The following is a 47,631-nucleotide window of genomic DNA, read 5'->3' as shown; positions in this document are numbered from 1 at the left end:
GGATCGGCTTGATGTACTCCGCGATCACGGCCTGGTGCCGGGGATGGTCGCGGTAGATCACGAAGTCGTCCACGCTGTCGAGGTCGGCGACCACGGCGAACTCGTGGTTGCCGGGGGTGATGCCGGCGTCGGGCCCCACCGTGTACGCCCGTAGCTGCGGGATCTCGCCCGGCAGCTTGCGCAGCTCGGTCGCGACCGCGGCCTTCTGCTCGTCGGTGGCGTCGTCGGCCCAGGTGAACAGCACAATGTGACGGATCATGCGCCAACCCTATCGACACACACCCGTCGACGGAGTTATTCTCAAGTCGAGATTGACTCGAACTGAGAAGGACTTGGGAATGGAAGAGTTCCTGGCTGGCTACAACCCCCGGCTCTACGCGCCGGTCGCGGTCACCGTCGACGTGGTGGCGCTGACCATCCGCGACCGGCGGCTGCACGTCCTGATCGTCGAGCGCGGCGTGGAGCCGTACGCGGGCCGCTGGGCCCTGCCCGGCGGTTTCATCAAGCCGGACGAGGACCTGGCCGAGGCGGCGGTGCGCGAGCTGGCCGAGGAGACCGGCGTGGCCACCCGCCCGGCGCACATCGAGCAGCTGGCCAGCTACGGCGGCCCCGGCCGCGACCCCCGCATGCGGGTGGTGTCGATCTCCTACCTCGCCTTCGCCCCCGACCTGCCCGACCCCAGGCCCGGCACGGACGCCGCCGCGGCCGTCTGGCACCCGGTCGACGACGTGCCGCCGCTCGCCTTCGACCACGCCCGCATCCTGGCCGACGGCGTCGAGCGGGCCCGGTCGAAGCTGGAGTACACGCCGCTGGCCACGGCCTTCGCCGGGGCCGAGTTCACCGTCTCCGAGCTGCGGCTGATCTACGAGACCGTATGGGGCACGCCGCTGCACGCGGGCAACTTCCACCGCAAGGTCCTGTCCGTCCCCGGGTTCGTCGAGAGCACCGGCCAGACCACCGAGACCGGCGGCCCCAGAGGCGGCCCGCGGGCCAAGCTCTACCGCGCGGGCGACGCCCGGCTGCTCCACCCCGCGCTGCTACGGCCCGCGCGGGAGGAGGAGGTGCGATGACCACCGAGCGGGCGGCGGCGATCGTCATGGGGGCGCGATCGGCCCAGGAGCTCTTCGCCGGCGGGTCCGCGGCCCGCGTCTACCGGCGGCTGGCCAGGGCGCTGCATCCCGACCTCGCGCCGGGCGGCGAGGAGGCGTTCAAGCGGCTGGTCGCGCTCTGGGAGACCTACCACCGGGGCCAGCGGGTCGGCGACTTCCTGGTCGGGCCGCCGCTGCACAAGGGCGGCACCGCCGTGCTCTACCCGGCCGGGCGCGGCGCAGAGCGCGACTCGCTGCTCAAAGTGGCCCGCGACCCGGCCGCCGACCGGCTGCTGGTCCGCGAGGCCGCCGCGCTGCGGAAGATCGCGGCCGACGGCGACCCACGCTTCCTGCCGTACGTCCCCCGCCTCGTCGCGAGCTTCCGCTACCGCGCCGGCGAGGTGGTCCGGCAGGCGAACGTGGTCAGCCGGGCGCCCGCCGGGTTCGTCACCCTCGACCGCGCCGGCACCGGCCTCGACCCGCGCGACGTGGCCTGGATCTGGCGGCGGCTGCTCGTGGCCGCCGGGCTCGCCCACCGGGCCGGCGTCGCGCACGGCGCCGTGCTCCCCCGCCACGTCCTCATCCATCCGCTCGACCACGGGCTCGTGCTGGTCGACTGGTGCCACAGCGACCGGCTCGACGAGCGCGCCGACATCGCCGCGCTGACCCGGTGCGTCGACCACCTGATGGGCGAGTGCCCGCGCCGGATGCGCGCCTTCGTCCGCGGCTGCCTGCTGCGCCCGCCGTCCGACGCGTGGGAGCTGCTGCGCGAGCTGGACGACCTGCTCGACGACCTCTACGGACCCCGTACGTACCGTCCGCTCCACCTTTGAGGGAGGCTGCCATGGGCAGCGGAATCTGGTCCACGAACGTCTACGACTCCGCCGCGCGCTACCGCGCGGCCACCGGCTCCAGCGCCTTCGCCTACAGCGACGGCGGAGCCCGGCGCGTCCACCCCGACCTCGACCCCTTCGGCGTGACGCGGGAGAGCCGCGACTCGGCCGAGCACCCCGACTCGCTGGCCATCGCCGTGCTCTTCGACGTGACCGGCTCGATGCGCGCGGTCCCCCGCACGCTGCAGACCCGCCTGCCCGACCTGCTCGGGCTGCTGCTGCGCAAGGGGTACGCCACCGACCCGCAGATCATGTTCGGCGCGATCGGCGACGCCACCTGCGACCGGGCGCCGCTGCAGGTCGGCCAGTTCGAGTCCGACAACCGCATGGACGACCAGCTCGGCCTGATCCTGCTGGAGGGCGGCGGCGGCGGGCAGAAGCGCGAGTCCTACGAGCTGGCCATGTACTTCATGGCCAGGCACACCTCCATCGACTGCCACGACAAGCGCGGCAGGCGCGGCTACCTGTTCGTCATCGGCGACGAGATGCCCTACCAGCGGGTGTCCAGGAACCACGTCAAGGACCTCGTCGGCGACCGGCTGACCGCGCCCCTCGGGGTGGACGACGTCGTGGCCGAGCTGACCCGCAAGTACGACGTCTACTTCATCCTCCCGCAGGGGGCCAGCTACGCCGGCGACCCCGAGGTGCTGGACTCCTGGCGCCGTCTGCTCGGCCAGAACGTGCTGGAGCTGGACGACCTCGACGCCGTGTGCGAGACGATCGCGCTCACCGTCGGGCTCGGCGAGGACGCGATCGGCCTGGACGAGGGCCTTGAGGACCTGGCCGAGCTGGGCTCGACGGCCGGCGCGTCGGTGTCGCGGGCCCTGGCCAGGCTCGACCGCGGCACGGTCGTCACCGCCGAGCCGCTCGACGGGCTCGACAGCGGACTCGGGGGCGGGCTGGGCGGCGGGCTGGGCGGGCTCCGGGCGTGAACGAGCACCTGGTCGTCGTCGACCTCGGGTACGGCGACGCCGGCAAGGGCACGGTCGTGGACTGGGCGTGCGCCACGCTGCCCGTCCACGCCGTGGTCCGGTTCAACGGGGGCGCCCAGGCGGGGCACAACGTCGTCCTGGACGACGGGCGGCACCACACGTTCGCGCAGTTCGGCGCCGGGACGTTCCGGGGGGTTCGCACGCATCTCTCGCGGTTCGTGGTGGTCGATCCGCTGGCGTTGTCGGCCGAGGCGGAGCACCTGGCCCGGCTCGGCGTGCCCGACCCCTTCGGGCTGCTCACGGTGGACCGGGACTGCCTGCTGGCGACGCCGTACCACGTCGAGGCCGGGCGCAGGCGGGAGCTGGCGCGCGGGGAGGCGCGGCACGGGTCCTGCGGGATGGGCGTCGGGGAGACGATGGCGTACCACCTGGAGCACGGCGCGCTCGCGCCCCGGGCGGGCGACCCGCCGCCCGAGCTGACGCGCAAGCTGACCGTGCTGCGGGAGGCGCTGGGGGTCGAGGGGCCGCCGGTGGCCGACTGCGTGGCCGTCTACCGGGCGTTCGCCGAGCGGGTGCGGCTGGTGGACTCGTCGTACACCGCCGGGCTGGTCAGGCGGGGGCCGGTGGTGTTCGAGGGCGCGCAGGGCGTGCTGCTGGACGAGCGATGGGGGTTCGACCCGTACACGACGTGGAGCACGACGACCTTCGCCAACGCCCTGGAACTGCTGGACGGGTCCGGGGCGGCGCGGCTCGGCGTGCTGCGGACCTACACCACCCGGCACGGCCCCGGCCCGCTGGTGACCGAGGACCCCGGCCTGGAGCTGCCCGAGCCGCACAACGTGACCGGGCCATGGCAGGGGGCCTTCCGCCGCGGGCACTTCGACGCGGTCGCCCACCGGTACGCGGCCGAGGCGGCCGGCGGCCTGGACGGTCTCGCGCTCACCCACCTCGACGCGGACGTCACCCGCATGTGCGTGCGCTACGACCGGCCCGTCACGTTCGCCGAGCCGGACCGTACGGCCCGGCTGCTGCGGGCGACGCCGGTCTACGAGGAGGGTGTATCAGACTGGCCCGCGGCGGTCTCTCATGTCGTGGGCGCGCCCGTGTGGCTGGAGTCGTACGGCCCCCGCGCGCGGGACAAGAAGGCGCCCTGGCCGAGCCTGCGGTGACCGCCGGGGAGAGGGGTCCTCCCGGCGGTCGCCGCCCGGCTTCGGCCCGGCGTCGGCCCGGTTTCAGCCCGGTTTCAGCTCCAGGCGAGCATGCGGAGCGGGTCCTCCAGCATCGCGCCGACGTCGCGCAGGAACATCGAGCCCAGCTCGCCGTCGACGATCCGGTGGTCGAAACTGAGCGCGAGGGTGGTCACCTTGCGCACCGCCAGCTCGCCGTCCACCACCCACGGCATGTCCCTGACCTGGCCGAAGGCCAGGATGGCGGACTCGCCCGGGTTGAGGATGGGGGTGCCGGCGTCGACGCCGAACACGCCCACGTTGGTGATGGTGATCGTCCCGCCCGCCATCTCGGCCGGCTGGGTGCGGCCCGCCCTGGCCGTCTCCGCCAGCGCGCCCAGTTGCCTGGCCAGCTCGGGGAGCGGGAGGGCGTGGGCGTCCTTGATGTTGGGCACGACGAGGCCGCGCGGGGTGGCGGCGGCGATGCCCAGGTTCACGTAGTGCTTGACCACGATCTCCTGGGCCGCCTCGTCCCAGGACGAGTTGATCATCGGGTAGCGCCTGACCCCGGTGAGCAGGGCCCGGCAGACCAGCAACAGCGGGGAGACCTTGACCTCGGCGAAGTCGGGCAGGGCCCGCAGCCGCCGGACCGCCTCCATGGTCTCCGTCACGTCCACCTGGAGGAACTCGGTGACGTGCGGGGCCGTGAAGGCGCTGGCCACCATCGCCTGGGCGGTCATCTTGCGCACGCCCTTGACGGGGACGCGCTCCTCCCGCCGCTGGGGCTCGGCCTGCCGGACGGGCTCGGGCGCGGCCTGAAGACCACCCTGGAGACCGCCCTGCGCGGCGGCGTGCACGTCGTCGCGAGTGATGGAGCCCTGGGGGCCGGTGCCGGTGAGCGTGGCGAGGTCGACGCCCAGGTCCTTGGCCAGCTTGCGGACCGGCGGCTTGGCCAGCACGGCCACGCGCCCGGAACCGGCGACCACTCCGGCGGCCGGCGCGGCGGCGGGGACGGGCTCGGCCGGGCGGGCCGTCGGGGCCGGGCCGGGCACCTCCACGCGGGCCGGGTTGGCCACCGGCGCGGCCGGGATCGGCTCCGCCGGCTGCTTGCGGGGACGGCGCTTGGAGGCGCCGGTCTTGACCCCGTAACCCACCAGGACCGCCTGCCGCTCCTCCTTGGGCGCGGGGCTGCCGTGGGCGCCGGGCTCGACCGCGCCCTCCTCCGGCGGCTTGGGAACCATGTCGTCGGCCAGCGCCTTGAGGCCCTGGTCAACGGGGCCCTGGTCGGCACGGCTCTGGCCGGCGGGGCCCTGGTCGGCGCCGCCCGCCTCGCCGCCGGTGTCCACGGCGACGATCGGCGTGCCGACGTCGACCGTGCGGCCCTCCTCGACCAGCACGCCCGCGACCACGCCGTCCCAGGGGATCGGCAGCTCGACGATGGACTTGGCGGTCTCGATCTCCACCACGATCTGGTTGACCTTGACCTCGTCGCCCGGCCGCACATGCCAGCGGACGATCTCGGCCTCGGTCAGCCCCTCCCCGACGTCGGGAAGCTTGAACTCGCGTCGCATGGAAGCGCGTCCCCCTTTCAGAACCCGAAGGCGCGGTCGACGGCGTGCAGCACCCGGTCCAGGTCGGGCAGGTAGTGCTCTTCGAGCTTCGACGGCGGGTAGGGGGTGGAGAAGCCGCCGACCCGCAGGACGGGCGACTCCAGGTGGTAGAAGCACTGCTCGGTGATCCGGGCCGCCAGCTCGGCGCCGAAGCCGCTGTAGACGGGCGCCTCGTGGACCACGACCACCCGGCCGGTGCGGCGGACGGACTCCATGACCAGCGGCTCGTCCAGCGGATTGAGCGAGCGCAGGTCGATCACCTCCAGCGAGCGGCCGTCGTCCTCGGCGGCCGCGGCGGCCTCCAGGCAGGTCTTGACCATCGGGCCGTAGGCCAGCAGCGTGACGTCGGAGCCGGGCCGTACGACCGTGGCCTTGTCGAACGGCGTCCACCAGTCGGTCGAGGCCGTGTCGATGTCGGCCTTCTCCCAGTAGCGGCGCTTGGGCTCGAAGAAGATGACCGGGTCGTCGCTCCGGATGGCCTGCTGGATCATGGTGTAGGCGTCGGCCGGGTTGGAGCAGGCCACCACGCGCAGGCCGGCCGTGTGCGCGAAGTACGCCTCGGGCGACTCGCTGTGGTGCTCGACCGCGCCGATGCCGCCGCCGCACGGGATGCGCACGACGACGGGCAGCTTGATCGCGCCGAGCGAGCGCATCGGCATCTTGGCGAGCTGCGTGATGATCTGGTCGGCCGCCGGGAACACGAACCCGTCGAACTGGATCTCGCACACCGGCCGGTAGCCGCGCAGCGCCAGGCCGATCGCGGTGCCGATGATGCCGGACTCGGCGAGCGGCGTGTCGATGACCCGGTCTTCGCCGAAGTCCTTCTGCAGACCGTCGGTGACGCGGAACACGCCGCCGAGCTTGCCGACGTCCTCGCCCATGATGAGGACCTTGGGGTCGTCCTCCATGGCGCGGCGCATGCCCTCGTTAAGCGCCTTGGACAGGCTCAACACCGTCATTTCTCGAAGCCCTCCAAGTAGGCGGCGAACTGAGCGCGCTCTCCGTCGATGAGCGCGTGGGGCTCGCGATAGACGTGGTCGAAGATATCGAGCGGCTCGGGGTCGGGCATCGCCAGGCACCGCCTGCGCAGGTCGGCGCCGAGCTGGTCGGCCTCGGCGGTCACGGCGTCGAAGAAGCCCTGGTCGGCCAGCTCGTTGCGGAACAGGTACGACTTGACCCGCTCGATCGGGTCCTTCAGCTTCCACGCCTCCAGCTCGCTGGCCACCCGGTAGCGGGTCGGGTCGTCGGTCGTGGTGTGGGCGCCCATCCGGTACGTGAACGCCTCGATCAGCGTCGGCCCCTGGCCCGTACGGGCGGCTTCGAGCGCCTTCCTGGTCACCGCGAGGCAGGCGAACACGTCGTTGCCGTCGACCCTGATGCCCGGGAAGCCGAAGCCCGAGGCCCGGCGGTAGAGGGGGATGCGGCTCTGCTTCTCCAGCGGCTCGGAGATGGCCCACTGGTTGTTCTGGCAGAAGAAGACGACGGGCGCGTTGAACACGCTGGCCCAGATGAACGACTCGTTGACGTCGCCCTGGCTGGTGGCGCCGTCGCCGAAGTAGACGATCGTGGCGGCGGAGGCGTCGTCGCGCTGGATGCCCATGGCGTAGCCGACCGCGTGCAGGGTCTGGCTGCCGATCACGATCGTGTACAGGTGGAAGTTGTGCTCCTCGGGGTCCCAGCCCCCGTGGTTGACGCCCCTGAACAGGCCGAGCAGCTTCACCGGGTCGACGTCGCGGCACCAGGCGACGCCGTGCTCGCGGTAGGTGGGGAAGGCCATGTCGGAGTCGGTGAGCGCGCGGCCCGAGCCGATCTGGGCGGCCTCCTGGCCGAGCAGCGAGGCCCAGATGCCCAGCTCGCCCTGACGTTGCAGCGCCACGGCCTCCAGGTCGATGCGCCGGACGAGCACCAGGTCGCGGTAGAGCGACCTGACCTCTTCGGGCGTCAGGTCTATGTCGTAGTCGGGATGCTCGACCCTCACTCCTTCGGGGGTGAGCAACTGCACGAGCTCAGGGGGTGCTTCGGCACCACGAGAGGCGTCGACTGTCACGTGCCGCTCCTGTGCGATCGGGGCCGGTGTCGATGGGGTCGCCACCTGAGGCCAGCCGTGTGTGCGTGCGAACCATGTGGTGGTGGTTCATACGCGTTTGGGGACATCGTGGCAGACGTCACAGCACTCCGCGCAAGCCCCATGTCCTCCCCGTTCCCGTTGTGTTGACGGCCATGCGCGCCGGTAGGCTTGCTTTCCCAAGCACCCACTCCACCCAGGAGGAACGTAGTGGCGCGCGTCATCGTCGACGTCATGCTCAAGCCCGAGATCCTCGACCCGCAGGGCCAGGCCATCGCCAGGGCGCTGCCCAGGCTCGGTTTCTCCGGCGTCTCGGCGGTCCGTCAGGGCAAGCGGTTCGAGGTCGAGCTGGAGGGCCCGGCCGACGAGGCGGCCCTCGACGAGGTACGGAAGATGGCCGAGACACTCCTGGCCAACACCGTGATCGAGGACTACAGCGTCCGGGTTGAGGGGTAGAAGGCACATTTGATGCCTGGTTTTACCCCTGGTGAGTTAAAGTCGCGTTCGGGCATGCCACAATGCCACGGGCGTGCCAACACTAAATAACAACAACGTGATTTTGCGGTTAGCCCCGATTTCACAGGGAAACCTACTCCAGGTGACATTCCGGAGCCCGGAGGAGTCCGGTGGATATTGAGTTCTCGTTGGCGCTGCCTCGGGATGCGATCGGCATACCGATGGTCAGGCGAGTGCTTGGCGACGCGATGCGGTCACTCAACGTGAGTGAGACCTGCATCGCCGACATGCTGCTCGCCGTCTCCGAGGCGTGCTCCAACGCGGTGCGACACGGCGGCCCCGCCAACCGTTACGAGGTCTCGGCGTCGATCGGCTACGGCCGCTGCGACGTGCGCGTCGCCGACAACGGCGACGGCCTCCCGTCGATGCCGCTGCACTTCCCTCCGCCGGACACCGAGAACGGCCGCGGCCTGCTCATCATGCGGTCCGTGGTGGACGAGATCTCCTTCGGCACCACGCCCGGCCGCGGCACGACGGTCCACCTGCGCAAGACGCTCGCCTGGGACGACGAGGCCGAGGGCGCCCGTCACCGCGAGCTGGCCGCCGTCTGACCGCCGTCCGACCCGCTGCCCGGAACACAGCCGCGCACCCGATAATCTGAGTACACCGCCGTAGACCGCCGTCCGCCCCCAAAGAGACGGTGGCACGCGCGTGCGCATTCCTCGGAGGGGACGACTGTCATGAGCGCTGCCCGTGTGGGCGTAGTCACGTTTCCAGGAACTCTCGACGACCAGGACGCCGCCAGAGCCGTGCGCCTCGTGGGCGCGCAGGCGGTCCCGCTGTGGCACGCCGACCACGACCTGAAGGGAGTCGACGCCGTCTTCCTGCCCGGCGGCTTCTCCTACGGCGACTACCTGCGGTGCGGCGCGATCTCCAAGTTCGCCCCGCTGATGGACGAGCTCGTCCCGGCCGCCAAGGCCGGTCTGCCGGTCATCGGCACCTGCAACGGCTTCCAGATCCTCTGCGAGGCCCACCTGCTGCCCGGCGCGCTCACCCGCAACGCCTCGCTCCACTACGTCTGCCGCGACCAGCGGCTCACGGTGGAGCAGACCGCCACCGCCTGGACCGGCTCCTTCGAGCGCGGCCAGGAGATCGTGCTGCCGGTCAAGCACGGCGAGGGCCGTTACGTCGCCTCGGAGGAGACGCTGGCCGAGCTGGAGTCCGGCGGCCACGTCGTCGTGCGTTACGCCGGGGGCAACCCCAACGGCTCGCTCAACGACATCGCCGGCATCCGCAACGAGGCGGGCAACGTGGTCGGCCTCATGCCGCACCCCGAGCACGCCGTGGAGGAGCTGGTCGGAGCGCCGAGCACCGACGGGCTCGGCTTCTTCACGTCCATCCTGAAGAATCTGGTGAACGCATGAGCACCGACAACGTCAAGCGGGCCGCCGAGACCCCCGACGAGCCGATGCCCTTCGCCGAGCTGGGGATGAAGCAGGACGAGTACGACCGGGTCAAGCAGATCCTGGGTCGCCGTCCCACCGGCTCCGAGCTGGCCATCTACAGCGTCATGTGGTCCGAGCACTGCTCGTACAAGTCGTCCAAGGTGCATCTGCGGCAGTTCGCCACCAAGGCGCCCAAGTCCGAGGCGCTGCTCGTGGGCATGGGCGAGAACGCGGGCGTCGTCGACATCGGCGACGGCTGGGCGGCCACGTTCAAGATCGAGTCGCACAACCACCCGTCCTACGTCGAGCCGCACCAGGGCGCGGCCACCGGCGTCGGCGGGATCGTGCGCGACATCATGTCGATGGGCGCCCGCCCGATCGCCGTCATGGACGCGCTGCGCTTCGGCGGCGCCGACGCCGTGGACACCCGGCGGGTGCTGCCCGGCGTGGTCGAGGGCATCAGCCACTACGGCAACTGCCTGGGCCTGCCCAACATCGGCGGCGAGGTCGTCTTCGACCCCTGCTACATCGGCAACCCCCTGGTCAACGCGCTGTGCGTCGGCCTGCTGCGCAAAGACCAGATCAAGCTGGCCACCGCGCCGGGGCCGGGCAACCAGGTCGTGCTGTTCGGCGCGTCCACGGGTCCCGACGGCATCGGCGGCGCGTCCGTGCTGGCCTCGGCGACGTTCGAGGACGAGTCGCAGGCCAAGCGGCCCGCCGTGCAGGTGGGCGACCCGTTCATGGAGAAGCTGCTCATCGAGTGCTGCCTGGAGCTCTACGCGGCCGACGTGGTCGTCGGCATCCAGGACCTCGGCGCGGCCGGCGTCTCCTGCGCCACGACCGAGCTGGCCGCCAAGGGCACCGGCGGCATGAAGGTCGACCTCAACCTGGTCCCGCTCCGCGACTCCTCGCTCAAGCCCGAGGAGATCCTGATGAGCGAGTCCCAGGAGCGGATGATGGCCGTGGTCCGGCCCGACGACATCCCCGCGTTCATGGCGATCTGCGCCAAGTGGGACGTCCCGGCCACCGTCATCGGCGAGGTCACCGACACCGGCCGCCTGGTCATGACCTGGGACGGCGAGGTCATCGTGGACATCCCGCCGGGCACCGCCGCCGACGAGGGCCCGGTCTACGAGCGTCCCTACCACGAGCCGGCCGGGCAGGCCGCGCTCAACGCCGACACCCCCGACCGGCTGGCGCGCCCCGACGACCTGCGGGCCACCCTGCTGCAGCTCCTCGGCTCGCCCAACCTGGCCTCCAAGGAGTGGGTGACCTCCCAGTACGACCGCTACGTCCGCTCCAACACCGTGCTGGCCCAGCCCGCCGACGCCGGGATGCTGCGCATCTCCGAGGTCATCGCCGGAGCCGAGCCGACGACGCGGGGCATCGCGCTGTCCACCGACGGCAACGGCCGTTACGCCAAGCTCGACCCCTACGCGGGGGCGCAGCTGGCGCTGGCCGAGGCGTACCGGAACGTGGCCGTGACCGGCGCCAAGCCGCTGGCCGTCACCAACTGCCTCAACTTCGGCTCGCCGGAGGACCCCGAGGTGATGTGGCAGTTCGCCGAGGCCGTACGCGGGCTCGCCGACGCCTGCCGCACCCTCGGCGTGCCGGTGACCGGCGGGAACGTCTCCTTCTACAACCAGACGGGCTCGACGGCCATCAACCCCACCCCGGTCGTGGGCGTGCTCGGCGTCATCGACGACGTGGCCAAGCGGGTGCCGTCCGGGTTCACCGCCGAGGGGCTGCGGGTGGTGCTGCTCGGCGACACCGCCGAGGAGTTCGGCGGCTCGGAATGGGCGCACGTGGCCCACCGCCACCTGGGCGGCCTGCCGCCGCACGCCGACCTGGAGGCCGAGCAGGCGCTGGCGACCGTGCTGGTCGAGGCCGCTGCCCGCGGGCTGCTGGAGGGGTCACACGACCTGTCCGACGGCGGGCTGGCCGTGGCGCTGGCCGAGTCGTGCCTGGCCCGCGGCATCGGGGCCACGGTGGCGCTGAGCGGCGAGCCGTTCACCGACCTGTTCAGCGAGTCGGCGGCGCGGGCCCTGGTCGCGGTGCGGCCGGAGGCGTTCGAGGAGTTCGCGGCGCTGTGCGGGCGGCACGAGGTGCCGTGCTACGGGCTCGGGGTCACCGGCGGGGCGTCGCTGGTGGTCGAGGGCGTGTTCGAGGTGGGGGTCGAGGAGATCCGCGAGACCCACTCGGCGACGCTGCCGGCGCTGTTCGGCTGACGTTCAACGAAAAGGGCCGGTGCGGGGTGATCCCCCGAACCGGCCCTTTCCGCTTTGTCAGACCTTCTTGATGCAGATGACGTACACCTTGCCGGAGACGCTGGTGCCGTTGCCGCCACCGTGGCTCTGGGTGCTCTGGGTGGTCTGCGTGTCGGCGGTGAGGTTGTTGCCGCCGCCGTTGTCGTCCTTGGCGACGGTCACCGTCCAGCCGCCGGCGCCGGGGTAGCTGCCCAGGACTTCGGCGTTCTTCAGGGTGCCGAAGGAGAAGCCGCCGCCGGTGGGGGTGCCGCCGTTGTTGCAGGTTGCGGTCTCCGAGCCGAGGCCGGTGATGGACACGCTGTTGGTGTAGGTGGTGTAGGCGGCGCCGGCGCCGTCCTTGCCGGGCTCACCCTTGGGGCCCTGCGGGCCTTGGGGGCCCGCCGGGCCGCGCTCGCCGTCCTTGCCGTCCTTGCCGTCCTGGCCGTTCTTGCCGGGGAGGCCCTGCTTGCCGTCGTCGCCCTTGGGGCCCTGGGGGCCCGCCGGGCCGCGCTCGCCGTCCTTGCCGTCCTGGCCGTTCTTGCCAGGCAGGCCGTCCTTGCCGTCCTTGCCGGGGAGGCCGGGCTTGCCCTGGGGGCCCACCGGACCCGTCTCGCCCTGCGGGCCCTGCTTGCCCTGGGGGCCCTGGTCGCCCTTGGGGCCGGACGTGCCGCCGTTCAGCTGCGTCGTGCTGCCGCCGATCACGATGCGCTCTTCGGTCTTGCGGCACGGCGTGGTCGGGTTGACGATGCGGACGTACCGCGTCTTCTTGTGCACGCAGGCGTACACCTCGCTCGCCGCCGACGAGGCGGTGGCCACGCCACCGACGGCGAGGAGCGAGGCGGCGAGCGCTCCGACAGTGGCGAGGGTGAGCGTACGCCCACCGCGAACGTTGATAGCCACGGCTTTCCTTCCAGGAAACAAGTGATGCTCATGTGGTGCATGAGATTCACGTTTCGACCGTTCCAAAGGTTGGCAGAAACTACATAACGTATTTGTCACGAAACGGAGGGTTACTGACCGGATTGACCGACTGTCGCCGTCGTAGTGGGTAAAAGGACGCATTGGCGGCGGCGATCCCGCGTGCATAATCGGGTCTGTGCCCAGCACCTACCTGCCGCCGGCCACGCAGCCCGTCCGAGGCGTGGTCTGGGTCATCCACCTCGCCCTTCCCCTGCTGGGGCTCTGGTTGCTGCTCGCCCAGCCCCACCTCAACGTCGTCTGGCAGCACAACGCGAGCCACTTCTGGATGATCCTCGCGGTGGCCGGGATCAACGTGGCGCTCGGCGGGCTGATCACCGAGGCCGCGCGCCGCCGTCAGGACGCCCGGCTGTTCCTGGTCTCCATGGTGTTCCTCAGCAGCGCGGGCTTCTTCCTCCTGCACGGCCTGGCCACGCCGGGGATCATCCTGCCGACCGGCTCGCTGGGCTTCGACCTGGGGCAGCAGGTGGGGCTCACGATCGCCTCGATGTTCGCGTTCGCCTCGGCCCTGCCGCTGGGCGAGCGGGCGGCCAGGAGCGTGCTCGCGGGGCAGCACTTCGTCCGGGCGGTGTTGTTCGGGTTCATGCTGCTGTGGGCGCTGGTCTCCCTGGTGCCCGAGCTGACCGAGCTCAGTCAGCCGCCGCCGGTCGCGCCGGTGAGCTGGCTGGGCGCGGCCTCGATCCCCGGCGTCCTGCTGTACGGCGCGGCCGGCGTGCTGATGTTCCTGCTCCACCGCCGCCGCCCCTCGGCCATGCTGGTCAGCCTGATCACCGCGTACGCGCTGCTGGCCGAGGCGATGGTCGCCGGGATGTCGCAGCTCAACTGGCACCTGACGTGGTGGGAGTGGCACGCGCTGCTCACCCTCGCCTTCGTGTTCGTGGCCTACAGCGCCTACCTGCAGTTCCGGCGCGAGGGGTCGAGCGCGGGGCTGTTCGACTCGGTGACGCTGGCGGCGACCGTCGCCCGTCTCCAGCAGGACTACGACCAGGCCCTGGAGGAGCTGGTCGAGCACGTACGCCGCGGCGAGCCGCTGGCCGCGGCCCGGTTGTCGGGCAAGTTCCGGCTGAACGAGAGCCAGGCCGCCGTGCTCGACCGGGCCGGGACGGCGCTGGCCCACGAGCGGGAGCTGTCGGAGCGGCTGGCCGCGCTGGTGGCGGTGAGTGCGCAGACCCGCGTGGGCCTGCCGGAGGGCGAGCTGCTGACCACCGCGCTCGACCGGGTCAGGCAGGCGTACGGAGACGTCAAGATCGCACTGGTGTCGGAGGGGAAGACCCAGATCGGCTCGCGCGCGTACGAGTTCGAGGGCGACGGCCCGATCCGCCGCGACCACCGGCTGGCCTACCCGCTCACGGTCAGGGGCCACCTGGCCGGCGTGCTGGAGGTGCCGGTGGGCCGCGGCGGCCACGACGAGGCGCTGGCCGCCACGCTCGCCGGCCAGTTGTCCATCTCGCTGGAGAACGCCCGCCTCTACCAGGAGCTGGACACCCTCTTCCGCCAGTACATGTCGCCCGACGTGGCCAACGCCCTGCTCGCCGACCCGGCGCGGGCGGCGCTCGGCGGCGAGCTGCGGGAGCTGACCGCGCTCTTCGCCGACCTCAAGGGGTTCACCACCTTCTCCGAGCAGGTCGCGCCCGGCGAGATCGTCGAGATGCTCAACCGGTACCACACGGCCGCCGTCCCGTGCGTGCTGAACAACGGCGGCACGATCGTGCAGTTCGTCGGAGACGCGATGCTGGCCCTGTTCAACGCGCCCGCCCCGCAGGCCGGTCACGCCAGGGCGGCCTGCCGGGCCGCGCTGGAGATGCAGCGGGCCGCCGCCGAGGTGGCCGAGGAGATGGCCTGGAAACGCGTCGGCGAGGTGGAGTGGCCGACCTTCCGGGTGGGCGTCAACACCGGCCCCGCGCTGGTCGGCAACATCGGCAGCCCCGAGTTACGCGGCTTCAACGCGATGGGCGACTGCGTCAACGTGGCCGCCAGGCTCCAGGCCCTGGCCGAGCCGGGGACGGTGGTGATCGGCGAGACGACCCTCAGGCAGCTCGGCCGCGACGCCTCGGTGAACGCCCTCGGACGGCTCAGCCTGAAGGGCAGGGAAGAACTCGTGGCCGCGTACGTTCTGACTGGAATGCCATAGAACGGCAATAGCCGTACGTACATAATCGGCGCATGGATCCAGAGCCCGGCGAGTTCCTTTCCCTGCTCACCGCCGAGGAGGTCGAGGCGCTGCGAGCCGCCGGGCGCCCGCGCCGATGGGACCGCGGCACGACGGTGATCACCGAGGGCGACGCGGCCGACTGGGTGCTCGTGCTGACGCAGGGCCGGGTCAAGGTGTCCTCGCACACGAGCAGCGGCACCGAGGTGGTCCTCGCGGTACGCGGCCCGGGGGCGCTGCTGGGCGACATGTCGGCCGTGGACGGTTTGCCGCGTTCGACCACCGTGACCGCGCTGGAGCCCATCGAGGGCATCGTGGTCCGCGACTTCAGCGGTTTCCTGGCCGCGCACGGCCGCATCGCCGTCCTGCTCCTGCAACTGGTCGTCGGCCGGCTGCGCGACGCCGACCGCAAGCGCATCGAGTACGGCGCGTTCGACACCACCGGCCGGGTGGCGACCCGGCTGCTCGAACTGGCCGACCGGTACGGCGAGCCCACCAGCACCGGCGTGCGCGTGGCCCTGCCGCTCAGCCAGGACGAGCTGGCCGGCTGGACGGGCTCCTCGCGGGAGGCGGTCAGCAAGGCGCTGCGGACCCTGCGCGACCGCGGGCTCATCGAGACCGGCCGGCGGCGGGTGGTCATCCACGACGTCGAGGGGTTACGCAGGCGAGCCAGGTGACCCCTGGTACAAAACGGACGTACGACGTACGTCATAGTGGGAGGCATGGTCGCGGTCACCCCCGAAGCCGGCACCCGCATGCGCTACGCCTGGCGCGTGTGCTCGGTCACCAGCCTGGGCCTCGTCCTCATCGGCATCGCCGGCAGCACGCTCAACGTCGCGCTGCCGACCGTCGTGCGGCACTTCCACGCCGACGCGACGCAGTCGGGATGGATCCTGCTGGCGTTCCTGCTGGTCAACACCGCGAGCCTGGTGTTCTTCGGGCGGGTCGCCGACCTGCTCGGCCGGCGCGAGGTGTACCTGGCGGGCTTCGCCCTGTTCACCGTGGCCTCGCTGCTGGCCGGGCTGTCGCCGGACGTCTGGTTCCTGGTCGGCATGCGCGTGCTCCAGGCGATCGGCTCGGCCATGATCCTGGCCAACGGCACGGTGATCATCACCGACGCGTTCCCGCCCGAACGGCTCAGCCAGGGCATGGGCGTCTACATCGGCACGCTGTCGGTGGCCCAGCTCGCCGGTCCGACGCTCGGCGGCCTGATCGCCGAGACCGCCGGCTGGCAGTGGATCTTCTGGGTGAACGTGCCCGCCGGGCTGATCGCGCTCGGCTGGGGCGCGGTGATCTTACGCAAGATGCCGAAGAGGCCCAGGCAGCCGGTGGACGCGCTCGGCAACGTGCTGGTGTTCGCCGCGCTGTCGGCCGTGCTGCTGGCGGTCAACGAGGCCGGGTCGGGCGGCCTGACCAGCCCGGTCGTCCTGACGGGGGCGGCGCTGTTCGTGCTGCTGGTGCCGCTGATCGTGCTGGCCGAGCGGCGCTCGACCAACCCGGTGCTGGACCTGCGGCTGTTCGGCGGCCGGCTGCTGGCCTACGCCAACCTGGCCTCCTTCTGCAACGCGCTCGCGCGTTCCGCGCTGATCCTGGTGGTCGCGCTCTACTTCCAGGCGGCGCGCGGGCTCGACGCGTTCTCGGCCGGGCTGAGCGTGCTGCCGGTGCCGGTGGGCATCGGGCTGGCCTCGCCGATCGCGGGGCTGCTCGGGCCGCGGGTCTCGCCGTACGGGCTGTCGATCGGCGGCGCGGCGATGAGCGCGCTGGGGCTCGGCGCGCTCATGCTGACGGCCGACCCGGCGACGCCGTACTGGGTGACGGGGATCGCCCTGTTCGTGGCCGGCTGCGGCAGCGGGACGTTCCTGACCGGCAACACCACCCAGGTCATGGCCGCCCTGCCGAGCGGCAGCCTGGGCGTGGTCAACGGCTTCCGGGTCATGATCATGAACGTCGGCATCGTGATCAGCGTGGGCCTGTCGCTCAGCGTCGTGACCAGCTCCGTGGGCCCGGCGCTGCGCGCCCAGGTGTACGCGGGCACGCTGTCCACGCTCTCCCCGGTGGCCGTCGGGCAGCTCATGGACGGCTTCCAGCGGGCGTACGCGGTGCTGTTCGCCGTGGCGCTGGCCGGCGCGGTGCTGGCCGCGCTCGCCCGGTCTCAGAGGGCTCCGGCGAGCCTCGACTCCACGTCTCGGTAGCGCGAGACCGGGATGAGGTGCACGCCGTCGAACGCGCCCGAGTCGCGCAGCGCGAACACCTGCTCGCAGGCCGCCTCGACGCCCGCCATGCGGTCGGCGGCCACCCGCTCGACCAGCTCGCCGGGCAGGGCGATGTCGGGGATGGCGGCGGCCAGCGTACGGGCGTGGCGCTCGCTGGCCAGCACCATGACGCCCGCGTAGACCGGCACGTCGACCTGGTTGGCCTCGCGCCACCGGACCTGCGCCTCGACCGAGAAGCTGACCTGGGCGAACAGGAAGTCGGCCGCGCGCTTCCAGGCGGGCAGCGGGCGCAGCCCGGCTGCCGCGCCGACCCGGAAGGCCGGCGAGAAGCCCCTGGCCTCCTCGATCATCGAGCGGACCGTCAGGTCGCTGGTCCGGCTGCCGCTGGCGGGCTTGTCGCCGTGGACGAACAGGAACTGGTCGACGCCGTACGCCGCGGCCGTCAGCAGGTCGCGGTGGAAGCCGAGCAGGTTGCGGTCGCGGGAGTTGAGACAGGCGATGCTGCGCCCGCCCATCGCCTCGACCTCGTGGGCCACGGCCACGCTGGACACGGTGGCCCGGCCGATGTGGTTGTCGGGGATCAGGAAGGAATGGGCGACCTGGCTGAGCGTGCCGATCTGGTGGCGTACGCGCTTCAGATCGGGCTTGGTGGGCGGTTCGATCTCGCAGACCAGCTCGAAGGGCATGATCCCGACCCTAACGCTCGGCGGCCAGCGCCTCGATGCCGCGCAGCACGAGATCGACGCCGAAGGAGTCGTAGAAGGCCGGGTCGGCGCCCGCGACCAGCGGTGAGGCCATCTCGACCAGGTACGGGTACCTCTCGGGCGGCAGCGACTGGAGGCCGGCCCGCTTGACCCTGACCATCTCGGCGATCTCCTCGCCGGTCCGGCCGGCCTTGAGGTGCACGGGCGCGTCGGCGATCGACAGGGCGCTCTGCAGCAGGTACTTGGTGATCAGGCAGCTCTCCTCCACGTCGAACCCGGCCGTACGGGCCAGGCCCAGCGCCTTGTCCCAGACGACCAGGAAGTTGGGGACGGAGATCGGGTCGATCTGCTCGATGACGTTCTTGGCGCAGGGATGGGTGCGCAGAGTCCTGATGAGCCCGTGGGTCAGGTCGCGGAGCTGCTCCTGCCAGGGCCGCTCGTCGGCCGGCTGCGGCACGAAGCCGCCGACCAGGTGGTCGGCCATGCCGACCAGGAGCTGGTCCTTGTTCTTGTAGTGCCAGTAGAGGGCCATCGGCGTCACGCCCAGGTCGGTCGCCAGGCGGCGGATCGTCACGGCGTCGAGCCCTTCGGTGTCGCCGATCTCCAGCGCCCGCTCGGCGATGGTCCGCGCGTCCAGTTTTCCCATCACGGTTGACAACTATACGCCGTACAAGTTGAACTGTACGACGTACAAGTACGGCGTATAGGAGGTTGGCGACATGCGATGGTGGGCGCTGGGTGCCGTGACATTGGGCACCTTCATGACCTATCTCGACAACAACGTGGGGAACGTCGCATTGCCGACGATCCAGCGGGAGCTCGGGCTGACGATCTCCGGGCTGGAGTGGATCGTGAGCTCGTACATCCTGGTCTTCGCCGGGCTCATGCTGGTCGGCGGCCGGCTCGCGGACCTGTTCGGGGCCCGCGTGGTGTTCCTGGCCGGGCTCTCCGTCTTCACCGCGGCCTCGCTGGGCGCCGGGCTGGCCACCTCGGGCGGCGCGCTGATCGCGGCGCGGGCCGTCCAGGGCGTGGGGGCGGCGCTGCTCACGCCCACGTCGCTCACCCTGATCAGCCAGATCTTCCCCGAGCCCGGCGAGCGCGGCAGGGCCGTGGGCATCTGGAGCGCGTCCGGGGCGCTGTCCATGGCGCTCGGCCCGGCGGCCGGCGGTTTCATCAGCGAGCACCTGCACTGGGGCTGGATCTACCTGATCAACGTGCCGATCGGGATCGCCACCCTCGGCCTGGCCCTGTGGGCGGTCCGGCCCGACTTCACCCGCCGCCGGCACCGGCTCGACCTGCCCGGCCTGGCCACCTCGGCGCTCGCGCTGGTCTCCCTGACCTACGCGCTCATCGAGGGCGACCGCGCCGGATGGACGTCGGCCGAGATCCTGGCCGCGTTCGGGCTCGCGGCGGCTGCGGCCGTGGCGTTCGCGCTGGTCGAGACGCGGTCCGAGCGCCCGATGATCGACCTGTCGCTCTTCCGCTCGCGGGTGTTCACCGGCGGCGCGCTGACCATGGGCATCTGGTCGTTCGGCGTGTTCGGCATCTACTTCTTCAGCGCCCTGTGGCTGCAGAACGTGCTCGGCTTCTCCCCCACGCAGGCCGGCCTGGCGTTCGTGCCGATGGCCCTGGTCATGGCGGTCGTCGCCATCACCTCGCAGCGGATCTCCGCGCGGCTCGGCACCGGCCGCACGGTGGCGCTGGGCATGGCGCTCATGGGCGCGGCGATCTACCTGATCTCCGGCGTCGGGGCCGACGGCGACTACGCCGACGTCGCCCCCTGGTTCCTGCTCTACGGCCTCGGCGGCGGCCTGCTGGTGCCGCTGACCTCGGCGATCCTCGGCGGCCTGCCCAAGGACAGGGCGGGCGTGGCCTCAGGCGTGCTGAACGTCTCGCGCGAGGTGTTCGGCCTGCTCGGCATCACCGTGCTGGGCGCGATCCTCAGCTCCCGCCAGAGCGGGAGCGACCGGCCCCCGCTGGCCGCCTTCCTCGACGCCTACCAGTTCACGCTGGTCATCGCGGCGGTGATCGTGCTGGCCGCCGTCCCGCTCGGCCTCTACGCGCTGCGCCCGTCCCGCCGCCCGCCGGTGCCGGACGAGCCTCAGGCCACCGCCCCGGCGACCGTCGGCTCGTCGAACTGAGTGCGGTACAGCTCCTCGTAGCGGCCGCCCATGGCCAGCAGTTCGGCGTGCGTGCCCCGCTCGGCCACGCGGCCGTCCTCGATCACCAGGATCTGGTCGGCCGCCCGCACGGTCGACAGCCGGTGCGCGATCACCACGGCGGTCCGGCCCGCCAGCGCCTCCCCCAGGGCCTCCTGCACGGCCGCCTCGGAGGTGGAGTCGAGCGCGGCGGTGGCCTCGTCCAGGATCACCACGCGCGGCCTGGCCAGCAGGAGCCGGGCGATCGTGAGCCGCTGACGCTCGCCGCCGGACAGCCGGTAGCCGCGCTCGCCGACCACGGTGTCCAGGCCGTCGGGCAGCGACTCGATCAGCGTCCGCAGCCGGGCCCTGGACAGGGCGTCCCAGATCTCCTCCTCGCTCGCCGCCGGCCTGGCCAGCAGCAGGTTCTCCCTGATCGTGTCGTGGAAGAGGTGGCCGTCCTGGGTGACCATGCCGAGGGTGTCGCGGATGGCGTCGAAGGTCAGGTCCCGTACGTCCACGCCGCCGAGGCGGACCGCGCCGGAGTCGACGTCGTACAGCCTGGGCAGCAACTGGGCGATCGTGGACTTGCCGGCCCCCGACGAGCCCACCAGCGCCACCATCTGGCCCGGCAGGGCCGTGAACGAGATGCCGTGCAGCACCTCCTCGCCGCCCCGCGAGTCCAGCGTGGCGACCTCCTCCAGCGAGGCCAGGGACACCTTGTCGGCGGCGGGGTAGGCGAAGCGCACGTCGTCGAACTCGACCGCGACCGGGCCCTCGGGGACGTCGCGGGCGTCCGCGCGCTCCTGGATCAGCGGCTTGAGATCGAGCACCTCGAAGACGCGCTCGAAGCTGACCAGGGCGCTCATCACGTCCACCCGGGCGCTGGCCAGGGCGGTGAGGGGCGCGTAGAGGCGGGTCAGCAGCAGGGCCAGCGACACCACTGCGCCGGGTTCGAGCTGGTCGCGCAGGGCGTAGAAGCCGCCGAGGCCGTAGACGAGGGCCAGCGCGAGCGCCGAGACCAGGGTCAGGGCCGTGACGAACACCGACTGGTTCATGGCCGAGCGCACGCCGATGTCGCGCACCCGCCGCGCCCGCGCGGCGAACTCGGCCGACTCGCGCGCCGGACGGCCGAACAGCTTCACCAGGGTCGCGCCCGGCGCGGAGAACCGCTCGGTCATCTGGGTGCCCATGGCGGCGTTGTGGTCGGCGGCCTCGCGCCGCAGCCGCGCGATCCGGACGCCCATCCGGCGCGCGGGCAGCACGAACACCGGCAGGAGCAGCAGCGCGAGCAGCGTGATCTGCCACGAGATGCCGATCATCACGGTGAGCGTCAGCACGAGCTGCACCAGGTTGCCGGCCACGCTGGACAAGGTGTCGGTGAAGGCCCGCTGCGCGCCGATCACGTCGTTGTTCAACCGGCTCACCAGCGCCCCGGTGCGCGTCCGCATGAAGAACGCGACCGGCATGCGCTGGACGTGGTCGAAGACCGCCGTGCGCAGGTCGAGGATCAGCCCTTCGCCGATGGTGGCCGACTGCCAGCGGTTCAGCAGGCCGAGCCCGGCCTCGGCGAGCGCCAGGCCCGCGATCAGCAGCGCGACCACGACCACCACGCCGAGCGGCTCACCGTTGAAGATCGCGTCGACCACCCGCCCCGCGAGCAGCGGCGACACCACGGCCAAACCCGCCAGCACCACGCTGAGCACCAGGAACAGCACGATCCTGCGGCGGTGGGGACGGGCGAACCTGCCGATACGCCGAAGCGTCGCCCTGTTCAGCGGGCGACGCTCCGGCCGGTTGTTCATCGAGTAAAGCTGATGCCAGGCGGTCACTTCCATGCTCATGCATGGGAGACTATTTCCTCAAGTTAACTTGAGGTCAACTGGTTTTACCGGGGATCAGCTGCCGATCTTCTTGCCACTGCCGTGCCAGACCACCGCCACCGACGGGCGCGGCTGGTCGCCGTCGGGCCAGCGGCTGGCCGGGTTCTCCGGGGTCGCGCCGTCGATCTCGCCCGGGTGCTGCACGGCCACGAACACGCTCTTCTGGTCCGCGGTGACCAGCGGGCCGCAGGTCTCGGCGCCGAGCGGGACCGTGAGGAACTGGCGCAGGTGGCCGCGGTCGGAGCCGCGCACCGGCATGACGAACAGGCCGTCGTTGCTGCCGAGCTGGTTGCCGTCGGTGGAGATCCACAGGTTGCCGTCGGCGTCGAACGTCACGTTGTCCGGGCACGAGATCGGCGAGACCTTGGTCTTGTCGAAGCCGGCGAAGTAGGTCGCGGGGTCGTTCGGGTCGCCGCAGACGAGCGGGAGCGACCAGGCGAAGGTGGTCTCGCCCGCGTCGTTGTTCCGCTCGGCCACCTCCAGGATGTGACCGTGCTTGTTGGACGGGCGCGGGTTGGCCTCGTCCACCTGGGCGGCGGTGCGGTTGGAGTTGTTGGTCAGGGCCACGTAGACGCCGCCGGTGACCGGGTTGCGCTCCATGTCCTCCGGACGGTCCATCTTGGTCGCGCCGACCTTGTCGGCCGCCGTACGGGTGTGGACCAGCACCTCGGCGGCGGTCATGCCGTCCACGTACGACTTGTCGCCCGACACCAGCGGGATCCACCGGCCCGAGCCGTCGAACAGCCCGTCGGAGGGCAGCTTGCCGGAGCCGTCGATCTCGGCGGCCGGGCTGTCGCCGGTGAACTTGGCGACGTACAGGGTGCCCTCGTCCAGCAGGGTGCGGTTGTGACGGTCGAAGCCCGGGATGTACCGGTCCTTGGAGACGAACTTGTAGATGTACTCGAAGCGCGAGTCGTCACCCATGTAGACGACCAGACGGCCGTCCGCGGCCAGGGTGGTGTTGGCGGCCTCGTGCTTGAACCTGCCGAGCGCGGTGCGCTTGATCGGCGTGGAGTCGGGGTCGAACGGGTCGATCTCCACGATCCACCCGAACCTGTTGGCCTCGTTCGGGTGCTTGGCCAGGTCGAAGCGCTCCTCGACCCGGTCGAAGCGGCGGCTGCTCGCCGGGGTGCCCGTCGTGATCGTGTAACGCGAGATGTACGGCCGCTGCGCCTCGGGGACCTTGTCGCCGTTGACGAAGTACTGGTCGAAGTTCTCCTCGGCGGTCAGGACCGTGCCCCACGGGGTGGAACCGCCCGAGCAGTTGTTCAGCATGCCGACCGGCGCCAGGCCCTTGGGGTCGGCGGCCGTCCTGAGCAGGGCGTGACCGGCGGCGGGGCCGGAGAAGCGCATCGGCGTCTGCGCGGTGACGCGCCGGTTGTAGCGGCGGCGGCCCTTGGTGGTGAGCTTCCACTCGCCGGTGCCGTGCGCCCGCTCGATCTCCACGACCGAGCCGCCGTGCGCGGCCAGCGCGATCCTGATCTGCTCCTCGGTGGCGGCCGCGCCGCCCGTGTACCCGCGGAACATCAGGTTCTCGTCGGTGTACTCGTGGTTCACCCACAGCAGGCCGCGGTTCTGACCCATCGGGAAGAACGTCACGTAGTCGCAGTTGTAGCCGAACTGCTTGTTCTGGGCGTCGGCCGTCTGGTTGTCGAAGTCGAAGGCCGGCGCGTCGTGCAGCACCGGGTCGCCCCAGCGCACGACCACGGAGGAGGTGTAGCCGTCGGGGATGCGCAGCGCGTCGTCCTTGTTCGGCGGCACCGGGGTGAAGGCGATCTCAACCGGGCCGCGCCCGCCCACCGCGACCGGCGCGGCGGCGGTCTCGGCCGCCGGCTCGTCGGCGAGCGCCGGGACCGCGCCCGCCACGCCCACGCCCGCCACCAGCGCGCCGAGCGCGCCCGCGCGCAGCACGCCGCGGCGCGTCAGCGCCTCCTTCACCACGTCGCCGAAGTAGGCGTTGCCCGTCGTGTTGGCCACGTCGTGCGCGCACGCGTTCCCGCAACGGAACTGACAGGTCAGAGCGGATCGGCCACCTTTGTGCGGGGTGGAAAGCAGCGGCAGCAGCCGCCCCGCCTCAGGGTTCGCCACAGGTCCTCCAGATATGTGCGCGGTTGTACGGCGGGGACGTTACGGTCGTCAACGAAACCCGGGGTGAACGACGACCTCCGCCCCGATGAACGCTTGCCGCGAGACAATGGACCCGTGCCACCACGCAAGATGGACCCGGAGAAGCTGCGCGCGGCCCTCGACGGCCAGCTCGTCGCCCTCGACGAGCCGCCCTACGACGGCCCCGCCTCGGCCCTGCCCGACGCCCTGGTCGCCGCGGTGCTGACCGCCTACGACCGCGGGCTCGCCCCCGAGCGCGACGCGGCCAGGCAGGCGGTGCGCCACCTGCTGGAGAAGCTGGCCGCCGCGGCTCCCGGCCGCACGGTCGAGGTGCGCGTGCCGCCCTACGCGGCCGTCCAGGCCGTCCCCGGCCCCCGCCACACCCGCGGCACGCCGCCGAACGTGGTGGAGACCGACGCCCGCACCTGGCTGGAGCTCGCGCTCGGCCGGCTGACCTGGGACGAGGCCATGGCCAGGGGCTCGGTCGCGGCGAGCGGCTCCCGCGCCGACCTGTCAGCCCACCTGCCGCTCTAGCGGCCCTTGCCCATCCAGGGGAACCTGCTCTCGAAGCACTGGTCGGCGAGCTGGCCGGGAAGCTGGCCGCACTCCTGGACCACCTTCCAGAACCAGATCGCGACGATCGCGAACAACACCAGCGACAACGCGCTGATCACGATCCCGGCGATGGCCCGGCCCCTGCCCACGCGCTTGGCGAGCGCCACACAGCCGAAGACGATCGACAGGATCGCGGTGAGCACGCCGGTGAAGCAGACGAACACCAGGAACGGGCTCGCCACGCCCAGCACCAGCGAGGCGGTGGCCAGGCCGCTGCCGGGCGGCGCGGTCGGCTGGGCGCCGTAGGGGCCGTACTGGCCGTAGGCGGGGGCTCCCGGCGGCGGGCCGTAACCGGGCGGGCCGCCATAGGGGCTGGAGGGGGTGGTGCCGGGAACGGACGCGTCCCGGCCCCCGGCCTCGTACGCCCCCGGAGCCCCCTCATAGGACCCTCCGGCCGCCGGCCCCCCATAGGCCCCCTCGCCGCCACCAGATCCCGGCCCTCCATAGGGCCCCTCCCTGCCGCCGGACGCAGTCGGCCCGCCATACGCTGTTGGCCCGCCATAGGGCCCCTCGCCGCCGCCGCCGGACGCCGTCGGCCCGCCATATGCTGTGGGCCCGCCGGATGCCGCGGGGCCGCCACCGCCGCCGGGCGCTGAGGGGCCGCCGTAGGCTCCCTCGCCCCCGTACGGGGCGCCAGGCCCTCCTGGGGGCACGCCCGCGCCTCCGGGTGTCGTCGGCACGCCTCCCACGCCCCCGGTAGCACCCGCGCCTACGGCGCCTCCGGGGCCTTCGATACCGCCTGAACCTTCAGCACCTCTTGCGCCTTCCGCACCTCGCGGACCTTCCGCACCAGCTCGGCCTTCGGCACCTAGCGGACCTTCCGCACCAGCTGCGCCTTCCACCCCTCCTGGAGCGGGGGCGCCGGCCGAGCCCGGCGTGCCCTCGCCCGCCGGGCTCCGGAAGTCCGGCGCTCCTGCGATGCGCCCGGCCCCCTCAGCGCCCTCCGCACCGCCCTCCGCGCCGCCCGGCCGCGCGCCCGGCTCCTCGGGGCCTCTGGCCGCGTGGGTGCCGGGGGGCGGGGGCTCGAAGGTGGGCACGTCGCCGTATTCGTACCGGGAGGGCGCGGGGCGACTCGGCTCCTCGTCCGGTTGCGTGCCCCAGCCGGGATAGGCCGGGGTGCCGCCGGGCACCGGATAGACCTGCGTCTCCTCGGCGTCCCCGCCGGACCACCGCGTCCTGGCGCCACCTGACGTGCCGCCCTCGGCCGGTCCCGGCGTCTCGGGCGAGGTGGGCAGGTCGGGATGGTCGGGACGGCCCCCGGGCCTGGGCTCGTGCGACGGCGGCACGTCAGGTGGCGGCGGTGGCACCACGGGCGGCACGGGCGCGATCGGCTCCTCGCCCTCCCGCTCCTCCTCGAACGGCCACTCATCCGCCCACCGCCCACCCCCGGGCTGCCCCCCAGCTCCTTCACCCTCGGACCGCCCACCCTCGTGCCGCCCGCCGCCCGACCGGCCTCCCTCTCCGGGACCGGCGCCTTCGCCGGATGCCGCACCCTGCGGAGCGTCCGCATGACCAGCGCCGCGCTCGTGACCAGGGGTGTGCTCGTGACCAGAGGCGTGCTCATGTCCAGGGGCGTGCTCATGTCCAGGGGCGTGCTCATGTCCAGGGGCGTGTTCGTGGTCGGGGGCGGTCCAGCCCTCCGGGGTGCCCGCGCCGCCGGTCGGCCCGGCGCCGGGCGGGCCGCCGACGGCCCACTCGCTCGGACGCCACTCGTTGCTCGTCGGCCCGCCCTCGTACGGCCCGATCTCCGGCGGCTCCTCCTCAGGCGCAGGCCGATCCTCCTCGGGCACCGGCCGGTCCTCCTCGGCCGTCCCCTCCCGCCACCATTCGGGCGTGTGCTGCGGCGGCGCGGATTCGGGCCGGCCCTCGCGGGGGTGGCCTTCGGGGTGCTGCGGGTCCTGCCCCTCGCGGGGTTCGTTGGGGTCCCCAGGTGTGGTCACGTCTGCGTCTCCCGACGGGTCTGCATGCCGGATACTTCACCTTTTCGCGGAGGGCATCGGCTAAAGCGCACGACACGGTAAGACGGGCGCCATCCTTGGGTCACCATGCGCCAAAGCGGCAGGCGGCGGGCAAGATGAGTGCATGCTGGACGAGACCCTGACGTACGCCCTGATCATGGTCATGAAGACCCACCGCAACCGGATGGCCGCCGCCCTGGCGCCACTGGGCCTGCACACGGGCCAGGAGCTGCTGCTCAACCAGCTGTGGCGCCAGGACGGCCTCACCCAGGGCGAGCTGATCGCCCGGCTGGGCGTGGAGCCGCCGACCGTCACCAAGACCCTCCAGCGCCTGGAACGCGCGGGCTTCGTCCACCGCTCCCCCGACCCCGACCGCCCGCGGGTGGGCCGCGTGCACCTGACGGAGGCGGGCAAGGCGCTGCGCGAGCCGGTCGAGGAGATCTGGGCCAGGACCGACGAAGAACTCCAGCACGGCCTGGACGACACCGAACGCGCCCTGCTGTCCCGCCTCGTCCGCGCCATCCCCCAGTAACCCTCTTCACCGAGAGCGAAACCCCCTTGCCTCCAGCGCCCAAAAGCGACTTAGCTGGCTAATTAGTCGGCTAATCAAGAGAGGCATCCCCATGCACGCGTTCATCACCGGCGGCTCCTCCGGCATCGGCGCCGCCACCGCGCTCGCCTACGCCAGGGCCGGCGCACGGGTCACGATCACCTACAACACCGGCCCCGGCCGCGCCGCCGAGGTCGTCAAGCGCATCGAGGAGTCGGGCGGCCAGGCGGCGGCCGTCCACCTGGACCTGGAGGACCACGCCACCATCGCGCCCGCCGCCGCCCAGGCGGGCCCGGTGGACGCCCTCGTGCTCAACGCCGTCCGCTGGGGCACGATCATGCCCAACAGCATGAGCTTCGAGGACGTGCCCGCCGCCGAATGGACGGCCGCCCTGCACGCGAACGTCGTCGGCAACGCCCTGCTCGTCCAGGCCCTCCTGCCCGGGATGCGGAGGAACGGCTTCGGCCGGATCGTCTTCGTCTCCTCGGGCGCCGCCGAGGAGGGCCAGCCGGGCCCCGGCCCGTACGGCACCGCCAAGATGGCCCTGCACGGCATGGCCCGCGCCCTGGCCTGGGAGGCCGGCAGGGACGGCGTGCTGGTCAACGTGGCCGTGGCCGGGCTCACGATCACCGAGGCCGAGCGCCCGGTCACCCAGGAGGTCCTCGACCGCGTCGCGGCCCGCACGCCGAGCCGCCGGCTCTCGACCGCCGACGACATGGCGGCGCTGATCCATTTCCTCGGATCGGCGGCGAACCGCAACGTCACCGGGGAGTTCGTCCGCGACGGATCCAACGCCGGCAGATCGTCCCACGTCGGCTGATGGAGCACCCGGGTGTGCGAGCACGGAAGCCCGCAACCTAAACTGAGGCATGTGCTGAAGGGCGACGGCCGGCTCGGCCATGACCTGGACCCCCAAGACCGCGCACCCAAAGACGCCTGTGGCGTCTTCGGCGTCTGGGCGCCAGGCGAGGAAGTTTCCAAACTCACCTACTACGGGCTGTACGCGTTGCAGCACCGCGGCCAGGAGTCCGCGGGCATCGCGGTCAGCGAGGGCAGCCGCATCCTCGTCTACAAGGACATGGGCCTGGTGGCCCAGGTCTTCGACGAGTCGGTGCTGGGCACCCTCCGCGGCCACCTGGCCATCGGCCACTGCCGTTACTCCACCACCGGTTCGAGCGTGTGGGAGAACGCGCAGCCGACCCTCAGCTCCACCGAGGTCGGCGGGCTCGCGCTCGCGCACAACGGCAACCTGATCAACACGCCGGAGCTGGCCGAGCGCCTGGCTCCCGGCTCCACCCGGGCGACCACCGACACCGAGATCCTGGCCTCGCTGCTCGCCCAGGATCGCACGCGTTCCATCGAAGACTCGGCGGCCGAGCTGCTGCCGCAGGTCAAGGGCGCGTACTCGCTGGTGTTCATGGACGAGAAGACGCTCTACGCGGCCCGCGACCCGCAGGGCATCCGCCCGCTGGTCCTGGGCCGCCTGGAGCGCGGCTGGGTGGTGGCCTCCGAGACGGCGGCCCTCGACATCGTGGGTGCCACGTTCGTCCGCGAGATCGAGCCCGGCGAGCTGCTCACCATCGACGAGGACGGCGTCCGGTCCCGCCGGTTCGCCCTGCCCGACCCCAAGGGCTGCCTGTTCGAGTACGTCTACCTCGCCCGTCCCGACACCACGATCGCGGGCCGCGGCGTGCAGGTCACCCGGGTCGAGGTCGGCCGCGTGCTGGCCCGCGAGCACCCGGTCGAGGCCGACCTGGTCATCCCCACGCCCGAGTCCGGCACCCCGGCCGCCGTCGGCTACGCCGAGGAGAGCGGCATCCCCTACGGCCAGGGCCTGGTGAAGAACTCCTACGTGGGCCGCACGTTCATCCAGCCCTCGCAGACCATCCGCCAGCTCGGCATCCGGCTCAAGCTCAACCCGCTGCGCGAGGTCGTCGCGGGCAAGCGCCTGGTGGTCGTCGACGACTCGATCGTGCGCGGCAACACCCAGCGCGCCATCGTGAAGATGCTGCGCGAGGCGGGGGCGCGCGAGGTGCACGTCCGCATCTCCTCGCCGCCCGTGGCCTGGCCGTGCTTCTACGGCATCGACTTCGCGACCCGCGCCGAGCTGATCGCCGGCTCGCTGTCGGTCGAGGAGATCCGGGCCTCGCTGGGCGCCGACTCGCTGGGGTACATCTCCCTGGAGGGCCTGACCAAGGCCACCACCATCCCCGCCGAGCGGCTCTGCCGGGCCTGCTTCGACGGCTCGTACCCGATCCCCATCGACCAGGACAACGTGGGCAAGTTCGTGTTGGAGAGCAAAGCGTGAGTACCTACGAGGCCGCCGGCGTCGACATCGAGGCGGGCGAGCGCGCCGTCACCCTGATGAAGGACAAGGTGGCGCGGGCCCGCCGGCCGGAGGTGGTCGACGACGCCAGCGGCTTCGCCGGGCTCTTCGACGCCTCGGCGCTGCTGCGTTACCGGCGTCCGCTGCTCGCCTCCTCCACCGACGGCGTGGGCACGAAGGTCATGATCGCCCAGCGCTACGGCAAGCACGACACGATCGGCATCGACCTGGTCGGCATGGTCCTCGACGACCTCGTGGTCTGCGGGGCCGAGCCGCTGTTCATGACCGACTACATCGCCGTCGGCAAGGTCGTGCCCGAGCGCGTCGCCGAGATCGTCGGCGGCGTGGCCGAGGGCTGCCGGCTGGCCGGCGCGGCGCTGGTCGGCGGCGAGACCGCCGAGCACCCGGGCGCCATGGGCCCCGACGAGTACGACCTGGCCGGAGCCGGCACCGGCGTGGTCGAGGCCGACGCCATGCTGGGCCCCGACCGGATCCGCGAGGGCGACGCGGTCCTCGGGCTGGCCTCCTCCGGCATCCACTCCAACGGCTACTCGCTGGTTCGGCACGTGCTGCGCGAGGCGTCGCTGTCGCTCGACGCGGTGCTGCCCGAGCTGGGCCGTCCGCTGGGCGAGGAGCTGCTGGAGCCGACCCGCGTCTACTCGCTCGACTGCCTCCACCTGGCCCGCACGACCGAGGTGCACGCCTTCGCGCACATCACGGGCGGCGGCCTGGAGGCCAACCTGTCGCGGTCGCTGCCCGGCCACCTCGACGCGCTGCTCGACCGGTCGTCCTGGACCCCGCCGGCGATCTTCGGCGTCCTTGCCGGGCACGGGCAGATCGCCCAGAAGGACATGGACCGTACGTTCAACCTCGGCGTGGGCATGGCGGCCGTGGTGGCGCCCGGCTCGGCCGACGAGGCGATCCGGCTGCTCGCCGAGCGCGGTCTGCACGCGTGGGTGCTGGGCGAGATCGTCCAGGGTTCGGGCCAGGCCCGCTACCGCTGACCCGAAGGGGGCCGGCTCGACCCCGGCCCCCGTTCAGCCGGTCTTGTGCCGCTGGTAGTGGCGGGCGACGCGCACCCGGTTGCCGCACAGCTCCGGTGAGCACCAGCGCCGCCGGGGGTGGGCGGGCAGGAAGATCATGCGGCACCGGGGCCCCTCGCAGGCCCGGATCCGGCTCGCCGCCGGATCGGTGAGCAGGTCGGCCGCGGCCTCGGCGAGCTGCGCGATCAGGCGGGCGAGCCGGTCGCCGTCCCTGCGCGCGCCCTTGGTGAGCCCGCCGTCCGTGACGTCCAGCTGCCCGTACGCGGGCGCGGCGCGCATCGCGTCGTTGATCGCCCCGACCGCCTCGCCGGCCGGTCTCTCGCCCCGGCGCACGGCGTCGACCGCCGCCGCCACGTGCGCCCGCAACTCCCGGACCGCGCCCAGGTCGTCCGCCGTGTACGGCCCCCCGACGGAGGTCAGCCGGCCCGCCTGACGATCGAGCCAGTTCCCGAACACGTCGGGCGTGTCGAGGACGTCGAAGTCCTCGGCCCGGGTGTTCACCAGGTCCAGCGCGAGCGGCTCACCGATCAGGAACTCCATGGTTCCTAATGCTACATCTCCCCCTTGACCTGTTAGAAGTCTGCCCGCTATAACTAACGCATCATTGCGCGAGAAAGGCATTAGGCATGGAGATCCCGGAGATCCGCCACGGTTTCGTGGACGTGGAAGGCGTGCAGGTGTTCTACCGGGAGGCGGGCCCGCGCGACGGCATCCCCGTGCTCCTGCTGCACGGCTTCCCCTCGGCCTCCCACCAGTACAGACGCCTGATGGACGCGCTGGGCACGCGCTACCGCCTGATCGCGCCGGACTATCCCGGCTTCGGCCACACCGAGGCCCCCGGCGACTTCGTCTACTCCTTCGACCGCCTGGCCGACGTGGTCGAGGGTTTCGTGCAGAAGATCGGCCTAGACCGCTTCGTCTGGTACGCCTTCGACTTCGGCGGCCCCGTCGGCTTCCGCCTGGCCACCCGGCACCCCGAATGGATCGCCGGCCTGATCGTCCAGAACGCCAACGCCTACGACGAGGGCCTGTCGGACCTGGCGCGCACCACCATCCACGCGCCCGCGGAGAGCCTGGGCGACCTGTTCACCCTGCCCGTCACGCGCGGCCAGTACGAGGGCGGCGCGTCGGACGTCTCAGCGGTCGCACCCGACGGATGGACCCTCGACCAGCACTTCCTGGACCTGCCCGGACGCCGGGAAGCCCAGCTCGCGCTCTCGCTCGACTACCGCTCCAACCTCGCGCTCTACGCCGACTGGCAGGCATGGCTGCGCCGCCACCGGCCGCCCACGCTGATCGTGTGGGGCCGCAACGACGCCTTCTTCCCGGAACCGGGCGCGCACGCCTACCTGCGGGACCTGCCGGACGCCGAGCTGCACGTGCTCGACACCGGGCACTTCGCGCTGGAGGACAGGCTCCCCGAGATCGCGCCGCTGGTCGCGGGCTTTCTCGACCGCACGCAAGCGTGACGAAAGCCCCACGGTTGCCCGTGGGGCCCGACGCTCATGAACGAGGATCCGGCACATGCCGGATCCTCGGCCACGTCACTCTGAAGAACGGCTATCGGCGACCGGGACGGCCGTCTTCGTCGTCCCCGGAGCCGTAGTCATCGGCGTAATCGGCATAGCGATCCGCCAGCTCATCGTTGAGGTCGTCGGCGTCGTCATTGCTGGAGTCTCCGACCCCGAGTTCGTCGCGCAGACGGTCAAGATCCGTGCCACCGCTGTTGTACTTCAGCTGGCGAGCAACCTTGACCTGCTTGGCCTTTGCTCGGCCGCGCCCCATTGGCTCGACCCCCTCGTGTGGGGTCGTCCCCGACCCCTCGTCGCTAACGCACCACACACTGACGCCGCCTGACTTTGGACGTCAGCCTATCGTTCGCCTATTACCGTACCTGTTTTGTGCCCAGCTCGGTACGTCGTATGGGCGTGGGGCGTCAGTGGCCCAGCCAAATGGCCCTAATACGCCCGACTTCCGACATTCTGCGCTCAGCTAGCCTATCCGCTGCCACAGCCGGCGGAACGCCCTCGTCCGCCGCGATCCCGAAGATCTTCAGAGTCGTGTCGTAGATCTGGGCCGCCTTCGCCCTGGCGCGGTCCATGCTGAAGCCCTCGATCTCGTCGGCGACCTGGATGACGCCGCCGGAGTTGACCACGTAGTCGGGCGCGTACAGGATCCCGCGGTCGGCCAGCTGCTTCTCGACGCCGGGATGCGCGAGCTGGTTGTTGGCCGCGCCGCAGACGATCTTCGCCCGCAGACCGGCCACCGTGGCGTCGTCGAGCGCGCCGCCCAGCGCGCAGGGCGCGAAGACGTCGATGTCGGACGTGGTGAGCGCCTGGGCGTCGGCGACCACCTCGACCTCCGGATGCCGCTGGCGCACCCGCTCGACGGCCCGCGGGTCGACGTCGCAGATCACGACCTCGGCGCCGTCCTCGCGCAGGAGGTCGACCAGGCGGTGGCCCACCTTCCCGACTCCCTCGACGCCGACCCGCCTGCCGTGCAGCGACGGCGTGCCGAAGACCCGTTCGGCCGAGGCGCGCATGCCCTGGAAGACGCCGAACGAGGTCAGGACCGAGGAGTCGCCGGCACCGCCGTGGGCCAGGGTGCGGCCGGTGACGTGGCGGGACTCGCGGGCGACGACGTCCATGTCCTCGCTGAAGGTGCCGACGTCGCAGGCGGTGATGTAGCGCCCGCCGAGCGACTCGACGAACCTGCCGTAGGCGCGCAGCAGCGCCTCGCTCTTGACCTTGGCCGGGTCGCCGATGATGACGGCCTTGCCGCCGCCGAGGTCGAGGCCGGCCAGGGCGTTCTTGTAGGACATGCCCTTGGCCAGGTTGAGCACGTCGGCCAGGGCCGCCTGCTCGTTCTCGTACGGATAGAACCTGGTGCCGCCGAGCGCGGGCCCGAGGGCCGTGCTGTGGACGGCGATGATCGCACGCAGGCCGCTCTGCTCGTCGGCGCAGAAGACGACCTGCTCGTGGACGTCCTTGTGGGACGTGCCGAAGACGTCGGTCACGGTAGTGACTCCCTGTCCGGTCCACCGCTCCTTCGCGGCGGAGGTCACTCTCAGACTAGTGAGCCCGACGGTGCGCGCAGGTGCTCTTCGTGACACGATGCCTCCGTGCTGCCCTATGCCGCCTACCTCCGCGTCTATGAGCCACTGACCGCGTTCGCCGAGTCCGAGCGCAAGCTGTGGGCCGACTACGCCGACTCACGCGACCGTCCGCGCCGGGCGAACGCGCTCAACGCGGAGCACAGCGAGTCGGTCATGCGCCTGCTCGGCATGCCCCCTCAGCCCGTTCCCGCCCAGGAGAGCCCCAATGCCTATCTGCGGCGTGTTGAGGACCGTTTGTACGTATGTCCCTGGCAGACGCGTCTGCGGTCGTGGCTGGCCTTCTCAAGGCTTCGTGGCGCCACTCCCGTGAAGCTGATGGACCGGCTCGTGCCCAAGGCCATTGCCGAGCAGACGGCCGACGACTTCGACCGGTTCAAGCGCCGGGCCGGTTCGTCCGCCTTGCGTACGCACATTCGCACCACGGCGTGGCATGTGCCGCCATCGTGGTTCGTGCCGTTTGATGGGAACGAGCGCTGGCTGGTGCTCGGCTCCTCCACCCCGGGACAGGACGTGACGACCACTACGGGCCGTAACCTCATCTACGTCACCTCCATGGCGCAGGCCAGGAGGCGGGCGGCCCGCGCCCTCAACGTGATGCGCCGGCACCTCGGCGACGCGTCGTCCAACTTCGACGTGGAGGACATCGCGCGCTGGCTGGAGGAGTTCCACCCGCACTCGCTGGTCGAGCTCGACTACGGCGGCCTGGTCCACCTGATGAACGACGACGCCCTCCAGGCCGACCAGTCGGTTGCTGAGCTTTCGGCCGCTTTGACCGGTCTGGACACGGGTCAAGAAGAACTTGCCTATGCCATGTACCAGCGCGTCATCCTTCGGTGGAAGTCAATGCAACAGCTGGAATCCGCCAACTGATTCCCAAAACAACCGTCTGACCTGCATGAGTAGGTCACGTCTCGCGGCTGCTCTCTTCTGCGAACTGAGTAGTTTGCCGTTTTCACTGCGATACCACGAACCGTGTCGCTAGAATCACCGAGCGTGACATCGCCATGGGGGCGGGCAGTTGGGTCAAAGAAGGGCTCGCCAATCGCTCTGCGTGGCGGTATGGTCACATCGGGTGATGCCGCATATGGCTCAGAAAAGCCGCACGCTCTGCGCCATAGGGGGACATCCGTGACACGCGCAAAGGCAGTCACAGGATCGCTAAGCCGGTCCACACGGAGGAGAGGCCGCACAAATGTCAGCTCGTACACCCGAGGCCGAGCCACTGCTCACGCCCGCTGAGGTCGCGACCATGTTCAGGGTCGACCCCAAGACCGTTACGCGGTGGGCCAAGGCGGGCAAGTTGACGTCGATTCGTACCCTCGGCGGTCATCGGCGTTACCGGGAGACCGAGGTTCGCGCACTGCTCGCGGGCATTCCGCAGCAGCGTTCCGAGTAGTCGCAAGGGTCGTCACGAACCTCAGGGGGGTTGAGGGTGGACCAGGTACGCTTGCCCGGTCCACCGACGTGACGTCGCACGGGGAAGTTGGCGTCGCCCGCCCGGCGCCACTCTTCCCCCGCTACCCCAGTTGCTCGCCGGTGAGCACGTCGAGCAGCTCGCCGACCTCGCCGTCGTAGGCGGCGGCCACGCCGAGCAGGGCCACCATGTGGTCGACGAGCATCTTCTCCAGGATCGGTCGCTCGACGTCGCGGTGCTCCAGCCAGTCGAGGCCGGCCGTCTCCACGGAGGCGATCCACGAGCGCAGCGTGGTGCGCAGCACCGGGCTCGGCTCCTCGACGCGCATCTGCTTCTGGATGAGGCGGAACAGCCTCCGGCGCACGCCGTCGACGATCTCCCCGACCTCGCCCGCCCGGTTGGCGGGCCCCCCGCGCAGCAGCGCGGCGAAGCCGGCGGCGTGCTCCTCGACGAAGTCGAAGTAACGCCCGAGGCCCGCGGCCAGCTCGTCGAGCGGCCTGCCGCCCTCGGCCGGGCGCAGCCGCGACTCCAGCTGCTCGGCCGCGCTCCTCAGCGCGGCCACGTAGAGCTCCTGCTTGCCGCCGAAGTAGTGGTAGACCAGCGCCCGCGAGGCGCCTGCCGCGGAGGCGACGTCGTCGATCGAGACGTCCTCGGCGTCACGGGTGCTGAACAGCTCCAGCGCGGCCGCCATGAGCTCCTCGCGACGGCGGTCCACACTCAGCCTTCGGCGTGCGGGGCGTGCCGTCTCGGCTGACTTCCCGGGTGTCACACCTGCACAGTATCCGACGGCATGCCCAATAGCGGACGTGTGGCGAATGGGTCAATATCAGGCTTCCCTAACCCGAAGCCGTACCCTGCGGCTTACTCGATCGTTTGGTGAGACAGGTGCCCATATCCGCATCGCGGGGGAGACACATGTCAGGACCGCCCGTCAACACTTCAACCATCGCCGAGCTCCGCGAGGTAGAGCCATTGCCTCGGCCACGACCCACCATCCGCAACGTCGCCGAGCGAGCCGGCGTCTCGAAGTCGCTGGTCTCACTCGTGCTGCGCGGATCCCCGCACGTGAGCGAGCATCGGCGGCAGGCAGTGCTCCAGGCGGCGCGCGAGCTCGGCTACCGGCCGAACGCCGTCGCGCGCAGCCTGGTGGAAGGACGTACACATCTGGTCGGGGCGCTCGTCGCCGACCTGCACAACCCGTTCTACGCCGAGTTCCTCGACGGCCTGCAGGAGAGCCTGCACGGCGACGGGCTGCGCATGCTGATCGGGAACAGCCAGTGGGACCCGGCGTTCGAGGACGAGGCCGTCGAGGCCTTCCTGGAGCTCCGGGTCGACGGGCTGGTGCTCTTAGGCATCGCGCCGACCAGCGAGACGCTGATCGAGGCCACCGCCTACACCCCGACCGTCGTCGTAGGGGAACGTGACATCGAGCTGGACGGCGTCGACATCGTGGTCGACGACGACCGGCTCGGCGCCCGGCTGGCCATCGACCACCTGGTGAACCTGGGGCACAAGCGGATCGCGCACATCGAGGGCCCCCGGTCCTCGCGCTGCGAGGGCTACCTCGTGGCGATGCGCAGGCATTCGCTGGCCCCGTACATCATGGTCGAGGCGGCGGACGCGACCGAGGAGGGCGGCCGCGAGGCGGCGATCGCCCTGCTGACCCGCGACCCGCGGCCGACGGCCGTGTTCGCGGCCAACGACGTGGTGGCGCTGGGCGTGCTGGCCGCCGCGGCCGAGCTGGGGCTGCGGGTGCCGGACGACCTGTCCGTGGTCGGCTACGACAACACCCACCTGTCGGCCTCCCGGCACATCTCGCTCACCTCGGTCGACCAGCCGCGCCGTGCCATGGGCAGGTCGGCGGCCGCGCTGCTGAGCGACAGGATAGGCGAGCCGGCCAAGGGCGCCCGGCTGCGCGAGATCCAACCCGAGCTGATCGTGCGCCGCAGCACGGGACCCGCCTGAGGGGATATCTGCCGGTTGCGCTGCCGTTGCGGGCCTTTATGGGCGCCGCAATGGCACGGCGGGCCAATGCGCAGGTCTCTCGTCAGCAAGCCCGCCCAAAGCCTGGGTCAAGCCGTACGGCAGCGTCGCCGGACGGCGGTTTACTCGTCAGGGTCATGCTAATTGTGGCCGAATCTGGTTCGGTCACGATCTGATCCGGGGGACAGTCATGCGTGATCCAGAACTGGTGTCCTGCGCCCAGCGCGCGGCGGCCGAGCTCGAACGCGCCTGGGGGCACTGGCGGGCGGGCAGGGGGCGGGGCACCGACGTCGGCGCCGAGTCCGTCGCCAGCTACGTGGCGCATTCCCTCGACCATCCGTGGGGCCGCCCCCGCGTCGTCCTCGGCCTCGACGCCGAGGACGCGCGGGAGCTGGCCGCCCTGCTCGAACGGCAGGAGGTTGGCGAGCACGTGTGGTGAAGCGGACGGCGAAACCGCCAGGCGGACCGTCGCAGCGGTCCCGATCCGGCACTTCGGCGGGGTCGCGGGCCGACTCGCAGGATTGCTGTTGATACGGGCCTGAACGCGTGGCTTCACGTAAGTTGGAGCTCATGCGTGCTCTACCAGCCACCGTCCTCGCCGTCTGCGGCCTGATCGCCTCCGCGTGCGGCGGCACCGAGCCTGGTGGCGCCGCGGCAGGTCAGGCCCCCTCCACCGTCCAGGAGACCGGCAAGGCGTCCGTCCAGGACGGGCCGACGGAGACGGCCACGGCGAAGCAGGCACCGCCCGGCGCCAAACCGCTCGCCGGCAAGGTCATCGTCATCGACCCCGGGCACAACGGCGCCAATTACCGCCATCCGGCCGAGATCAACCGCAAGGTCAACGTGCTGACCCAGATGAAGGAATGCGACACGACCGGCACGGCCACGAAGAGCGGTTACAGCGAGGCCGCCTTCACCTGGGACGTCTCCAACCGCATGGCGAAGATCCTTGAGCAGCGCGGCGCGACCGTCAAGCTGACCAGGTCGAGCAACGACGGCGTCGGCCCGTGCATCGACAAGCGGGCCGCGATCGGCAACAAGGCCCGTGCCGACGCCGCGATCTCGGTCCACGGCGACGGCTCGGACAACCCCTCGCACCGGGGATTCCACGTGATCCTCCCGAAGAAGATCAACGGGCCGGTCGACAAGGTCGTGGGCGCCTCGACCAAGCTGGGGATCGACGTACGCGACGCCTACCTCAAGGGCACCGGCATCCCCTACTCCAACTACGTCGGCACCAAGGCGCTGAACTTCCGCAACGACATCGGCGGGCTCAACCTCTCGACCGTGCCGAAGGTCCTCGTCGAGTGCGGCAACATGCGCAACGCCGTCGACGCGGCCAAGTTCCAGGACCCGAAGTTCAGGCAGCGGATCGCCTTGGCACTCGCGAACGGGATGCAGCACTATCTCGAAGCATGATTCCTCGCCCAGAGCTGCTCAGTGATCTTTCCGGCTCCTTCGAGCTGACCTCGGGCGCGACCGTCGCCGGTCCGTACGCGGACGCGGTACGTCGCGCGCTGCCCCTCCTCGACCTGCGCCCGGGAGACTCGGGCGAGATCGAGGTACGCCAGGATCCCGCGCTCGGCGCGGAGGCCTACCGGCTGACCACCGGGTCGCGGGGGATCGAGATCGTCGCCGGCGGGGCGGCGGGCGCGTTCTACGCCGCGCAGTCGTTGCACCAGTTGCTGCCGGACGCCTCCTACCGGTTCGCCGAGGGCGCGTCGTGGCCGGTGCCCGGGGTGCGGATCGAGGACGCGCCGCGGTTCGCCTGGCGTGGGCTGCACCTCGACGTGGCCCGGCATTTCTCCCCCAAGCGGGAGGTGCTCCGGCTGATCGACCTGATGGCCGTGCACAAGCTGAACCGGCTGCACCTCCACCTGGTCGACGACCAGGGCTGGCGGGTGGAGAGCCGGGCGTACCCACTGCTCCACGAGGTCTCCTCGCACCGGCCGCGCACGGCCACCAACTACTACCGGGAGCCGGAGGCGTACGACGACATCCCGCACGGCGGCTACTACACGCTGGAGGACCTGGCCGAGATCGGCGCGTACGCGCGGTCCAGGTTCGTCACGGTGGTGCCCGAGATCGACGTGCCGGGGCACGCCTCGGCGATCCTGGCCGCCTACCCGGCGCTCGGCGCCACCGGCGAGCCCTACGACGTGCTCGACCGGTGGGGCATCTCGCCGGCGATCCTGTCGCCGCTGCCGCCGACCGTCGAGTTCCTGATCACGATCTTCGACGAGATCATCGGCGCGCTGGGCGAGGTGCCCTTCTTCCACATCGGCGGGGACGAGGTCGTGCTCGACCACTGGGCGCAGTCGGCGCAGATCACGGCCTACCGCGAATCGCTGGGGCTGTCCACGGTGCCCGACCTGCAGGCGTGGTTCCTGCGTCAGCTGGCCGACGCCCTCGCCGAGCGCGGCGCGCGGGCCGTGGTGTGGGACGAGGCGTTCGTCAGCGGCGGGCTGCGCCAGGACACCGTCGTCATGCCCTGGCGCGGCATGGGCGTCGGGCGGCGGGCCGCCGCGGCGGGCCACGACGTGGTCGCCACCCCGGTGTTCCCGCTCTACTTCGACTACGCCGAGGCGGCCTCCGCCGACGAGCCGATGGCCATCGGCGACACCACCACGGTGGCCGACGTGGCCGCGTTCGACCCGGCCCCCGCCGACTGGACGGACGAGGAGCGGGCGCGCGTCATGGGCGTGCAGGCCCAGCTGTGGACCGAGCGGGTGCCCGACCCCCGGACCGTCGACTACCGGCTCTGGCCGCGGTCGTGCGCGCTGGCGGAGGTGGCCTGGGCCGGCTCGGGCGGCGACGGGTTCGCCGAGCGGCTGGAGAGTCACCTGCGGCGGCTCGACGCCATCGGCGTGGAGTACCGGCCGGTGGCGGGCCCGCACCCGTGGCAGCGGCGGCGTCCGCACCGGCCGAGCGGCGTGAAGGTGAACGAGGTGATGGAGCGCATCGACGCCATGACGCACGACGCGGAGTCGACCAGGCCGAGCGTCTGACCGTCGGTCAGATGGGCGCGGGACGGTCGTTGAGTATGCGCTGGAACAGCACGTGGTCCTGCCACGCGCCGTCGATGCTGACGGCGCGTGGGGCCATGCCGTACTCCTCGAAGCCCGCCTTGCGCAGGACCGCCTGCGAGGCCTTGTTGTGCAGCAGCGTGCCGGCCTCCACCCGGTGCAGGCTCAGGTCCTCGTCGGCGGCCCGGCACGCCTCCAGCACCGCCTTGGTGGCCAGCCCCCGCCCGTTGTAGGCGGCGTCCACCCAGTAGCCCAGCGACGCGCTCTGGGCGGCGCCGCGGATGATGCTGTTCAGGTTCATCCTGCCCACGACGCGGTCGCCGTCCGTGAGCACCCACGGCATCACGAAGCCGGCCGCACGGTCCTCGGCCAGTCGTTCGAGGCGTGCGGCCTGGCCCGCGGGGGTGAAGAAGTCGGCCGGCCTGCGGGGCTCCCAGGGGCGCAGGAAGTCGCGGTTGCGGCGGTAGGCGTCGGCCAGCGCCCGCGCGTCGGACCTGGCGACGGGACGCATGACGACGTCGTCGGTGAGCTTCACCTCGGCATTGATCACGATTCCACGATAGGGGCCCTAGGCGGTGCGGCCGATCGCCTCGGTGACGGAGGACAGGCCGTGGCGGCGGACCCGGCGGGCGAGCTGCCGGTGGATGCGGGCGGCCCACAGCGGGCCGCCGTAGATCCAGCCGGTGTACCCCTGGACCAGGGTGGCCCCGGCCAGCAGGCGCTCCCAGACGTCGTCGACGTCCTCGACGCCGCCCACGGAGACCAGCGTGAGGCGGTCGCCGACCTTGGCGCGCAGCCGGCGCAGCACCTCCAGCGAGCGCCCCTTGAGCGGACGCCCGGACAGGCCGCCGGTCTCGCCGCCGTGCCTGATGGTGGTGTTGGTCGCGATGATGCCGTCCAGGCCCAGCTCCACGGCCAGGTCGGCGACCGCGTCGACGTCTTCGTCGGCCAGGTCGGGGGCGATCTTCACCAGCAGCGGCGTACGGCGCGGCGTCGCGTCGGCGACCTCCTTGACCGCGACCAGCAGCGGGCGCAGCAGCTCGACCGCCTGAAGGTTGCGCAGGCCGGGCGTGTTGGGCGAGCTGACGTTGACCACCAGGTAGTCGGCCAGCGGGGCCAGCTCCCTGGCGCCGGTCACGTAGTCGGCCACCGCCTCGGACTCCGGCACCACCTTGGTCTTGCCGATGTTCACCCCGACCACGACCGGCACCCCGCGCGTACGGCGCAGCCGCCGGGCGGCGGCGCGGGCGCCGGAGTTGTTGAAGCCCATCCGGTTGATCACCGCCCGCTCCCCCACCAGCCGGAACAGGCGCGGTTGCGGGTTGCCGGGCTGGGCGTGCGCGGTGATGGTGCCGACCTCGACGTGGCCGAAGCCGAGCGCGGCGATCGCCTCGGCGCAGGCCGCGTCCTTGTCGAACCCGGCGGCCAGGCCGAACGGGCCGGGGAAGTGCACGCCGAACGCGGTCACCCGCAGGACCGGGTCGTGCGGGGCGAACGCTCGGTGGAGCAGCCGCTTGAGCAGGGGCAGCCGGGCGAGCACGGCCAGGCCCTTGACGGTGAGACGGTGCACGGCCTCGGCGTCGAAACGCCGCAAGACCTGCGTGAACACGAGGCGATACATCACGGGTCAGGCTACCAATCCCGCCTCGTGGGCGATGATCGCGGCCTGGACGCGGTTGCGCACGTCGAGCCGGGTCAGGATCGTGCTCACGTACGCCTTCACGGTGCCCTCCACGATGTGCAGCCGCTTGGCGATCTCCGCGTTCGACAGGCCCGCGCCGAGCAGCGCGAGGACCTCCCGCTCGCGGTCGGTGAGCACGCCGACGCGGTCGCGGGCCTCGGCCTCGCGGGCCATCCGGCCGCCGCCGAGCTGGGCGATCACGCGCTGGGCCACCTTGGGCGACAGGTACGCCGCGCCGTCGGCGACCGCGTGGATGCCGGCGATCAGCTCGCGCGGGTCGCCGGACTTGAGCAGGAACCCGGCGGCCCCCACCTCCAGCGCCCTGGCGATGTAGTCGTCCTCGCCGAACGTGGTCAACATCACCACGGCCGTGGCGGGCGCGACGCGGCGCAGCTCGGCCGCGGCGGCCAGGCCGTCGAGGCGCGGCATGCGGATGTCGAGCAGCGCGACGTCGGGACGGTGGCCGATGGCCAGGTCGACGGCCTGTCTGCCGTCGCCTGCCTCGGCGACCACCTCCAGGGCCGGGTCGGAGTCGAGGATCGCCCTGACCCCGGCCCGGATCATGGCCTCGTCGTCGGCGAGGAGTACGCGGATCACGCCCTCTATATTGCCGACATGGCACAAGTGAAGGTTTACGGGCGTCGTGACGTGTGGGCCGGACGGCAGCGGGAGATCTCCGATCTGCTGCAGTCGTGCCTGGTCAGCGCGTGGGTCGTGCCCGAGGAGAAGCGGTTCCACCGGTTCCTGCTGCTGGACGCCGACGACTTCGTCTGCCCGGGGCGCAGCGCGAACTACCTGATCATCGAGGTCGTGTGCTTCACGGGACGCAGCGACGACGCCAAGCGCGCGCTGATCCGGTCGATCTACGAAAAGTCGGGATACGACCCCGAGGATGTGGAGATCACGATCATTGAGATGCCCAAGGTGAACTGGGGAATCCGGGGCCTTCCGGCCGACGAGCTGACGCTGCCGTACAAGGTGGAGGTCTAGCGTCAAGGGTGGCCTGGGGCGGGCGGTATGGTCCGAGTCATGAGCACTCACTATGACGTCGTCGTTCTCGGCGCGGGTCCGGGAGGATACACGGCCGCCGTCCGCGCCGCCCAGCTCGGGCTGCGTACCGCGGTCATCGAGGAGAAGTACTGGGGTGGCGTCTGCCTGAACGTGGGCTGCATCCCGTCCAAGGCGCTGCTGCGCAACGCCGAGCTGGCCCACATCTTCCACAACGAGGCCAAGACGTTCGGCATCAGCGGCGAGGTGAGCTTCGACTACGGCGCGGCCTTCCAGCGCAGCCGCAAGGTCGCCGACGGCCGGGTCAAGGGCGTTCACTACCTGATGAAGAAGAACGCCATCACCGAGTACGACGGGCGCGGCACCTTCCTCGACGCCAACACCCTGCAGGTCAACGATGAGACGATCACGTTCGACCACTGCATCATCGCGGCCGGGGCCACCACCAGGCTGATCCCGGGCACGCAGTTGTCGGAGCGGGTGGTGACGTACGAGGAGCAGATCCTCACCGAGAACCTGCCGCGCAGCATCATCATCGCGGGCGCGGGCGCGATCGGCGTGGAGTTCGCGTACGTGCTGCACAACTACGGCGTCAAGGTGACGATCGTGGAGTTCCTCGACCGGGTCGTGCCGCTGGAGGACGAAGAGGTCTCGGCCGAGCTGGCCAAGCGCTACAAGCGGCTCGGCATCGAGGTGCTGACCTCGACCCGCGTCGACGGCATCGAGGACACCGGCGGCTCGGTCAAGGTCACCGTCACCCGCGACGGCCAGACCCAGGTGCTCGAGGCCGACAAGGTCATGCAGGCCATCGGCTTCCAGCCGCGCGTCGACGGCTACGGCCTGGAGAAGACCGGCGTGCAGCTCACCGAGCGCGGCGCGATCGCCGTCGACGGCCGCTGCCGCACGAACGTGCCCCACATCTTCGCCATCGGCGACGTCACCGCCAAGCTCATGCTGGCCCACGCCGCCGAGTCGATGGGCATCATCGCCGCCGAGACCATCGGCGACGCCGAGACCATGGAGCTCGACTACGTGATGATCCCGCGGGCCACGTACTGCCAGCCGCAGGTGGCCAGCTTCGGCTACACCGAGGCGCAGGCCCGCGACCTGGGCTACGACGTCAAGGTGGCCAAGTTCCCCTTCACGGCCAACGGCAAGGCCCACGGCCTGGGCGACACCGCCGGGTTCGTCAAGATCATCAGTGACAACACCCACGGCGAGCTGCTCGGCGCCCACCTGATCGGCCCCGAGGTCACCGAGCTGCTGCCGGAGCTCACGCTGGCCCAGCAGTGGGACCTGACCGTGCACGAGGTCGCGCGCAACGTGCACGCGCACCCGACGCTCGGCGAAGCGGTCAAGGAGGCGATCCACGGCCTCGCGGGCCACATGATCAACATGTGATCCCGTCGCGCGGATGCGCATCCCGGTGCTCGTCCATCGGGATGCATCCGGCCGGGTCAGGCCCAGACGTAGAGGGCGACGCCCAGCAGCGCCACGGCCAGCGCCGAGGCCCAGCCGCGCAGCGTGTTCCACCGGGTCCAGCGCGGCGCGTACGCCTGCCAGGCCAGGTCACCCGCCTCCAGGGCGTTGTTCATCGGCACGTTGATCGCGGCCGTGACGGCGATCGAGCCCAGGAAGTAGACGACGGCCGCCGCGAACGCCAGGACGGCCGGCCCGCCGTCCCCGCCGATCAGCAGGAACACGCCGGCCAGCAGCGAGGCCACGGGCGCGAGCGTGAACGTGGACAGGAACCCCGGGTTCAGGATCTTCCTGTTCATGCTGCGCATGGCGGCCGCCGCGCCCTCCTCCCCCACGGCGTCCAGGCCGGGCATGACGGAGGTGGAGAAGGCGAAGAACACGCCCGCCATCAGCCCGTTCAGGACGAGGGCGAGCACCGAGGAGACGACCGCGAGTACGCTCACGTCCCTATGATCCCTTACGTCACCCTTGTCCAGAACGCTCGGCGATTCTCATTGAACGTTCATATATTCCTGAGATGTCTCTGAGACCGGAGGCCCACCGTGGTGCCCGTGCCTCCAACGAACGCGCAAACACAGATCGGACGGCTCGGGGCCGTCACGGTACGCCTGGGGCTCTTCGGGCTGGTCGCGCTGGGCATCCTGGGCGCCGGCCTGGAGCTGGCCTTCGAACGCCACTGGCAGTCCTGGCAGCAGTTCGTCCCCTGGGTGGCGCTGCTGGCGCTCGGGGCCGCGCTCGTGCTGCTGGCCCTGGACGCCTCACCCCTCACGCTCAAGGTCGTCCGCGGGATCGCACTGGTGGTGCTGCTCGCCTCCGCCTACGGCGTGTACGCGCACATCTCGGCCAACCATGACATGGGCGCCTTCGACCCGCGCCACGCCGACACCTGGCAGACCCTCTCGCCCCTCACCCAATGGTGGTACGCGCTGACCAAGTCCGTCGGCCCGGCCCCGCCGCTCGCGCCCGGCATGCTCGCCCAGAGCGCGCTCCTGCTGCTGCTGACCACGCTGGCCCCCGCCAGGGCCAGGGAGAACGCCTGATCACACCCCGCAGGCGGCCCGCACGTCGGCGACGAGCCGTTCGGCGGCGGCCACCGTACGGGTGATCTCCTCCGGCGTGCCGCCGACGGAGGCGAGCAGCGCCTGGGCCCGCTCGCCGAAGCCGGGGGGCGCAGAGGGCAGCCGGTCGGCGGCGGCGACCATGCCCTTCTCGTTGATCAGCCAGGCGCCGTCGGCCGCGTGCAGGGCGTGGCAGGCGACGCCGATCGCGCGGAACAGCGCCCCGGCGGCGTACACCGGGTCGCGCCCGGCGGCGCCGTATGCGGCGATCGTCAGCGAGAAGCCGGCCTCCCACAACCCCTGGACCAGCGCCTCGCGCAGCGCGGGCGGGTACGCGGCCGTCTCGGCGCGCAGGGCCGCCAGCTCGCCGGACGGGTCGGCCAGCACCTTGCACAGCGCCACCTCGCCCGCGTAGGCGTGGGAGTAGAAGCCCAGCGGGTGGCCAGGCTGGACGCCGATCTCGTACCGTCCGGCACGGCAGTCCTGCCAGACGCGGCGCACCCGGTCGAGGTCGCGGTAGATCCAGTCCACCCGCCACCCCTCGACGGTGAGCCAGCCGCCGCCGTCGACCCATGGCCCCCAGCCGCCGGGCTCGGTCACCTCGGTCGGCTCGCCGGTCATCTCCCGGGCGAGGGCGCGCAGGTCGCCGACGGCGAGCGGCCCCCGGTAGTACAGGCCCAGATCGATGTCGGAGTCGGGCCGGTGCGTGCCGCGCGCCCGGCTGCCGCCGAGCGCGACCGCCACCACGCCGGGCACCTCGGCCAGCTTCGCCGCGATCTCCCGCAGCCGTTCGTCACGCATGCCGGTCCGCCATCCGTCCAACCTACCGAAGGACCAAATCGCATATTTCCGAACCACTCCGGCATTTTCCGCGTCACACTCAAGCACAGCCCGGTGTGTGATCCATGAGACTGGAGAGACCGAAGTGGCGTCAGGTCGCAAACTCGTAGCCATGGCCGTGATGACGGCCGCCGCGCTCACCACGGGAGGGGCCGTGGCCCGGGGCGAGGCCCGCCCGGCCGCCGCCGCCGTTCAGGAGCCGGCCCCCGTGACCACCACCGCTCTGACCACCACCCCCGCCGCCGTCGCCGAGCCCGCCTGCGTGCGGGTCAAGGGCGCCGAGGTGTGCGTGGGCCCGGACGGCAGCGACCGGCCCGGCATCTGGGTCGAGGACACCCGCAACGACAAGCTGCACGCCGCCGTCGAGTACCACCTGAACGAGTACCTGGGCACCAAGTACGTCATCCACAACCTGGCCGGCAAGGGCGAGATCCGGGGCAACCGCGAGATCGGCAGGACGGTGACGTTCCGGGCCGCCGTGTACGAGGGCAACCACCGCGTCCGGGTGGGCCGCTGGAAGACCGTCCGCAACCTCACCAAATACCCGGTCAAGCGCGACACCGGCGTCACCCCGGCCGCCGCTCGGGGCCGTGCGGAGCTGTGCTCGTACACCAAGGGCGGGGCCAGTGTGTGCTTCCACGAGCGCGACACGTACGTCTTCGCCTGCGACACCAGGGCCGACGAGTACCAGGCACGCGCCGAGTACTTCGTGGCCGGCGACCCGACCGCCCGCTACGAGATCCACCAGCTCGCCGGCCTCAACACCTGCGGCAAGGCCGAGCACGGCGACCAGTCGATCAGCATGTACCGCGCGTCGGTCTACAACGGCTCCCACCGGGTCGCGACGCGGCAGTACAAATACAACTAGCTTGCAAGCGGCCCCGCAAGCCGATTGAAATCGGGCCAATGCACTGTGTGGTCATCCCAGAGAGGAAGGAACCCCTCGATGACCGCCTCCCGTACCGCCGCCGTCCTGACCGGTGTCGCCGCCGCAGCCCTGGTCGCGCTCGCCTCCTCCCCCGCCCAGGCCGCCTCGGCCGCCCCCTGGGGTCCCTACTACGCCCCTGGGCACGCCGCCAAGGCGACCGGCACGCTGAGCGCGACCGGCGAGGACCACGCCGACCTGCCGACCGCCGACGTGGTGCGGATCTCCGGCAAGCTGACCGACTCGACCCGCAAGGACTCCGCCTGCGGCTGGGCGGTGTTCCGCATCACCTACCGCGACGGGAGCAACCTGCCCAACAAGGAGCGCGGCATCCGCAACTGCTCCGCCAGCTCCGCCAAGCGGTTCTCCTTCGAGTACCACGACGTCTACCAGGTCGAGCTGAAGGTCTGCGCCGAGGGCAAGGGCTCCAAGCCGTCCCTGAACTGCCTGTACGCCGGCACCTGGAAGACCCTCTACCTGTCGAAGTGACCACCCCCGGCGGCGGCGTCCCGCCCATCCACCGATCGGTGGATGGGCG

At 71.4% G+C, this 47,631-nt stretch carries 48 protein-coding genes; 29 read left to right on the top strand and 19 right to left on the bottom strand.

Annotation, left to right across the window (positions count from 1 at the left end; all coding sequences use genetic code 11):
- The coding region (locus tag ACWCSD_RS08390) for a Dabb family protein (protein WP_449913690.1) at positions 1-259 on the bottom strand (259 nt) is incomplete at its 3' end.
- A 79-nt stretch (positions 260-338) separates the two neighbouring features.
- On the opposite strand from ACWCSD_RS08390, the gene ACWCSD_RS08385 reads away from it, so the two are divergent.
- From ACWCSD_RS08385 to ACWCSD_RS08370, 4 genes are read left to right on the top strand one after another with little or no spacing between them, the layout of a single operon-like run.
- On the top strand, positions 339-1,070 hold the full coding sequence (locus tag ACWCSD_RS08385; RefSeq protein WP_358302027.1) for an NUDIX hydrolase: 732 nt from the start codon (positions 339-341) through the stop codon (positions 1,068-1,070).
- Positions 1,067-1,921, top strand: coding sequence for a molecular chaperone DnaJ (locus ACWCSD_RS08380; RefSeq protein ID WP_449913688.1), 855 nt, complete (start codon positions 1,067-1,069; stop codon positions 1,919-1,921). Before ACWCSD_RS08385 ends, ACWCSD_RS08380 begins: the two co-directional genes overlap by 4 nt.
- 11 nt (positions 1,922-1,932) lie before the next feature.
- Positions 1,933-2,913: a hypothetical protein gene (locus ACWCSD_RS08375; protein WP_449913686.1), complete on the top strand. Its 981-nt coding sequence runs from the start codon at positions 1,933-1,935 to the stop codon at positions 2,911-2,913.
- Positions 2,910-4,082, top strand: a complete 1,173-nt coding sequence (locus ACWCSD_RS08370; protein ID WP_449913685.1) for an adenylosuccinate synthetase — start codon at positions 2,910-2,912, stop codon at positions 4,080-4,082. The genes ACWCSD_RS08375 and ACWCSD_RS08370 overlap by 4 nt, the downstream gene beginning before the upstream one ends.
- 74 nt (positions 4,083-4,156) lie before the next feature.
- Here the strand turns inward: ACWCSD_RS08370 and ACWCSD_RS08365 are convergent, their stop codons facing one another.
- From ACWCSD_RS08365 to pdhA, 3 genes are read right to left on the bottom strand one after another with little or no spacing between them, the layout of a single operon-like run.
- Positions 4,157-5,650, bottom strand: a complete 1,494-nt coding sequence (locus tag ACWCSD_RS08365; protein WP_397166655.1) for a dihydrolipoamide acetyltransferase family protein — start codon at positions 5,648-5,650, stop codon at positions 4,157-4,159.
- Positions 5,651-5,667: 17 nt separating this feature from the next.
- Positions 5,668-6,648, bottom strand: a complete 981-nt coding sequence (locus ACWCSD_RS08360; protein WP_352320500.1) for an alpha-ketoacid dehydrogenase subunit beta — start codon at positions 6,646-6,648, stop codon at positions 5,668-5,670.
- Positions 6,645-7,736 carry a pyruvate dehydrogenase (acetyl-transferring) E1 component subunit alpha gene (gene pdhA, locus ACWCSD_RS08355; protein ID WP_352361056.1) on the bottom strand — a complete coding sequence of 364 codons (1,092 nt, stop codon included), beginning with the start codon at positions 7,734-7,736 and terminating at the stop codon, positions 6,645-6,647. The genes ACWCSD_RS08360 and pdhA overlap by 4 nt, the downstream gene beginning before the upstream one ends.
- A gap of 228 nt (positions 7,737-7,964) precedes the next feature.
- Between pdhA and purS the strand changes: the two genes are divergently transcribed.
- The 4 genes from purS (at position 7,965) to purL (ending at position 11,883) form a co-directional block, all read left to right on the top strand.
- The gene (purS, locus tag ACWCSD_RS08350) at positions 7,965-8,210 is read left to right on the top strand and encodes a phosphoribosylformylglycinamidine synthase subunit PurS (protein ID WP_352320496.1); all 246 of its coding nucleotides are present in this window, start codon (positions 7,965-7,967) and stop codon (positions 8,208-8,210) included.
- Between the two features lie 221 nt (positions 8,211-8,431).
- Positions 8,432-8,821: an ATP-binding protein gene (locus ACWCSD_RS08345; RefSeq protein ID WP_352361053.1), complete on the top strand. Its 390-nt coding sequence runs from the start codon at positions 8,432-8,434 to the stop codon at positions 8,819-8,821.
- 129 nt (positions 8,822-8,950) lie between these two features.
- Positions 8,951-9,634, top strand: coding sequence for a phosphoribosylformylglycinamidine synthase subunit PurQ (gene purQ / locus ACWCSD_RS08340; protein ID WP_352361051.1), 684 nt, complete (start codon positions 8,951-8,953; stop codon positions 9,632-9,634).
- Positions 9,631-11,883, top strand: coding sequence for a phosphoribosylformylglycinamidine synthase subunit PurL (purL, locus tag ACWCSD_RS08335; protein WP_397166652.1), 2,253 nt, complete (start codon positions 9,631-9,633; stop codon positions 11,881-11,883). The genes purQ and purL overlap by 4 nt, the downstream gene beginning before the upstream one ends.
- A 57-nt stretch (positions 11,884-11,940) precedes the next feature.
- Here purL and ACWCSD_RS08330 read toward each other — a convergent pair whose 3' ends face one another.
- A complete protein-coding gene (locus ACWCSD_RS08330) occupies positions 11,941-12,801 on the bottom strand; it encodes a hypothetical protein (RefSeq protein WP_449913682.1) in 861 nt (286 codons plus the stop codon).
- A gap of 196 nt (positions 12,802-12,997) precedes the next feature.
- Between ACWCSD_RS08330 and ACWCSD_RS08325 the strand changes: the two genes are divergently transcribed.
- From ACWCSD_RS08325 to ACWCSD_RS08315, 3 genes are read left to right on the top strand one after another with little or no spacing between them, the layout of a single operon-like run.
- Positions 12,998-15,010, top strand: a complete 2,013-nt coding sequence (locus ACWCSD_RS08325; protein ID WP_397166648.1) for an adenylate/guanylate cyclase domain-containing protein — start codon at positions 12,998-13,000, stop codon at positions 15,008-15,010.
- Positions 15,011-15,042: 32 nt separating this feature from the next.
- Positions 15,043-15,705 carry a Crp/Fnr family transcriptional regulator gene (locus ACWCSD_RS08320; RefSeq protein ID WP_397166647.1) on the top strand — a complete coding sequence of 221 codons (663 nt, stop codon included), beginning with the start codon at positions 15,043-15,045 and terminating at the stop codon, positions 15,703-15,705.
- 45 nt (positions 15,706-15,750) lie between these two features.
- The gene (locus tag ACWCSD_RS08315) at positions 15,751-17,220 is read left to right on the top strand and encodes an MFS transporter (RefSeq protein WP_364342886.1); all 1,470 of its coding nucleotides are present in this window, start codon (positions 15,751-15,753) and stop codon (positions 17,218-17,220) included.
- Here the strand turns inward: ACWCSD_RS08315 and ACWCSD_RS08310 are convergent.
- Both ACWCSD_RS08310 and ACWCSD_RS08305 read right to left on the bottom strand, forming a co-directional pair.
- On the bottom strand, positions 17,181-17,927 hold the full coding sequence (locus tag ACWCSD_RS08310) for a methylenetetrahydrofolate reductase (RefSeq protein WP_352320480.1): 747 nt from the start codon (positions 17,925-17,927) through the stop codon (positions 17,181-17,183). The genes ACWCSD_RS08315 and ACWCSD_RS08310 overlap by 40 nt on opposite strands.
- A gap of 10 nt (positions 17,928-17,937) precedes the next feature.
- Positions 17,938-18,591 (bottom strand): TetR/AcrR family transcriptional regulator, encoded by a 654-nt coding sequence (locus tag ACWCSD_RS08305; protein ID WP_449913692.1) that lies wholly within the window; start codon positions 18,589-18,591, stop codon positions 17,938-17,940.
- A 73-nt stretch (positions 18,592-18,664) separates the two neighbouring features.
- Between ACWCSD_RS08305 and ACWCSD_RS08300 the strand changes: the two genes are divergently transcribed.
- A complete protein-coding gene (locus tag ACWCSD_RS08300) occupies positions 18,665-20,086 on the top strand; it encodes an MFS transporter (RefSeq protein WP_449913678.1) in 1,422 nt (473 codons plus the stop codon).
- Here the strand turns inward: ACWCSD_RS08300 and ACWCSD_RS08295 are convergent.
- Together ACWCSD_RS08295 and ACWCSD_RS08290 are read right to left on the bottom strand one after the other, a co-directional pair.
- Positions 20,047-21,927: an ABC transporter ATP-binding protein gene (locus ACWCSD_RS08295; RefSeq protein WP_449913676.1), complete on the bottom strand. Its 1,881-nt coding sequence runs from the start codon at positions 21,925-21,927 to the stop codon at positions 20,047-20,049. The genes ACWCSD_RS08300 and ACWCSD_RS08295 overlap by 40 nt on opposite strands.
- A 54-nt stretch (positions 21,928-21,981) precedes the next feature.
- Positions 21,982-24,054 (bottom strand): PhoX family protein, encoded by a 2,073-nt coding sequence (locus ACWCSD_RS08290; protein ID WP_449913674.1) that lies wholly within the window; start codon positions 24,052-24,054, stop codon positions 21,982-21,984.
- A 129-nt stretch (positions 24,055-24,183) separates the two neighbouring features.
- Here ACWCSD_RS08290 and ACWCSD_RS08285 point away from each other — a divergent pair, with 129 nt between their 5' ends.
- On the top strand, positions 24,184-24,606 hold the full coding sequence (locus ACWCSD_RS08285) for a sterol carrier family protein (protein ID WP_352361113.1): 423 nt from the start codon (positions 24,184-24,186) through the stop codon (positions 24,604-24,606).
- On the opposite strand, the gene ACWCSD_RS08280 is transcribed toward ACWCSD_RS08285, so the two are convergent.
- A complete protein-coding gene (locus ACWCSD_RS08280) occupies positions 24,603-26,627 on the bottom strand; it encodes a hypothetical protein (RefSeq protein WP_449913672.1) in 2,025 nt (674 codons plus the stop codon). The two genes, ACWCSD_RS08285 and ACWCSD_RS08280, sit on opposite strands and share 4 nt — an antisense overlap.
- Before the next feature lie 142 nt (positions 26,628-26,769).
- Here ACWCSD_RS08280 and ACWCSD_RS08275 point away from each other — a divergent pair, with 142 nt between their 5' ends.
- The 4 genes from ACWCSD_RS08275 (at position 26,770) to purM (ending at position 30,525) form a co-directional block, all read left to right on the top strand.
- Positions 26,770-27,177 carry a MarR family winged helix-turn-helix transcriptional regulator gene (locus tag ACWCSD_RS08275; protein ID WP_387660719.1) on the top strand — a complete coding sequence of 136 codons (408 nt, stop codon included), beginning with the start codon at positions 26,770-26,772 and terminating at the stop codon, positions 27,175-27,177.
- Positions 27,178-27,268: 91 nt separating this feature from the next.
- The gene (locus ACWCSD_RS08270) at positions 27,269-28,015 is read left to right on the top strand and encodes an SDR family NAD(P)-dependent oxidoreductase (RefSeq protein ID WP_449913669.1); all 747 of its coding nucleotides are present in this window, start codon (positions 27,269-27,271) and stop codon (positions 28,013-28,015) included.
- Positions 28,016-28,066: 51 nt separating this feature from the next.
- Positions 28,067-29,503: an amidophosphoribosyltransferase gene (gene purF / locus ACWCSD_RS08265; RefSeq protein ID WP_449913668.1), complete on the top strand. Its 1,437-nt coding sequence runs from the start codon at positions 28,067-28,069 to the stop codon at positions 29,501-29,503.
- A complete protein-coding gene (gene purM, locus ACWCSD_RS08260) occupies positions 29,500-30,525 on the top strand; it encodes a phosphoribosylformylglycinamidine cyclo-ligase (RefSeq protein ID WP_449913667.1) in 1,026 nt (341 codons plus the stop codon). Before purF ends, purM begins: the two co-directional genes overlap by 4 nt.
- A 33-nt stretch (positions 30,526-30,558) precedes the next feature.
- Here purM and ACWCSD_RS08255 read toward each other — a convergent pair whose 3' ends face one another.
- Entirely contained in the window at positions 30,559-31,104 is a 546-nt protein-coding gene (locus tag ACWCSD_RS08255; RefSeq protein WP_449913665.1) for a CGNR zinc finger domain-containing protein, read from the bottom strand.
- Positions 31,105-31,190: 86 nt separating this feature from the next.
- On the opposite strand from ACWCSD_RS08255, the gene ACWCSD_RS08250 reads away from it, so the two are divergent.
- On the top strand, positions 31,191-32,033 hold the full coding sequence (locus tag ACWCSD_RS08250) for an alpha/beta fold hydrolase (RefSeq protein WP_449913663.1): 843 nt from the start codon (positions 31,191-31,193) through the stop codon (positions 32,031-32,033).
- 91 nt (positions 32,034-32,124) lie between these two features.
- On the opposite strand, the gene ACWCSD_RS08245 is transcribed toward ACWCSD_RS08250, so the two are convergent.
- Both ACWCSD_RS08245 and ACWCSD_RS08240 read right to left on the bottom strand, forming a co-directional pair.
- The gene (locus ACWCSD_RS08245; RefSeq protein ID WP_358301959.1) at positions 32,125-32,349 is read right to left on the bottom strand and encodes a DUF3073 domain-containing protein; all 225 of its coding nucleotides are present in this window, start codon (positions 32,347-32,349) and stop codon (positions 32,125-32,127) included.
- A 151-nt stretch (positions 32,350-32,500) separates the two neighbouring features.
- Positions 32,501-33,580 (bottom strand): Leu/Phe/Val dehydrogenase, encoded by a 1,080-nt coding sequence (locus tag ACWCSD_RS08240; protein ID WP_352320458.1) that lies wholly within the window; start codon positions 33,578-33,580, stop codon positions 32,501-32,503.
- A 105-nt stretch (positions 33,581-33,685) separates the two neighbouring features.
- Between ACWCSD_RS08240 and ACWCSD_RS08235 the strand changes: the two genes are divergently transcribed.
- Entirely contained in the window at positions 33,686-34,549 is an 864-nt protein-coding gene (locus tag ACWCSD_RS08235) for a hypothetical protein (RefSeq protein ID WP_352320456.1), read from the top strand.
- A 322-nt stretch (positions 34,550-34,871) separates the two neighbouring features.
- A complete protein-coding gene (gene bldC, locus ACWCSD_RS08230; RefSeq protein WP_013133571.1) occupies positions 34,872-35,075 on the top strand; it encodes a developmental transcriptional regulator BldC in 204 nt (67 codons plus the stop codon).
- A 121-nt stretch (positions 35,076-35,196) separates the two neighbouring features.
- On the opposite strand, the gene ACWCSD_RS08225 is transcribed toward bldC, so the two are convergent.
- On the bottom strand, positions 35,197-35,808 hold the full coding sequence (locus tag ACWCSD_RS08225) for a TetR/AcrR family transcriptional regulator (RefSeq protein WP_358301955.1): 612 nt from the start codon (positions 35,806-35,808) through the stop codon (positions 35,197-35,199).
- A 257-nt stretch (positions 35,809-36,065) separates the two neighbouring features.
- On the opposite strand from ACWCSD_RS08225, the gene ACWCSD_RS08220 reads away from it, so the two are divergent.
- From ACWCSD_RS08220 to ACWCSD_RS08205, 4 genes are all read left to right on the top strand, one after another.
- The gene (locus ACWCSD_RS08220) at positions 36,066-37,058 is read left to right on the top strand and encodes a LacI family DNA-binding transcriptional regulator (protein ID WP_358301952.1); all 993 of its coding nucleotides are present in this window, start codon (positions 36,066-36,068) and stop codon (positions 37,056-37,058) included.
- Positions 37,059-37,266: 208 nt separating this feature from the next.
- Positions 37,267-37,515: a hypothetical protein gene (locus ACWCSD_RS08215; protein ID WP_125645653.1), complete on the top strand. Its 249-nt coding sequence runs from the start codon at positions 37,267-37,269 to the stop codon at positions 37,513-37,515.
- 131 nt (positions 37,516-37,646) lie between these two features.
- Positions 37,647-38,495 carry an N-acetylmuramoyl-L-alanine amidase gene (locus ACWCSD_RS08210; RefSeq protein WP_449913658.1) on the top strand — a complete coding sequence of 283 codons (849 nt, stop codon included), beginning with the start codon at positions 37,647-37,649 and terminating at the stop codon, positions 38,493-38,495.
- Positions 38,492-40,084 (top strand): beta-N-acetylhexosaminidase, encoded by a 1,593-nt coding sequence (locus tag ACWCSD_RS08205; RefSeq protein ID WP_449913656.1) that lies wholly within the window; start codon positions 38,492-38,494, stop codon positions 40,082-40,084. Before ACWCSD_RS08210 ends, ACWCSD_RS08205 begins: the two co-directional genes overlap by 4 nt.
- 7 nt (positions 40,085-40,091) lie before the next feature.
- On the opposite strand, the gene ACWCSD_RS08200 is transcribed toward ACWCSD_RS08205, so the two are convergent.
- The 3 genes from ACWCSD_RS08200 to ACWCSD_RS08190 are packed head-to-tail and all read right to left on the bottom strand — an operon-like array spanning position 40,092 to position 42,380.
- The gene (locus ACWCSD_RS08200) at positions 40,092-40,652 is read right to left on the bottom strand and encodes a GNAT family N-acetyltransferase (protein WP_397166627.1); all 561 of its coding nucleotides are present in this window, start codon (positions 40,650-40,652) and stop codon (positions 40,092-40,094) included.
- A gap of 18 nt (positions 40,653-40,670) precedes the next feature.
- Positions 40,671-41,723: a quinone-dependent dihydroorotate dehydrogenase gene (locus tag ACWCSD_RS08195; protein WP_358301940.1), complete on the bottom strand. Its 1,053-nt coding sequence runs from the start codon at positions 41,721-41,723 to the stop codon at positions 40,671-40,673.
- 6 nt (positions 41,724-41,729) lie between these two features.
- A complete protein-coding gene (locus ACWCSD_RS08190) occupies positions 41,730-42,380 on the bottom strand; it encodes a response regulator (RefSeq protein WP_449913653.1) in 651 nt (216 codons plus the stop codon).
- Between the two features lie 18 nt (positions 42,381-42,398).
- Here ACWCSD_RS08190 and ACWCSD_RS08185 point away from each other — a divergent pair, with 18 nt between their 5' ends.
- Together ACWCSD_RS08185 and lpdA are read left to right on the top strand one after the other, a co-directional pair.
- Positions 42,399-42,773, top strand: coding sequence for a tautomerase family protein (locus tag ACWCSD_RS08185; protein ID WP_449913651.1), 375 nt, complete (start codon positions 42,399-42,401; stop codon positions 42,771-42,773).
- A 39-nt stretch (positions 42,774-42,812) separates the two neighbouring features.
- Positions 42,813-44,192, top strand: coding sequence for a dihydrolipoyl dehydrogenase (gene lpdA / locus ACWCSD_RS08180; RefSeq protein ID WP_352361000.1), 1,380 nt, complete (start codon positions 42,813-42,815; stop codon positions 44,190-44,192).
- 56 nt (positions 44,193-44,248) lie between these two features.
- Here lpdA and ACWCSD_RS08175 read toward each other — a convergent pair whose 3' ends face one another.
- Positions 44,249-44,713, bottom strand: coding sequence for an anthrone oxygenase family protein (locus tag ACWCSD_RS08175; protein ID WP_449913649.1), 465 nt, complete (start codon positions 44,711-44,713; stop codon positions 44,249-44,251).
- 108 nt (positions 44,714-44,821) lie between these two features.
- On the opposite strand from ACWCSD_RS08175, the gene ACWCSD_RS08170 reads away from it, so the two are divergent.
- A complete protein-coding gene (locus tag ACWCSD_RS08170) occupies positions 44,822-45,310 on the top strand; it encodes a hypothetical protein (protein ID WP_397166622.1) in 489 nt (162 codons plus the stop codon).
- Here the strand turns inward: ACWCSD_RS08170 and ACWCSD_RS08165 are convergent, their stop codons facing one another.
- Positions 45,311-46,129, bottom strand: a complete 819-nt coding sequence (locus ACWCSD_RS08165) for a nucleotidyltransferase domain-containing protein (RefSeq protein ID WP_397166620.1) — start codon at positions 46,127-46,129, stop codon at positions 45,311-45,313.
- 151 nt (positions 46,130-46,280) lie between these two features.
- Here ACWCSD_RS08165 and ACWCSD_RS08160 point away from each other — a divergent pair, with 151 nt between their 5' ends.
- Positions 46,281-47,036, top strand: coding sequence for a hypothetical protein (locus ACWCSD_RS08160; RefSeq protein WP_449913647.1), 756 nt, complete (start codon positions 46,281-46,283; stop codon positions 47,034-47,036).
- A 78-nt stretch (positions 47,037-47,114) separates the two neighbouring features.
- Positions 47,115-47,582, top strand: coding sequence for a hypothetical protein (locus ACWCSD_RS08155; protein WP_397166616.1), 468 nt, complete (start codon positions 47,115-47,117; stop codon positions 47,580-47,582).
- The last annotated feature ends 49 nt before the right edge of the window (positions 47,583-47,631 follow it).

It is taken from the genome of Nonomuraea sp. NPDC001684, assembly GCF_053596515.1.
Note: the sequence above shows the minus strand (reverse complement) of the source record. Positions and strands in the feature narration are given on the sequence as shown.

Bases quoted from the DNA above. Each gene is read 5' to 3' on its own strand.
- ACWCSD_RS08385 (WP_358302027.1), top strand. From the start codon at position 339: ATGGAAGAGTTCCTGGCTGGCTACAACCCCCGGCTCTACGCGCCGGTC.
- ACWCSD_RS08380 (WP_449913688.1), top strand. From the start codon at position 1,067: ATGACCACCGAGCGGGCGGCGGCGATCGTCATGGGGGCGCGATCGGCC.
- ACWCSD_RS08375 (WP_449913686.1), top strand. From the start codon at position 1,933: ATGGGCAGCGGAATCTGGTCCACGAACGTCTACGACTCCGCCGCGCGC.
- ACWCSD_RS08365 (WP_397166655.1), bottom strand. From the start codon at position 5,650: ATGCGACGCGAGTTCAAGCTTCCCGACGTCGGGGAGGGGCTGACCGAG.
- ACWCSD_RS08360 (WP_352320500.1), bottom strand. From the start codon at position 6,648: ATGACGGTGTTGAGCCTGTCCAAGGCGCTTAACGAGGGCATGCGCCGC.
- ACWCSD_RS08345 (WP_352361053.1), top strand. From the start codon at position 8,432: ATGGTCAGGCGAGTGCTTGGCGACGCGATGCGGTCACTCAACGTGAGT.
- purQ (WP_352361051.1), top strand. From the start codon at position 8,951: ATGAGCGCTGCCCGTGTGGGCGTAGTCACGTTTCCAGGAACTCTCGAC.
- purL (WP_397166652.1), top strand. From the start codon at position 9,631: ATGAGCACCGACAACGTCAAGCGGGCCGCCGAGACCCCCGACGAGCCG.
- ACWCSD_RS08320 (WP_397166647.1), top strand. From the start codon at position 15,043: ATGGATCCAGAGCCCGGCGAGTTCCTTTCCCTGCTCACCGCCGAGGAG.
- ACWCSD_RS08315 (WP_364342886.1), top strand. From the start codon at position 15,751: ATGGTCGCGGTCACCCCCGAAGCCGGCACCCGCATGCGCTACGCCTGG.
- ACWCSD_RS08310 (WP_352320480.1), bottom strand. From the start codon at position 17,927: ATGCCCTTCGAGCTGGTCTGCGAGATCGAACCGCCCACCAAGCCCGAT.
- ACWCSD_RS08305 (WP_449913692.1), bottom strand. From the start codon at position 18,591: ATGGGAAAACTGGACGCGCGGACCATCGCCGAGCGGGCGCTGGAGATC.
- ACWCSD_RS08300 (WP_449913678.1), top strand. From the start codon at position 18,665: ATGCGATGGTGGGCGCTGGGTGCCGTGACATTGGGCACCTTCATGACC.
- ACWCSD_RS08295 (WP_449913676.1), bottom strand. From the start codon at position 21,927: ATGAGCATGGAAGTGACCGCCTGGCATCAGCTTTACTCGATGAACAAC.
- ACWCSD_RS08285 (WP_352361113.1), top strand. From the start codon at position 24,184: ATGGACCCGGAGAAGCTGCGCGCGGCCCTCGACGGCCAGCTCGTCGCC.
- ACWCSD_RS08275 (WP_387660719.1), top strand. From the start codon at position 26,770: ATGCTGGACGAGACCCTGACGTACGCCCTGATCATGGTCATGAAGACC.
- ACWCSD_RS08270 (WP_449913669.1), top strand. From the start codon at position 27,269: ATGCACGCGTTCATCACCGGCGGCTCCTCCGGCATCGGCGCCGCCACC.
- ACWCSD_RS08255 (WP_449913665.1), bottom strand. From the start codon at position 31,104: ATGGAGTTCCTGATCGGTGAGCCGCTCGCGCTGGACCTGGTGAACACC.
- ACWCSD_RS08250 (WP_449913663.1), top strand. From the start codon at position 31,191: ATGGAGATCCCGGAGATCCGCCACGGTTTCGTGGACGTGGAAGGCGTG.
- ACWCSD_RS08245 (WP_358301959.1), bottom strand. From the start codon at position 32,349: ATGGGGCGCGGCCGAGCAAAGGCCAAGCAGGTCAAGGTTGCTCGCCAG.
- bldC (WP_013133571.1), top strand. From the start codon at position 34,872: ATGTCAGCTCGTACACCCGAGGCCGAGCCACTGCTCACGCCCGCTGAG.
- ACWCSD_RS08215 (WP_125645653.1), top strand. From the start codon at position 37,267: ATGCGTGATCCAGAACTGGTGTCCTGCGCCCAGCGCGCGGCGGCCGAG.
- ACWCSD_RS08210 (WP_449913658.1), top strand. From the start codon at position 37,647: ATGCGTGCTCTACCAGCCACCGTCCTCGCCGTCTGCGGCCTGATCGCC.
- ACWCSD_RS08205 (WP_449913656.1), top strand. From the start codon at position 38,492: ATGATTCCTCGCCCAGAGCTGCTCAGTGATCTTTCCGGCTCCTTCGAG.
- ACWCSD_RS08195 (WP_358301940.1), bottom strand. From the start codon at position 41,723: ATGTATCGCCTCGTGTTCACGCAGGTCTTGCGGCGTTTCGACGCCGAG.
- ACWCSD_RS08185 (WP_449913651.1), top strand. From the start codon at position 42,399: ATGGCACAAGTGAAGGTTTACGGGCGTCGTGACGTGTGGGCCGGACGG.
- lpdA (WP_352361000.1), top strand. From the start codon at position 42,813: ATGAGCACTCACTATGACGTCGTCGTTCTCGGCGCGGGTCCGGGAGGA.
- ACWCSD_RS08165 (WP_397166620.1), bottom strand. From the start codon at position 46,129: ATGCGTGACGAACGGCTGCGGGAGATCGCGGCGAAGCTGGCCGAGGTG.
- ACWCSD_RS08160 (WP_449913647.1), top strand. From the start codon at position 46,281: ATGGCCGTGATGACGGCCGCCGCGCTCACCACGGGAGGGGCCGTGGCC.
- ACWCSD_RS08155 (WP_397166616.1), top strand. From the start codon at position 47,115: ATGACCGCCTCCCGTACCGCCGCCGTCCTGACCGGTGTCGCCGCCGCA.